At 34.9% G+C, this 57,671-nt stretch carries 40 protein-coding genes and 7 pseudogenes (2 of these 47 running past the window's edge); 31 read left to right on the top strand and 16 right to left on the bottom strand.

The genetic code is table 11. The features are described from left to right. The 26 genes and pseudogenes from IGK77_RS15350 to IGK77_RS15475 all read left to right on the top strand — a co-directional run. Positions 1 to 62 carry the final stretch of a WxL domain-containing protein gene (locus IGK77_RS15350; protein WP_438713309.1) on the top strand. Its footprint begins 2,581 nt before the window's first position, so only the last 62 of its 2,643 coding nucleotides appear in the window; its start codon lies off the left edge, out of view; its stop codon occupies positions 60 to 62. Between the two features lie 59 nt (positions 63 to 121). Then, a complete protein-coding gene (locus IGK77_RS15355) occupies positions 122 to 1,387 on the top strand; it encodes a helix-turn-helix domain-containing protein (protein WP_438713310.1) in 1,266 nt (421 codons plus the stop codon). A 44-nt stretch (positions 1,388 to 1,431) separates the two neighbouring features. Further along, positions 1,432 to 2,910, top strand: coding sequence for a helix-turn-helix domain-containing protein (locus IGK77_RS15360; protein WP_438713311.1), 1,479 nt, complete (start codon positions 1,432 to 1,434; stop codon positions 2,908 to 2,910). Between the two features lie 20 nt (positions 2,911 to 2,930). Further along, on the top strand, positions 2,931 to 3,281 hold the full coding sequence (locus tag IGK77_RS15365) for a DUF7006 family protein (RefSeq protein WP_438713312.1): 351 nt from the start codon (positions 2,931 to 2,933) through the stop codon (positions 3,279 to 3,281). A 507-nt stretch (positions 3,282 to 3,788) separates the two neighbouring features. Next, positions 3,789 to 3,970 (top strand): annotated as a pseudogene (locus IGK77_RS15370) (Txe/YoeB family addiction module toxin); the annotation flags it as partial. A gap of 1,052 nt (positions 3,971 to 5,022) precedes the next feature. Further along, positions 5,023 to 6,219: an AI-2E family transporter gene (locus tag IGK77_RS15375; RefSeq protein WP_438713313.1), complete on the top strand. Its 1,197-nt coding sequence runs from the start codon at positions 5,023 to 5,025 to the stop codon at positions 6,217 to 6,219. A gap of 276 nt (positions 6,220 to 6,495) precedes the next feature. Further along, a pseudogene (locus IGK77_RS15380) lies at positions 6,496 to 6,855 on the top strand (recombinase family protein); the annotation flags it as partial. A gap of 689 nt (positions 6,856 to 7,544) precedes the next feature. After that, positions 7,545 to 7,718, top strand: a complete 174-nt coding sequence (locus IGK77_RS15385; RefSeq protein WP_438713314.1) for a hypothetical protein — start codon at positions 7,545 to 7,547, stop codon at positions 7,716 to 7,718. 999 nt (positions 7,719 to 8,717) lie between these two features. Beyond that, positions 8,718 to 11,393, top strand: coding sequence for an HAD-IC family P-type ATPase (locus IGK77_RS15390; protein ID WP_438713315.1), 2,676 nt, complete (start codon positions 8,718 to 8,720; stop codon positions 11,391 to 11,393). Between the two features lie 527 nt (positions 11,394 to 11,920). Then, on the top strand, positions 11,921 to 12,490 hold the full coding sequence (locus IGK77_RS15395) for a recombinase family protein (protein ID WP_438713316.1): 570 nt from the start codon (positions 11,921 to 11,923) through the stop codon (positions 12,488 to 12,490). A gap of 302 nt (positions 12,491 to 12,792) precedes the next feature. After that, positions 12,793 to 13,161 carry an LPXTG cell wall anchor domain-containing protein gene (locus tag IGK77_RS15400; protein ID WP_438713317.1) on the top strand — a complete coding sequence of 123 codons (369 nt, stop codon included), beginning with the start codon at positions 12,793 to 12,795 and terminating at the stop codon, positions 13,159 to 13,161. A 4-nt stretch (positions 13,162 to 13,165) separates the two neighbouring features. Next, positions 13,166 to 13,954 carry a WxL domain-containing protein gene (locus IGK77_RS15405; RefSeq protein WP_438713318.1) on the top strand — a complete coding sequence of 263 codons (789 nt, stop codon included), beginning with the start codon at positions 13,166 to 13,168 and terminating at the stop codon, positions 13,952 to 13,954. Positions 13,955 to 14,065: 111 nt separating this feature from the next. Next, a pseudogene (locus tag IGK77_RS15410) lies at positions 14,066 to 15,133 on the top strand (DUF916 and DUF3324 domain-containing protein). Next, positions 15,123 to 18,122, top strand: a complete 3,000-nt coding sequence (locus IGK77_RS15415; protein ID WP_438713319.1) for a WxL domain-containing protein — start codon at positions 15,123 to 15,125, stop codon at positions 18,120 to 18,122. Before IGK77_RS15410 ends, IGK77_RS15415 begins: the two are co-directional and overlap by 11 nt. A 400-nt stretch (positions 18,123 to 18,522) precedes the next feature. Then, a complete protein-coding gene (locus IGK77_RS15420; RefSeq protein ID WP_438713321.1) occupies positions 18,523 to 18,993 on the top strand; it encodes a TspO/MBR family protein in 471 nt (156 codons plus the stop codon). Positions 18,994 to 19,137: 144 nt separating this feature from the next. Next, positions 19,138 to 19,395: pseudogene (gene tnpA, locus IGK77_RS15425) on the top strand (IS200/IS605 family transposase); the annotation flags it as partial. 142 nt (positions 19,396 to 19,537) lie between these two features. Further along, complete coding sequence (locus IGK77_RS15430) at positions 19,538 to 21,172, top strand: PucR family transcriptional regulator (RefSeq protein ID WP_438713322.1); 1,635 nt, start codon at positions 19,538 to 19,540, stop codon at positions 21,170 to 21,172. A gap of 115 nt (positions 21,173 to 21,287) precedes the next feature. Continuing rightward, the gene (gene argF, locus IGK77_RS15435; protein ID WP_071868018.1) at positions 21,288 to 22,226 is read left to right on the top strand and encodes an ornithine carbamoyltransferase; all 939 of its coding nucleotides are present in this window, start codon (positions 21,288 to 21,290) and stop codon (positions 22,224 to 22,226) included. An 860-nt stretch (positions 22,227 to 23,086) separates the two neighbouring features. Next, the gene (locus IGK77_RS15440; protein ID WP_438713323.1) at positions 23,087 to 24,592 is read left to right on the top strand and encodes a YfcC family protein; all 1,506 of its coding nucleotides are present in this window, start codon (positions 23,087 to 23,089) and stop codon (positions 24,590 to 24,592) included. Positions 24,593 to 24,623: 31 nt separating this feature from the next. Next, a complete protein-coding gene (locus IGK77_RS15445) occupies positions 24,624 to 25,478 on the top strand; it encodes a dimethylarginine dimethylaminohydrolase family protein (RefSeq protein WP_438713324.1) in 855 nt (284 codons plus the stop codon). A 1,382-nt stretch (positions 25,479 to 26,860) separates the two neighbouring features. After that, positions 26,861 to 26,974 carry a hypothetical protein gene (locus IGK77_RS15450; protein ID WP_438713325.1) on the top strand — a complete coding sequence of 38 codons (114 nt, stop codon included), beginning with the start codon at positions 26,861 to 26,863 and terminating at the stop codon, positions 26,972 to 26,974. 27 nt (positions 26,975 to 27,001) lie between these two features. Beyond that, complete coding sequence (locus IGK77_RS15455; protein ID WP_438713326.1) at positions 27,002 to 27,841, top strand: hypothetical protein; 840 nt, start codon at positions 27,002 to 27,004, stop codon at positions 27,839 to 27,841. A 15-nt stretch (positions 27,842 to 27,856) separates the two neighbouring features. Beyond that, positions 27,857 to 28,324: pseudogene (locus IGK77_RS15460) on the top strand (Mu transposase domain-containing protein); the annotation flags it as partial. Beyond that, positions 28,321 to 29,052: an IS21-like element helper ATPase IstB gene (istB, locus tag IGK77_RS15465; RefSeq protein ID WP_438713327.1), complete on the top strand. Its 732-nt coding sequence runs from the start codon at positions 28,321 to 28,323 to the stop codon at positions 29,050 to 29,052. The pseudogene IGK77_RS15460 and the gene istB, both read left to right, overlap by 4 nt. 710 nt (positions 29,053 to 29,762) lie before the next feature. After that, positions 29,763 to 30,344, top strand: a complete 582-nt coding sequence (locus tag IGK77_RS15470) for a tyrosine-type recombinase/integrase (protein WP_438713328.1) — start codon at positions 29,763 to 29,765, stop codon at positions 30,342 to 30,344. Positions 30,345 to 30,569: 225 nt separating this feature from the next. After that, the gene (locus IGK77_RS15475; RefSeq protein WP_438713329.1) at positions 30,570 to 30,980 is read left to right on the top strand and encodes a hypothetical protein; all 411 of its coding nucleotides are present in this window, start codon (positions 30,570 to 30,572) and stop codon (positions 30,978 to 30,980) included. 83 nt (positions 30,981 to 31,063) lie between these two features. Here the strand turns inward: IGK77_RS15475 and xerS are convergent, their stop codons facing one another. Continuing rightward, positions 31,064 to 32,149, bottom strand: coding sequence for a tyrosine recombinase XerS (gene xerS, locus IGK77_RS15480; RefSeq protein WP_438713331.1), 1,086 nt, complete (start codon positions 32,147 to 32,149; stop codon positions 31,064 to 31,066). Between the two features lie 129 nt (positions 32,150 to 32,278). Between xerS and IGK77_RS15485 the strand changes: the two are divergent. The 4 genes and pseudogenes from IGK77_RS15485 (at position 32,279) to IGK77_RS15500 (ending at position 33,687) form a co-directional block, all read left to right on the top strand. Beyond that, positions 32,279 to 32,636, top strand: a pseudogene (locus tag IGK77_RS15485) (type II toxin-antitoxin system RelE/ParE family toxin). Continuing rightward, on the top strand, positions 32,623 to 32,889 hold the full coding sequence (locus tag IGK77_RS15490) for a helix-turn-helix domain-containing protein (protein WP_438713332.1): 267 nt from the start codon (positions 32,623 to 32,625) through the stop codon (positions 32,887 to 32,889). The pseudogene IGK77_RS15485 and the gene IGK77_RS15490 overlap by 14 nt, the downstream one beginning before the upstream one ends. Positions 32,890 to 33,051: 162 nt before the next feature. After that, positions 33,052 to 33,283, top strand: a pseudogene (locus tag IGK77_RS15495) (addiction module antitoxin). Beyond that, positions 33,280 to 33,687: a type II toxin-antitoxin system death-on-curing family toxin gene (locus tag IGK77_RS15500; RefSeq protein WP_438713333.1), complete on the top strand. Its 408-nt coding sequence runs from the start codon at positions 33,280 to 33,282 to the stop codon at positions 33,685 to 33,687. The pseudogene IGK77_RS15495 and the gene IGK77_RS15500 overlap by 4 nt, the downstream one beginning before the upstream one ends. 545 nt (positions 33,688 to 34,232) lie before the next feature. Here the strand turns inward: IGK77_RS15500 and IGK77_RS15505 are convergent. The 12 genes from IGK77_RS15505 to IGK77_RS15560 form a co-directional block, all read right to left on the bottom strand. After that, a complete protein-coding gene (locus IGK77_RS15505) occupies positions 34,233 to 39,260 on the bottom strand; it encodes a WxL domain-containing protein (RefSeq protein WP_438713334.1) in 5,028 nt (1,675 codons plus the stop codon). Positions 39,261 to 39,273: 13 nt separating this feature from the next. Further along, on the bottom strand, positions 39,274 to 40,317 hold the full coding sequence (locus IGK77_RS15510; RefSeq protein ID WP_438713335.1) for a DUF916 and DUF3324 domain-containing protein: 1,044 nt from the start codon (positions 40,315 to 40,317) through the stop codon (positions 39,274 to 39,276). Between the two features lie 81 nt (positions 40,318 to 40,398). Further along, positions 40,399 to 41,226, bottom strand: coding sequence for a WxL domain-containing protein (locus IGK77_RS15515; RefSeq protein WP_438713336.1), 828 nt, complete (start codon positions 41,224 to 41,226; stop codon positions 40,399 to 40,401). Next, on the bottom strand, positions 41,223 to 41,546 hold the full coding sequence (locus IGK77_RS15520; protein ID WP_438713337.1) for an LPXTG cell wall anchor domain-containing protein: 324 nt from the start codon (positions 41,544 to 41,546) through the stop codon (positions 41,223 to 41,225). The genes IGK77_RS15515 and IGK77_RS15520 overlap by 4 nt, the downstream gene beginning before the upstream one ends. Before the next feature lie 591 nt (positions 41,547 to 42,137). Next, positions 42,138 to 43,604: a helix-turn-helix domain-containing protein gene (locus tag IGK77_RS15525; protein ID WP_438713338.1), complete on the bottom strand. Its 1,467-nt coding sequence runs from the start codon at positions 43,602 to 43,604 to the stop codon at positions 42,138 to 42,140. 61 nt (positions 43,605 to 43,665) lie between these two features. Continuing rightward, complete coding sequence (locus IGK77_RS15530) at positions 43,666 to 44,886, bottom strand: helix-turn-helix domain-containing protein (RefSeq protein ID WP_438713339.1); 1,221 nt, start codon at positions 44,884 to 44,886, stop codon at positions 43,666 to 43,668. Between the two features lie 2,523 nt (positions 44,887 to 47,409). Further along, entirely contained in the window at positions 47,410 to 47,733 is a 324-nt protein-coding gene (locus IGK77_RS15535; RefSeq protein ID WP_438713340.1) for an LPXTG cell wall anchor domain-containing protein, read from the bottom strand. A gap of 34 nt (positions 47,734 to 47,767) precedes the next feature. Continuing rightward, positions 47,768 to 48,331 (bottom strand): hypothetical protein, encoded by a 564-nt coding sequence (locus IGK77_RS15540; protein ID WP_438713341.1) that lies wholly within the window; start codon positions 48,329 to 48,331, stop codon positions 47,768 to 47,770. A 23-nt stretch (positions 48,332 to 48,354) separates the two neighbouring features. Beyond that, entirely contained in the window at positions 48,355 to 48,873 is a 519-nt protein-coding gene (locus tag IGK77_RS15545) for a hypothetical protein (protein WP_438713342.1), read from the bottom strand. A 38-nt stretch (positions 48,874 to 48,911) separates the two neighbouring features. Further along, on the bottom strand, positions 48,912 to 53,498 hold the full coding sequence (locus tag IGK77_RS15550; RefSeq protein WP_438713343.1) for a hypothetical protein: 4,587 nt from the start codon (positions 53,496 to 53,498) through the stop codon (positions 48,912 to 48,914). 778 nt (positions 53,499 to 54,276) lie between these two features. Continuing rightward, positions 54,277 to 54,492, bottom strand: coding sequence for a hypothetical protein (locus IGK77_RS15555; protein WP_438713344.1), 216 nt, complete (start codon positions 54,490 to 54,492; stop codon positions 54,277 to 54,279). A 66-nt stretch (positions 54,493 to 54,558) separates the two neighbouring features. Further along, the gene (locus IGK77_RS15560) at positions 54,559 to 54,759 is read right to left on the bottom strand and encodes a cold-shock protein (protein ID WP_169059177.1); all 201 of its coding nucleotides are present in this window, start codon (positions 54,757 to 54,759) and stop codon (positions 54,559 to 54,561) included. Between the two features lie 488 nt (positions 54,760 to 55,247). On the opposite strand from IGK77_RS15560, the gene IGK77_RS15565 reads away from it, so the two are divergent. Beyond that, on the top strand, positions 55,248 to 55,397 hold the full coding sequence (locus IGK77_RS15565; protein WP_438713345.1) for a hypothetical protein: 150 nt from the start codon (positions 55,248 to 55,250) through the stop codon (positions 55,395 to 55,397). 327 nt (positions 55,398 to 55,724) lie between these two features. On the opposite strand, the gene IGK77_RS15570 is transcribed toward IGK77_RS15565, so the two are convergent. The 3 genes from IGK77_RS15570 to IGK77_RS15580 all read right to left on the bottom strand — a co-directional run. Further along, on the bottom strand, positions 55,725 to 56,279 hold the full coding sequence (locus IGK77_RS15570; RefSeq protein ID WP_438713346.1) for a DUF7006 family protein: 555 nt from the start codon (positions 56,277 to 56,279) through the stop codon (positions 55,725 to 55,727). A 70-nt stretch (positions 56,280 to 56,349) separates the two neighbouring features. After that, entirely contained in the window at positions 56,350 to 56,637 is a 288-nt protein-coding gene (locus IGK77_RS15575) for an HTH domain-containing protein (RefSeq protein ID WP_438713347.1), read from the bottom strand. 49 nt (positions 56,638 to 56,686) lie between these two features. Continuing rightward, positions 56,687 to 57,671, bottom strand: the 3' portion of a protein-coding gene (locus IGK77_RS15580; protein ID WP_438713348.1) for a helix-turn-helix domain-containing protein. 299 nt of this gene lie beyond the right edge of the window; the window shows 985 of its 1,284 coding nt (coding positions 300-1,284); its start codon lies beyond the right edge, outside the window; its stop codon occupies positions 56,687 to 56,689.

Consider the following 57,671-nt stretch of genomic DNA (forward strand, 5'->3'; position numbering starts at 1 on the left):
CAAGAGCAACCACCTATGAAACAACACTCACCTGGGAACTGAGTGCTGTTCCTGGCAATTAGTCTAAAAAGAGAAGGGCTGCGGCTCTTTTCTTTTTCTTCGTAGAAAGGAATGAAAAAAGATGCACACTTTATTTCACCAGTTGATCTTTACTACCAAGACCAAGCGTTGGCTGATTTTGTTGGCCACCTTAGAAGAAGAAGAACACGTCATCGCCCAGAATCTGATCGAACAAACCGGCTTTGGCCGACGAACGATCCTAGAGGATCTGAAGGCGATCAAGGTCTATTTTAGGGATACGATTCAATTGATTGGGGATGGGAAGGGCTATCATTTTTCGTTTCTTGACCCGAAGGGGTATTATAGGATGAAACAAGCACTACTGGATGAAGAGAAGCTTTTTCTTTTTGTGGATCAGTTAGCTTCCGGAAAGTGTTTGGACAATCAACAGTGGGTCGCTGCCCTCGGGATTTCTAATACAGGATTCCAGCGGATGAAGCGGCAGCTTCAAACGGTGCTAACCAAGCATTATGGACTAAAACTCAGGTCTAAAACCAATCAATTGAGTGGGAAAGAAGCGGGGATCCGCCAGTTTCTCTATGATTTTTATTTTACTTTGCCCTTGTACCCTACCGTTCTTCAGGAATACCTTCGTCCTCTGCATCAGGAAAAAGCAACTTTTAAAGAAGGTCCTTGGCATCTTGCCCCCACGCTGTTCAATCAATGGCTGAAACTGATTCAACTTCGGATCGACCAAGGCTATTTTTTACCGGATCAAGGCATACACAGAGACCTACAAGCGGCACTTGTTCAGGCGTTGGATCAACAAGTGAACCTTGCACTTCCAGATCCAGAAAAAGCGGCGTTGTTTTTGCTTTCCCTAGATGAAAACCAATTTCTGAACCCTTCGACTCAACAAGCTTTTATCCAAGCATTTTCACCAACAAAGGAGTCGTACATGGTAGTACATGAGCCCGAAGGGCTGGCCTATCAGCTGTTTGATACCTTGCTTTGTTTGATGGAGAGGTTCTTCCAACTGCCACCTCTTGAAGAAGAGATACAGGAAAGCCGAAAGAAGGACGTGTTGTTAGCTACGTTCATGGGACAGTTTTCTGCCCAGAAAAAGCGATACAGTAATACCATCGCTGTTTCTTATGACTTGACGGGTCCTTCAGCGTTAAAGCATTGGATCAAAACAGAAGTGGAAGCAGCGGGGAACGAAAGAGGCCTCCATTTTATCGATGCCTCTTTGGCGAACCACCTAGGAGTCCTTCGACAGATCCGAGTAACGAATCAAGCACAACAATTGAATTCTACCGGGGAGATTCAATTGCCAACATTTCCTACCAAAGAAGTGATTCAGCGGGTATTGTCTGGTTATTCTTAACAAGTAGTATAAAAAAAACGAGTGGAAAAAGTGAGGAGATAGGGATGCGCGAATTACAAATTGCTTTTATTACAAATGCCGAGGTTCGACGATGGATGCGAATCTTGACTATTATTGAACGAGAACACCATTTTACGATCGTGGCGTTGAGTGAACGCTTGATGATCTCCCAACGAACGATGGTCAAAGATATTCAAGCAATCAAAAGTTACTTTGGGAAGACCATTGAATTGCTTTCACTGTATAACGGTTTTCATTTTGACGAACGTGACCGAGTAGGGTACCAAGAAAAGAAAGAACAGCTGTTAGAGAACGAAGTTCTCCTTGAGATTGTTGGGACGGTTTTTTACGGAGAACCTGTCGCATTGGCTGACTTGGCACACCAGTACAGTTACGCAGAAAGTACACTGCGTCGATTTTTAGTGAAAATTGAACCGATCTTGGCTGAATATGGCCTATCATTGACCCTTACCCCTGTGAATGTTGTAGGGGAAGAAATCAATATCCGCAAGTTCTTTTTTGATTTTTATTACAGTAGTGAACAGACCCCCTTTACGATTCGTCCACCTGAAGGGCTGCATGCATTGGTTCTAGACGAACTATCTAGCAAACTGGGGAGTTATGAGTTGGGGACAGGGACGACCGTTTCTGCTTTTTATTACCATCTGTATATCACGATGGTTCGCGTCAAACAACACCAGTTTATTTCATTGCCTGAGGGGTTAAAGAACGTCGATTATCAGGAAAAAGATTTTCAGCTACTTTATTCTTTACAAGCGAGGATCCATGAGGAATATGAGATCTATCTGCCAAAGGAAGAATTCGCTTGGGTCCATCTATCGGTCATTTCTAAGCGAACGATCCATCGTGTGGATCAAGAACGCACATTCAGTCAACGATTCAACCAGTGGGACGGCCTCGAACAAGTGGTATCAGATTATCTGTCGGATCCCTTCTTTGACCAATGGGCTACCGACACGTTAGGGGGATTTATGACGTCGTTTTTGGTCTCACGTCTGATGAATGAAGCGCTAAGTCCAGTTTTAAATAAAGAATTAGTGGAAGTTCGTCAGATGGTTAAAGAAACCTATGGGCAAATCTATGAGATCAATGCCTACTTCTTACAAACGCATGCACAGATCCTCCCTTTTTCCGCAACTACCGTTGAAGACGTGGCGGTCAGTTTTACGTTATACATGGACATGTTGTTTCGTTATTACCAACCCGTCAAACAGGTTTTGTTTTTATTAGAAGGTGATTATTTAGTGGTTCAATCAATCCGGCTACAAGCCCGAGAACTTTTGAGCGCGCATAATCACTTACTCTTCATTCCACTGCAGGAGTTGACGCAAGAACGCTTGAATGACGAACAGATTGATTTGATTGTGACAAACTACCGCCCGTACCTTTTAGACTATGCGCTTAAAACGGAGTATGTTCTGATGAACAGTATCCCCACCGATCAAGATTGGGCACGGGTCAAACATCAGTTGAATCCATTGATCGATCGGATCGTTTTGTAAAAGAAAGAAGGAAGAGAAGGATGACAGGATTTACGACAAAGGAGGCCTATTTACAGGGCTTTCAGAAAACTTTTGAAGCAGTAGGAAAACGAGAAAGCCCAGTCCTAAAGGACTATTTACACACGCAAACGGACCGATTGGAGACCCTCATTGCACAACTCTCACAAGATAATTTTTGGCAAGCCTGGCCAGAGATCTTAGGGATCGATGCGAAGCTAGGAATTGTTTCGGAATTGATTGTCTTTGATGATTTTTCAAATGAGGAAATCATTCGAATGGTTGAAACGGATTATCGCACCTATTTCAAAGAACTGTGCGGGTATGATCACAGTATGGAGCCGAAACATTCCATGATTTTTAATGTTTTATGATGGATCAATGGGGGATCGTCCCAATCGTTAGGAAAAAGATTTTGTAGAGTGTTCAAAAAAATGCTTTTTGAACACTCTTTTTGATAAGCATTCTCCTAGAAACGAATTTTTTTCAGCTCAATAAACGCCACTAAATAATCTTTTAGTTAAAAATGTGAGTATAGCTTCCTACTCAGATCGTTTGTGTGGTCAAAATTAAAAGTTTTTGATCTTTTTTTATTATTCCCTTAGCAGCTTATTTAATGAAGTTCCGTTAAATGTTAATTAAAGAAGGTCCAACAGATTATACCTTATTGGAAAAAGATGAGCTAACAGTATAATGTTAGATATAGACGAATATTTAATAACTATATTATGGAAAAATTTGTTAAGGAGATGAACAATTTTCTAAAAGTACTGTTAAAATACATGGCTTAATCGAGGCTGAATCTGATGAATAAGGCCTAGTCGAATAATCGTTAGGATCACTATCTTTATTAGGATGAGTAAGTAAAATAAAAGCTACATAAAAAAATTAACAAATTGATAAAGGATATTAAGTGCTCTCTCTTTTCTGGGTTAAGAAAATCTGAGCCATTGTAGTACGATTTAACAGAAAAATGATCAAGAAGAATTACAGATGGACACAGAATGATAATAGAGTTGCAAATTAGTCAATCTTTATCTATTCTGCAAAAGATCATTATTAGTTAATCGAAAGTATTTAGGTACTCAGAGCCTTTTTGAGTCTTTTCTTATTTTTATAACATTATAGGCAACTCACTTAATTAAGTTCAGATAAATATTTATATAGTCTCATCACAATCAAAGTGATCCCAAAAACTTGAAGTATTAATCAATAAGCTAGCAAAGTAATTAAACAATAGAAAAGCTCCGCTAATAATTAGAGTAGGGCTATAAACAATCCGCATTACGGATTTCGTGTTTAGCTCTAACCTAATACTATTTGAAAAACATCATTTGAATTGATTGCTCAACCAAGTAAAATAGACAGCGCAGAAGTGATCTTTGCTGGAAATAATAAAATGACAGCCGCTGGAATAAGAAAAAACATGCCGCTAAATAGTCCTAAACTCATATGCCCAGTCTCATATTTCTTATTAAAGTTTTCCAGCATAATGTTTAATCTGATAAATGTTAAATAACTTACAAGAACATATCCAATAAAATAAAAAACAATTGGATTCATTGATGTAGTTAATCTTAAAATTACATAATAATAGTTCTTATGATGGCATGACTTTTAAGATTACTTCTAAATATAACTAGTATAATAGTCACTCCTTTTTGCTTTCTTTTATCATTTAATTTGTTGAAAGAAGCGAACCATATGATCTAAGGCAAAGTAAATAGAAAATCAGGTTAGCTTATATAGTCTGCGCTTATTTATTTTCTTATACCAAAATAAAATGAATTTGATTTCAACATATAAAATTAATGGATCTATAGGTATTTATTAAGGGAAATGAGAATCAGAATGAATTTGACCTATGATAAAATAATAGAGTATAACTTAAATGTATGGTAAAGTTATTTCCTATGGTAGGAAGAACAATACAAAATTTTGTTTCAGAATTAACTTTATTTGATCTAGTAGGAAATATTTATTACGGAGAGTTGGAGTATATAAATGAGTTGCACAATCATTTTGTTCTTCAAGGAGAGAACTTTTAGCGTTATTTAAAAAGTAAGCGACAGTTATATAGATAATATTTTATGATGGTAGTAAGAGGAGGAGAAAATGAAAAAAGAAAGTCCATTAGTTCGATTATTAGGCGGAAAAACATCATTATTTGTTTTGTTGCTTGCATTCGGTGTAGGAGGGACTCTATTGGTCTTTAGTAAACTCTCCTTTCTATTAGAACCATTCGTAATTATATGTCAAGTGCTATTTTCACCTCTTGTTATGACATTAGTCCTCTATTTTGTTCTGAAACCGATCGTAAAATTACTCGAACGTTTTTCTTTATCCAAAGTAGCTAGTATTCTGGTGACATTGTTTATGATTTGTGCCAGTTTCTTGTTGTGCCTCACTCTAGTCTTGCCATTATTGATTCAACAAATAGAACGCCTTATAGATAATTTTCCAAATTATCTTATGGAGGTAGAGAAAGTTATGGAAAGTTTGTTAGAGGATACACGTTATGGAGAAATATTTCATGAGGTTTCGGATATATTTACTCTATGGGTCAGACAAGCATCAAATAATGTAGATGGTTATTTAAAAAATATTATTTTTGGTGCGACCACGATTTTTTCTACAATTACCCATGGACTTTTATTGATGCTGACAGTACCAGTAATCACCTTCTTTTTGTTGAAAAATGATCAAAAGTTTATCTATTATTTATTAGGTATCTTCCCTCCAAAATATCGTAAAGACATCAAAGAAGTGATTCGGACAATGGACGATCAGGTAGGAGCATATTTGAAAGGACAACTGATTGTTTGTATCATCATTGGTAGCTTAACTTTTTTAGGCTTTTTGTTGATGGGTATGCCTTTTTCTGGAAGTCTAGCTTGTGTGGTCGGATTGACAGCTATTGTACCCTACATTGGACCCATCGTGGCGTTCTTTCCATGTGCAGTCATTGCATTGATGACTTCTCCAGCAATGTTTTTACAGTTATGCATCGTATGGGTGGTTGTTCAACTATTGAATGGAGAACTTATAGAACCTCAAGTAATGGGAAGACATATGGTCATTCATCCAGTAACCATTATCTTTGTCTTATGGATCATGGGAGAGTTGTTTGGATTAGTTGGATTGATTTTTGGAATTCCACTATATGCGATTGGGAAAGTTATCGTGATTTTTGCTTTTCGTAAATTTAAGCAACGGTATAATCGTATCCATAAAGAAGAGCCGCCTTATGAAACCGCTGAATTTAGCCTGGAGTTGTACATAGAACCAGAGGTTAGTTCTGGCGACGAATAATATGAGCATGGCTTCACAAACTAGATAAAATTAACTTATCATACGCTCGTATAAAGATTAAATTGAATAGCAAGAAATATTAGAAAAAACTTTAATTTTTAAAATGAGTCAATACCCTATTGATTTAGCAAAATTTAATTCGATTTTATAAATCAGATGATTATCTCTGTTTAAAGTGTTCAGAAAATCGGTTATGCTCATAAGCCTATAACAAAATGTATGTTCCATTAAACCATATGGATAAAGTTATATTACAATGGATTTTAGTTAAGAGTAATTTTTAAAGTAGCATACGATCGGGTATCTAACGGATTACAAAATTTAAATTTTCAGGAAGTTAGTTTAAATAAATTTGAACGTGAGAAAATTTTTACCGATCTTATGAGTGGTAAAAAGTAATCCACCAGAATTGGAAATGGTCATTGATTTTATTCGTTCTGGAGATATACTTATTGTTTAGTGTTTGGTTCGTTTAGAAATAAATATGGAAATTGTAAATCGATTGAATAAACGAGGTGTCAGTTTCCAAGGCCTCAAGAAAATCTAACGATTAATAAATCCAGTTCCACGGGTCAACTTAAACTTCATTTATTCGCTCTATTTGCCGGAAGTGAGCGAAACTTGATTTTGGAAAGATAAGACTCTAGAAGAGAAGCTACCAAGAAAAGTTAGTAGTTTTTATCAATTAATACTTAAAAATTATGCCATTTAAAATAGTGAAGTAACACATGTGATGAAATTCAATGGATAAATATTAAAATAAAATTAGTTCTACTTTTAAATATCATTGAGAGCGTTTAAAATCTTCTGGAAAAGTGGTATTATGACCCACAATGTGGAGGGGAAACAATAAGTACAACTATGAGTGTGTTATGGTTCGTAAGGAATATTATATTCTTTTCAAGTATCACGGATATTCACATAAAAGGAAAAAATAATCTTATCAACTTTTTTTCAGAGAGAAATTTTTCAAGAAGTCATTATCCTTGTTCTAAGGCCTTTTTGTACTGTTGACATAATGAATAATATATTTAAAAATACTGAAGAGCTAATTATGTTTGTACCTAACAAAAAAATAAATTATGAAGGTAGTCAGTTTATTCTTTGTAGAAGATACATCTAAAGTTAAATAGGCAGGTAATACGGGTAATTATATGTAATTATATGTAATTCATTTACGAATGGAGAATTGGAAATAGCATACGAAATAAAGAAAATTAAAGATAGTAAATTTAATTCAATATTAAAGGTAAGATATTAGAAAAGGGGACTCTTAATGGAAGAATCGATTTTTTTTTAACAGAGGCAATGCTGTAGCACATAATGTGGATTTAAAAGTTATCTATGAAGAAGTTCAGCTAGCTAAGGATAAGAATAGTGAAAAGAAAAAATATGTAATCGTCAAGAAAAATGAAGGTTTTGAATATATTTTATATGACAAGAATGGTTTTGAAACAATAGAGAATAAATCAGATTATGAAGTAATAGAGTATGTATAGATACCTGTTATGTTAGCTGATTTCTAATTTTAGAAAAATCAACTATAATTAGTTATGGGAAAATGCATCAGACAAAAATTCATTTGACAGAAATTTCACCATAATATGGAAGTAGCATGCCACTATTAACACTTAGTAAATATTGTGATTTAGTGATCAATATTATTTTTTTAAGAAGATAAAATCAAATTTGTATTGAAAAGAATTTTCTAAATAAAAAAATTCAAATGGAATATTTTTAGAAAAATAGGTTTCAAAAAATTAGAAAGTTGATTTATGTATGGAACTCAATGATCTTATTGTTACTGGTTCATAGCTTTATTTCTTGAAGCGAGTAGGCACGTGTCGATTTTTGAAGTAATTCAATCGTTGATCGCTTTTGTGACGTTAGCTTTGTTGAGTGTTCCATCATCAAAATATACAACGCTGCTATTCTTAGGTATATAAAGTTTTTTCCTTTATTTGGTGTATGAGTAATTACTACAGAACTTCCTTGTAATATAGATTTTGTAACAGCAATGATACTACTCCTTTTTTATAAAATTTCTATACGAAACTAAGTAACGCAATTTTTATATATTTATGTATGAATATTAAATGTTCATAAAATCACTAATTCCTGTACAACTTAAATGGTTGAATAACAGCAAGAAAATATCAAAAACTTATGAGAAGACCTTTGGAAGCAAAGTGCATATTAAATTTTTATAATTATAATATTGTAACTTTGAATTGTTTTATAAAAACTTCTCTAAGTCAGTCACTTAAATAAATCAGCTGATATTTGACAATTTATATGTTCTTTGATAGCATTATGTTTTAATTTGAATGTGGAGGTGTGATAATATTGTCAGATAGTCCGGACGAAAGTGATTCGACGGTTTTTCTTACAGTTCCTTATTATTTAAAAGAATAGTTTTTACATTAGCGCGTCGTCAGGTCAAAATGGCAAGGTGCCTATTTGTGTATAAAAAATTCAATGAATATGAGGAAAATTAAATGTATAATTTAGACTATCTATTAACTATATCTGAAATTAAAAAAAAATATGGATTAGATGATTTAGAAAAAGGGTTAGATAAAGAAATTGCGGATCAGCGATTAAAAGAAAATGGTCCAAATAAATTAAAAAATAAAAAAACGCCTAAATGGAAATTATTAATCAAACAGTTTAACAACCTGATTATTTATATCTTAATTTTTTCAGCATTATTAACTTTCTTTATGAGGCACTACTCAGATGCTATAATCATTGGAATAGTAGTTGTGATTAACGCGTTGATAGGGTATTACCAAGAGTCTAATGCATCAGATGCATTAGAAAGAATTAAAGAGATGCTGTCTTCTGAAACAACAGTTTATAGAGGTGGAAGTAGAATAGATATCCCCGCTGAGGAACTAGTCGTTGGGGATGTTGTTTTCTTAGAAGCTGGGGATAATATACCCGCAGATTTAAGAGTTGTTGATACTGACAATCTAAGAATTCAAGAGTCTGCCTTGACTGGTGAAGCAGATTCGGTTGAAAAAATATCAGAACCTTTATTTAATGGGAAAACACCGTTAGCTGAGCGTATAAATATAGCATATGCTTCCACTTCAGTAACTAATGGGAGTGGTTTAGGTGTGGTGATTGCAATTGGGGACAATACGGAGATAGGTAAAATATCAAGAGAAGTGAATGATGTAATTGAAAGAAAAACTCCTTTGATGCAAGAAATCGATGGATTAGGTAAAGGAATTACCTATGTGATAATGAGCGTAGCTATCTTTCTATTTGTATTCAGCTTATTTTTTGAAACATACTCATTATCAGTTTTATCTTTAGCAGTAGTGACAATGATCGTAGGATCTATTCCAGAAGGTTTACCAGCTACGACATCTGTTGCTTTAGCTAAGGGTGTTAGTGATATGGCGAAGAACAAACATACGATAGTCAAGACTTTGCCTGCAGTAGAAACACTTGGATCTGTAGATGTAATTGCTACCGATAAAACAGGAACATTAACTAAAAATGAAATGACTGTTACCGACATTTTAATCGATGAGAGGCATTACCAAGTTTCCGGAAATGGATATGAACCTGAAGGTAAGATTATGGAGAATGGTTCACCAGCAGAACTAACACCACGTTTAAAACTATTTTTGGAAGCCGGATTCGAGGCTAATGATACTGTATTAACTCATAATGATGGTATTTGGGGGATTAACGGAGAACCAACAGACGGATCGTTTTTAACCCTATATCACAAAATATTTTCCTATAATCAACACCCCGATTTCAAAGAACTTGACATATTGCCCTTTGATTCTGATTACCGTTATATAGCAAAATTAGTAGAAAATAAAAAAGGAGAGCATATTCTCTTCATCAAAGGTTCTCCAGATAAATTATTTCCTATGTCTCAATCGATAGATGAGGATTTTCCATTAGAAAAATGGAACCATCTTGTCCAAGGCTTGTCTGAACAAGGCAAACGAGTAGTTGCAGTTGGGTATAAGAAAGTTTCATCATGTATAGATGAAGTAACACATGATTTATTACTTGATGGGATTTCTCTTATTGGTTTAGCAGGAATTATAGATCCACCCCGTGAAGAAGTCATTGGATCATTAGCAGATATGAGAAAAGCAGGTGTAGATGTAAAAATGATTACTGGTGATCATCCAATAACGGCTAGATCTATTGCTGAAAAATTAGGACTGGCATCAGAAATTAATGTTATTACAGGCCCGGAAATCGATGAATTATCATCTGAACAATTGGAAAATGTTGTTTTAAATCATCAAGTTTTTGCTCGTACTACACCAAAGAATAAATTAGAAATAGTGGAGGCACTTCAGAAAAACGGAAAAGTAACTGCTATGACAGGAGACGGAGTGAATGATGCGCCTGCGTTAAAAAGAGCTGATATTGGTGTAGCAATGGGTATTAAAGGAACAGATGTTGCGAAAGACTCCGCAGATATGATTTTGACAAATGATAATTTTTCAACAATGTCTGTTGCTATTCTAGAGGGTCGTAGAATTTATGACAATATCAAAAAGAGTATTTTATTTTTATTACCCACATCTTTTGCAGAGGGCTTAATTATTGCTTTTACTATTATGATGCAAAGAGACCTACCGTTACAACCAACTCAGTTATTATGGATTAACATGATTTCGGCTATTACTATTCAATTTGCGTTCATATTTGAACCTGCAGAATCAGGTATTATGAATAGAAAACCAAGAAAAACAGGTGGTTCATTATTAAACAGCCATGATATTTTTCAGATGGCATACGTATCAGTGTTAATCGCGTTAATTAGTTTATTTTCTTATGAATGGCTAATTAGCGAAGGAGCTAATCAAGCAACAGCCAGTACAATGATGGTGAATATCATTGTCATGTGCAAAATTTTCTATTTATTTAATATTAGAACTGCCAAACCAGCTTTCTCAAAAGTTTTTTTTTCAAATCCGATGGCGTTTATTATTATTGGAATTATGTTGGTGCTCCAAGTGATTCTTACGTACGTTCCGTTTATGCAAGTAGCTTTTTATACAGAAGGACTGACAGTTTTAGAATGGGTAGTAACAATTCTTGCAGGAATATGCGTGTTAATAGTTACTGAAATTGATAAAGGAATTAGAATTTGGAAGACAAAATCAATCGAAATAAGTGAAAAATAATAAATAAAAATGTAGTGAGCCTCTTAAGTTAAACACAAAAATCTAATTTAAGATTTCTATAGGAAATCAGAAGCTTCAATATGATGAAGTATGTCATGCTGAAATTCAATATATGGACAAGTGAAGGAATCTATGAATATAGGTGTGCATTACTAATCGCGTTAAATTAAGGAATGCAAGGAACATATAATCTAAAATGCAAGATAGCGAAATCAAAAAAACACAAGAAATATTAGTGAGTTCAATTAAAAGAATTTCGCCATTAATCAATCGAAGCAGAAATAAACTTCGATTGATTATTTTTTGTTCTGAATTGATTTTGGCAAATAAGCCCTAGATCAAGGAAAAATATTCATAGGAATTTAGAAAGTTATGGTAATCATAAGCGACTCGTTGGATGTTTTTTTTATTACATTAGTAATTTTTATAGTTCAGTCATTGTATAATAGTCTCTACTCATATCTATTCTATAAATATATTATTGGTAATTATGAGTTTTTTATTAGAAAACTTATTGGAGGAATTATATGACTAGAAAAATTTACGGCTATGCCCGGGTTTCAACTAAACAGCAAGATCTTTCGCGGCAATTAGATTTATTAGAAACTTATCGCTGTGAAAAAATCTATACTGAAAAAATTAGTGGTGTCCGTGCAAGTCGTCCTGAACTAAATAAACTAAAAAAACGTGTAAAGTCCGGTGATCAAATAGTTATTGAGAGCTTCTCACGGTTTGGTCGTAGCACAAAAGATTTAATTAACCTTGTTTATTTTTTTGAAAAAAAAGGTGTTAAAATAATCAGTATCAAAGAAAATTTTGATACTCAAACTCCTCAGGGGAAATTAATGATCACTGTTTTCCAAGCTTTTAGTCAATTTGAACGAGATATTATTGTTGAACGGACACTTGAAGGATTAAACTCTGCACGATCACGAGGAAAGGTTGGCGGTCGACCAAAAATCAATCAAGATGTTCTTCAAGAATCACTCTCATTGCACCTTGTTAAAGGATTGCCTGTTTCAGAAGTTTGTAAAAAAACTGGGATTAAACAATCAACTTTTTATCGCTATTTAAAACTAGAGAGGAATCTTTCCTAATTGAATTAGTGCTTATGGTGCATATCTTTTTAGTGACTAAATAAATATATAACTTTATTTTAAAAAACGTTTCTGGTATAGTATAATAAAAGTCAAATTCATATATAATAGGTATTGAATTGACTTTTATTTCTCGAAAACCTTCGTTTTTGATAACATAAATTCGTTATTTATATAATGAATAAGGAAACCTAATTTAATCACTTTTTCAAGACATCTGATGCGATCGGATGTCTTTTTTTGTTGTCTCCTTAAAAACGAAGATTTTTGAGATATCTAACTAAGGATATAGGGGGAGGGATATGAAACACATAAAAAGATGCATACTAAGTATAGGTATATTGTTGATTCAAATTTATGCACCATTAATTGTTTATGGGACAGAAGTACGCTCGGTGGAAACTGAAGGGACGATAGGTTTCACTGGGGTATATGAAACGCCAGGAACACCAGAGCCAGCACCCGAAGTTGAGGTTAAATCAAGCTTTCCCAAAGAAATTGCTCAACCACCCTTAGAAGTGAGAAAGAGCGAGCATAAAAGATTACCGCAAACGAATGAGAGTCAGATGGGTAGTTGGAAAATGTTGGGCATTCTGATCATCGTAGTCACACTGTTTTTTTGGTTTTGGCAACACAAAAAGAAAAAACAAATAAAAGAAAGTAGGACTTAAATACATGAAATTTATTAAATTAGCAACCATTACAGCATTGTCATCCATACTTTTTGCTGGAGGAATCACAGCCTTCGCAGACGAAACACGTCAAGTAACAACCAACGGAAATATCGAATTTACACCCAGTACAGATGAGCCAGAAATTGTCGTTCCTCCTGAAAATGAACCGGATGTAGAGATTGAACCAGAAGTGCCAGGAACCACTGGGCCTTTGTCAATTGTCAAAGTTGCGACAATGAATTTTGGTTCACAAGTGATTTCAAATCAAGATCAAACATACAATATGATTGCAGAAAGACAACAAAAGGCCGGAACGACTGGTGAGGAGAATAAAGTTCCTTATGTCAGCTTTGCACAAGTTTCTGATACTAGAGGAAGTAATGCAGGCTGGGATTTGAAAGTCAGTCTAAGTGACTTTCAAGCAGGAAATACGCAAAATGCTATCTTGCGAGGAGCCGAAGTTACTTTAAAGGATCCACAAATTCAATACACGGGGAACAATCAAGAGTTAGCACCAGCTGCACATGTAAATAATATGAAATTGGTGCCTAATAGTGGCGCAGTTTCAGTTATGACAGCTGAATCAAGTAAAGGAGCGGGGCGTTCATCTGTTGTTTGGGGAAATCAAGCAGACTTAGATGCCCAAGTTGAGGCAGATCCAAGTGCAACTGTGACAAACAATGCCATTCAATTATCTGTACCCGGCGCGTCAGCCAAAGACGCGACCACTTATACCTCAACATTGACATGGGAATTAACGACTACACCAGGTAGCGGTGTAGGAGCCTAATAGATTTATGTATCTAATGATGGATTAGGGTGTAAGTTGCACATGACTAAAGTAGCGTTACATAATATGTAGCGCTGCTTTTTTGAATGAAACATCGAAGGAGTGTGTTTGATGATTAAAAGTACGAACTATCAAATAAGGTGGAGGTTTCAATGGGTGAGGATATTACTTATTGTATTATCGTTTTTGTTCTCTCCAATCCTTGTTTCTGCAGAAGAAAATTTAAGCTTTTATGTCACACCAGAGTTTCCAGACAGTCAAGTAGAAGGAAGCAGCCGTTACTTCGACCTCAATAGTGAGCCTGGAAGTACCGAGGAATTGACACTGAAAATTCAAAACGCCAATGATCAAGCAAAGACGATTGAAATCACGGCTCATACGGCATTTACCAATGTCCAAGGAGTGGTGGAATATGGCAAAGATGCCGAAAAAGCAGACCCAACCTTAGCCTATTCTTTGGCCGATTTGATCGAACCCCCAGCGCCTATTGAATTGGCCGGAAATGAAACGAAAACTGTCAAAGTCACGATAAATATGCCTAAAGAAGCATTTTCAGGATTTTTAGCGGGAGGCTTAAGAATCGCAGAGGTGAAAGAAAAGCCACAGGAAACAGAAACAAGTGGAGAAGGTGTGGCGATTAAAAATGAATTTGCCTATGTCATAGGTGTGGTGGTGAGTAATGACCGCTCTGCCGTAAAACCTGATTTAGATTTATTGGATGTCTTTGCCGATCAACTTAACTATCGCAATGTTATCAGTGCGAAATTACAGAACTTTACACCTACTTTTGTCAATCATTTAGAAGTAGAAGCAACGGTACAAAAAGAAGGGGAGAACGATATTTTCTATCGAGTCAAGCAAGAACAGATGCAAATGGCACCTAATTCTAATTTCAACTTTCCAATCTCTTTAGAAGGGGATCGCTTTTGAAGTGGCAACTACGTGTTGAAAATGACGGCACGTTCAGGCGAAGAGGAATGGCAATGGGAACGGAAATTTACTATTGAAGCAGATAAAGCCCGAGTGTTGAATCAGCAAGATGTCACGATTGATACGAGTCTCAATTGGTGGCTCGTTGCCGCGGTCATCCTGATTCTTTTCTTGTTGTTGATTATTGTTTGGTTACTTATTAAGAAGCAAAGAGCTAAAAATAAGGAGGACCAGCGAGATGAAAATTAAAAAGGTCTTGGTCGTGGCAAGTGTTAGTCTTCTTTGTTTTCCTTCGCTCTTTTTCCCAGTGATTTCAACGAGTATTCCTGTGTCTGCCATTGAGAATTCTGTGGAACTATCGAGAGAATCAGAATTGCAGGATCCACTGGCCAGTACAACGGAAACAAAGGCGCCTATTTTTTCATTCGAAGAAAATCAAGAGCCACCTATAGCAAATAAACAGTTTCAATTAGTCGTACGTTCCAGTCAAGATGTTTCCGAGTTTGTGTTGGATCTCCCAGAGGGAGTCAGTATCGTAGAAGACAAGCAATCTGCTGATAGTAAGTTCACTAATATAGAAGGAAACCAGTGGCAAGTACGGACGAATTCTCCACAAATGACCTTTTCCATTCCACTAGTTGTAAAAAAAGCAGGAGCATATGAGATAGCTGTCGGAGAATCAAAAATGACGCTTAACATTCAAGCAAAGGAGAGCCAACAACCCAGTGAACAAGAAGTAACTTCCTCGGAAGAAAAAGAAACAGCGAAGACCGAAGAATCAACAGTCGAAGAAGCGAGTGTATCAAGTGATGAAAAATCATCAACCACAGATACTTCGCAAAATGATCCAGAACAAGTAACAGAAAGCGCTCGGTCAATAAAAGAAGCGAGTGTCCAAGATGTGGCGAATTGGGAAGAGTTTATCCATGCATTTGTAGATCCGTCAATAACAACGATTAATGTTGTTTCTGATTTCCAAACACCAGATAATCCTCGACTCAATCTAACGGATATTACAACAGGTGGAACGAGTAATCCTAATGGTGGGACAGCATTTGTCTATCTTAATGTAGCTAATATCTCTAGAAATCTAACAGTCGAAGGAAATGGTCATCAAATTGATTTTCGCGCAATCACTTTATGTTTTAACAATATTACGGCTAATTCTTCAACTCCTTGGAATATTACGTTAAAAGATTTAGAGATATACCACGGAAACTATTATGGACCGTTGACTTTCAATGATTTGAACGTGACGAATCAAACTGCTAGTCAAATCACTTACCATAATATTACAAACTATGGAAATCAACTGATTCATTCACCTTATAGTAGTATTAAATTCTCAGGTAAATCAAGTAGTAAACAAGTATCAGCGTATACCTCCTCTTTTGGTACGTGGCGCATCAATGCACTAGATCAAACGAATATCTATGCTTCAAATTTAACGATACTTGAAGATGCTGAGGTTGAATTAGAAACAATTAGCGCAGGTAATTTAGATTTAGGAGGAGTCGTACACCCCAATAACAACTTTAGAATGGAAAAAAATTCATCTTTAAATGCTGTATCAAAAGGAAATGCTGGCGAAGCGGATGGGACAAGTTTACTTGTTCAAAGGGGTAGTGTTGAAATAGATGAGGGCGCAAAGCTGAACTTAGTACCACAAAATCTAAGATCAGCAATTTCTTTACGTACTGCCAACTCATCGCTCAGAATAAAAGAAAAAGGTGTTCTTACCATCGATTCTCAAGGAACGAAGGCGAATGCCAATGGCGCTCTATATAATATTATTTGGATGGCGGCAGGAAGTAATCTATTAGTAGAAAGTGGGAGTATATTAAACATTGTTGCCACTGAAATGGCTGCCTCACCATCAAACATTGTACATGTTAATGGGAATGCCACGGTATCCATCGGCAAAGATGCCACCTTGAATATAAAAAGTGATAGTACCTCAAATGATCAAAATTTGATGTACTTCGCTTCTGCTGGGTCAACCTTTGAATTTTCTGATGCTCAAGAAGTCAATCTAGAACGAACTGGAACGATTGCCGGAACGTCGACCGCCAACGGATTGATTAATATCGCTGGAAGTACGGGGCTATTAGATATCGATGTCCAATCAGTAAAGCAATGGGCAAGAGGGAATTTTGAAGAGATACCCGATCACTCATGGACTCCGATCTTTAATTTAAATCTACGCTATACAGGAGTAGTTCCTCGGATTGAGACTGTTTCTTCGATTTCACAGGAAACGACAGATAGTTTTAAACAATATTTTACTACGCAAAATGTCCAACGGATTTTATTTGAAAAAATTCCAGATGTCGAAGTCACAATTGATCCGTTAACAGAAGATCCGAATGAAGTGAATTCTCATACGATTACTGGAAAGGCGAATCCTAATAGTGTAATCCGTTTCTCAGGTGATCCAGCGATTCCGTCAGGCTCTATTATTTCACCTGATATTTCTGAAAGTGAAAAGTATCATACAACGGCAGATGAGAATGGAGATTATCGCTATGTATTACCGGAAGACCGACGATTTACTGCTGGGAATACCGTAACAGCTTATGCTTTTTTAAATGGGAAAAATGATACCGCTAGTACAATTGTAGAGAAAAAAATTGTGGTGGCCCCTGTGGATCCATTAGATCCTGAAACGGAAGTTGAACCAGAGAATAAGCCTGAGATACCAGAAGATCAAGGACGTTTGAGTCTAGATTTTGTGTCCCAATTTAACTTTGAGACACAAAAGATATCTGCTAGCGATCAAACTTATTACGCACAACCGCAACGATTATTAGATGAAGATGGAACGGTTAACGAGACGGAAGAACGTCCAAACTTTGTGCAGATCAGTGATCGCCGTGCCGTCAATGAGCGCAATGGGTGGCAGTTATCGGTTACTCAGAACGGACAATTCAGCAATCAAAGCGGACATGAATTACTTGGCTCTGAAATCCAGTTACTCAATCAAGAACTAGTGACAGCTCAAGGCGGAACAGCGCCTACGTTACAAGAAGAAACTGTCCAAAGAATCATACCAGATACAAAAAAAATCTTGTTACAAGCAGATGAAGAATCTGGAATAGGAACATGGATCTATCGTTTTGGTAATCAAAATACGGCAGATAAAAGTGTCGGTCTCTATGTACCAAAAGGAACGAATCCAGAAGCAACAAGTTATTCGACTAAGTTGACATGGGAATTAAGTGCAGTTCCTGGTAATTAAAGGAAAGAGAATCATTCTCTTTCCTTTCTTAGTATAGGAGTAAATTCAGGGAAACTCGTTTTAGTTTTTTAGAAGGATCAAGTTTGAACTTACATAAATCATCAATATATATAATTTATACTTAGTAGAATAATTCATATTTAATGAATAAAATTTTGAGTAAAATACGATTATGCTCTAAAAAGAACACTTAATGAAAAAAATAACTTATCCTTTTATATTCATATTATAATTTTCTTAAAGAAAGGAATGAAGGATATGAAGAGAATAAAGTTAATTTTGTGAATAAGATAAAAGAAATATATATCATTTAACCGCTGAAGTTTCTACTCAATAAAGATAAGATGATGAAAAAAAGTTGATAGAAAGTGATTAAATAATAGAAAGGAATTACTCAAACATGAATTATTTAAAAGATTGTCGTTTATGGTTATGTCTTGTAGGGATCGTTGGGTTAGGTTTTTTATCAAGTATTTTTAGTGGCAATCCAGGAGACTATTATTATTCTTTACAGTTACCGCCATTTGCACCGCCTAGCTGGATATTCGGACCGATGTGGACCCTTCTATATATTATGATGGGAGGCGCGTTGTATTTAATAATCACTCTGCCTTCTACAAAAATGAAAGGCAGATTATTATTCCTATTTGCGATTCAGTTTATTTGTAATTTTTTATGGACGATATTATTCTTTAATTTGAAGAATAGTTTTATTGCAGCTATTGATATCAGCCTGCTTTTAATTTTCTTAACGATTTTACTCTATCAATTGTGGATGAATAGGCGTAAAGCTATGCTATTGATGATTCCCTATTATCTATGGGTAATATTTGCTACTATATTAAATTATTCAATTTATTTTTTGAATTAATTTAATTAGTGAAAATTCAAGAGAAAATATATAAAACATTATTCTACAAATAATCAATTCCCATTTAACTTAATTCAGGCATATTTTCTTTTTTATTTTGTTCTATGTTCTAATCAGTCGATACAAGAAATGAGCTAATAGAATATGGAATTAGATACTAATAACCATTCAGTATTTCTACTCTATTATCATCGTGTACTGTTAACTAAATATTGTAGATAAATGTCTGAATTTGCTAAAACAACTTTTATACAAATTGCAGAATCGTATCACATCACTTTAGTTGAGTGGAACCATGATAACGATCATGTTCATATTATGTTCAAAGCACAACCGAAAACAGAAGTGATAAAATGCATCAATGCGTATAAAAGTGCTAGTTCACTTTTAATAAAACGTGACCAAAAAGCGTTAAGTAGTCTACACTGAACTTATTAATAGATATTATTAACTATATTTAGAATTTTTTATAAATTAGTTTTTCTTGTTTAAAAATGTTTTATCTTATAAATAATATATGATTATACAAAGTGAGGTATGTATATTGGTAAAACCAATAGAGATTATTCAATTAAAGGAATTATCTTCCGCAGATTGTACTATGAATTTAGAAGATATTAATATTAATGTGACCGGAATCAATGTTATGGATACAAATAATATGAATAGTTGGATTAAAAAGGGGGAGATTATTGTTGTAGGAGGGGAATATATCGATATTTTTTTTACTGAAAAATATCTCACAGAAGTATTAACAAAAATAAGAGTAATTATCACAAAAAAAAGATATCAATCTTATATTAAGAAAAAGTATATAACATTGTGTACTATTTACAATGTACCAATAATTTTTGTAGAAAATTCATATAGTTGGAGTGATATTATTTCTCCCATTCAATCATTAATAATTAGGAATCAAAGTAATCTGTTAGCAGATGTTGAACATTTCCATAGAACGATGTTGTTAGCGGTATCTGATAAGAGCATGCATAAAGATATATGTGAAATTTTTTACGAATTAATAGGTTGGCCTGTGGCAATTATTGATGAAAATTTTTTATTACTTGATTATTCTTCAGGATTTAATTGGTTAAATTACATTGATAATACACAAAAAAGTATTCTCAATGTTTTTGACAAAATTGGAACTTCATATGAAGGAAAAGATGTCATAGGTATTTTAGATCAAAGAAAAAACTTATCAAAAAATAATCTTAAATTTTTTTATATCCCTATTTCAGGAGCTTTTCAAAAAAAATCTTATATGATATTAAAGCAAGATAAAAACACAGAAACCTTATCAGAAGATCTTTTAGCCAAAATAGAAAGTTTTCTGTTAATATATCGGTTAAAAATATCTTTTCAAATGAATTATAAATTGATAAATAGTCATTACCAAAATATAATTTTTGAAGATTTATTACAACTTAATGAAGCAAATAAAAGTACAAAAGAAAAAATAAGTTATTTATTGGGCACTAAAGTATTGGATTTCTACCGAGTGGTAATGATTAAAGAGATTTCAACCAAGAGTAACTATACATTTAGCCAAGGAGATGCTTACTTTATTAATTTTAAAAATTCTTTAATTAATCAAAAATATATTAATGATAGTTTTCTCATTTTTTCGAGAAAAAATTATTGGATTTTGTTAATGCCAGTAACAAATATCGATCTGGAGGAATTTTTAAAGTCGTTGGTTAATTTGTTAGATGATTTTTATCAACACAGTAATTATTTCATTGGTGTCAGTGAGAGTCATCCTTATTGGCGATTATCACTTGGTTATAAGGAAGCAGAACAGTCAATAAATATATTAGTTTCTAACTATCCTTCTAAAAGATATCTTTTATATAGTAAATTAGGAATATTAAAAATGTTTATTGATGATCAGGGGAAAATTAATCAGTTGTACAGAGATAAAATGCTTGAGACATATATTTTTCCACTTAAGGAAACCGATAATAAAAATCGAACAGAATTATTATCTACATTGGAAACATTTTTTTACTGTGGTTTTTCTTATAGTAGAACAAGCAAAAAACTTTTCATCCATAAAAATACTTTACGAGCAAGAATAAAAAGAATTGAACAAATTTTGGATGTGGATATAAAACACCCTGATAATTTAATGAATATATATATATCATTTCAAATATATCATTTAGTAACTGAATAAATTGCCGATTGTTCTAAAGTACAAAAACTTCTGCTTCCTTTTGTACTTTAGAACAATTTTATTGTTAATATAACTGTAATAAAATGTAAGTATGAATAGATAAGGAGCTGTTAATATGAGAAATAGATTCAAAGGAAAAGACTATCTTGGATTCAAAGATATGACGCGTGAAGAAATTGAATTTATTACAGATTTATCTTTGGATTTTAAAAGAAAGTGGACAGCAAAAGAACCTCATGAATATTTAAAAGGACAGGTTTGGGCAGGACTATTTGAAAAAAACAGTACGCGAACAAGAAATGCTTTAGAACGTGCGGCAGCCGATTTAGGAATTAAAATTGTTTATTTGCGCCCCGATGAGATGCAAATGACTCGGGGAGAACCTTTAAAAGATACTTGTCGTGTCTTAGATAGATACTTTGATGGATTATTTATTCGCACTTTTGGTCATGAAATCGTAGAAGAATGTGCTAACTGGATGAAAAATCCTGTTATTAATGGCTTAACCTCATTAGAACATCCGACTCAAGGGATTGCAGATTTGATGACAATTAAAGAAAAAAAAGGGAAATTTGAAGGATTAAAAATCTGTTACTCAGGAAATCTCTATAATGTATGCTATACAACTATGATTATGTGTGCCACATTAGGAATGGATTTGTATATAGCTTGTCCCCAAGGATTAGAACCAGATAATCAAATATGGCAAGAAACCAAAGAACGTGCTAAACTATCAGGAGCTAAAATTGTATTTACACAAGATTTTGATGAAGCACTTAAAGAGGCAGATGTTGTATATGGAATGTCTCAATATAGTATGGGACAAACAGAGAAAGAAATTGCACGTTTAAAACAAGCATATCTCCCATATCAAATTACAATGGAGGCAATGAATAAGGCGAAATCAGATGCTATTTTTATGCATTGTTTACCCGCCCATCGTGGAGAAGAAGTTACTGATGAAGTAATGGAATGTAGTCAATCAGTTATATTCGATGAGAGTGAAAATAGAATGCATTCAATTAAAGCAATTCTGGCTGCTGTGGCTAATTAAATAGAATAAAGAAAGTTTAGAATACTGAAAAAAGAAATAAAGGTAATTAAGTAATTAAGTGAATAGAGGGCAAAGATAGTAATTGATTTACTATAAAATATTTTAGGAGATAATGCTGAAGAATAAGAAAATAATTACATCATTAACAAATTTAGTTGCAGAATGGTGTCATCTAATTGTTACTCATGGAAGTGGCCGGAAAGATAGGATGATTAATTTAGTATTTATGAAGTAACATCACTCGCTAAATATTCATATCCAAAGTCCTTTCTGTAATGCAATGCTATAAATGAAATATTCAGAAAATGATGCTAATAATTATTACTCAAATAGTTATCATTTCAGATTCTGCTAATATATTTGATCAAATTAAATATATCGGTGATTTAATTAAAAAAATACCTTTTTTGGTCAATATTATATATATTTAAAGAAGATACTAATAAGGGATATTGTTGAATAAGGGATTTTAAATAATTTTAAATATGTAAACGTTTTCTTTTTTGGTGTTTCTATATCAAAAATTTTAATTAATATCAAGATATTTCAGATATGATAAATAAAAATCTTGCTAATGCATGATTACTAGAGACATATATTTTACTTATTCTAACAGCTGTCCCTAACATATATATAAATTACCAAATAATCAAGATACATTACAGAATGTAAACGTTAAGCTATTAATGTCATTTTATAAAAAACACTTTAGTCAGCATTCGCTGCTGTCTAAAGTAGAAACGATAATTGATTTTGTTCAATTCCAAGAAAATTTATTAGGCTTTATTACATCGATTGATTTTCTTTCTAAATGTCTGGTAGGCAAAGAGGAGACTATAGTTGTAAAGGAGTAGTAATTGATGGAAAAGGATAAGAAAAATATTAAATCTCCAAACACGTATGTCATTATTTTCTTTATATTAATAATTATAGCAATATTGACATGGTTTATACCTGGAGGAAGCTATGAAGTAAATGAAGCTGGACAAAATATTGCGGGAACTTATTCAAGAATTCCAGCTAATCGTCAAGGTCTATGGGATGTTGTCATGGCACCGATTATTGGAATGGTCGGAAATGAAGAAATTACTGGCGCAATTACTATTTCATTAAACGTAATGCTATTTGGAGCATTTCTAGAAATGATGGATACAATTGGTGCTATAAATATTGCACTAAAAGGTGTTGCAACAAAATACAAAGATAAAACTGCTATATTAATTACAATTTTAACCTTTATTATGGGGATATTTGGTACAGTTCAAGGGGCATATGAAGAAGGATTCGTTTATTTATTGATGTTTTTACCAATTATTTTATCTTTGGGATTAGATACAATTACTGCTTTAATGATTGTTATTTTTGGCACACAGGCTGGATGTGCAGCATCTATTATTAACCCATTTTCAACGGGAATTGCTTCAGGAATTGCGGGAATTAGCCCAGGGGAAGGCATAGTTTTTAGAACATTTTCTTTTTTTATATTAATGTCGTTATGTTCATTTTTAATTTGTCAGTATGCAAAAAAAGTTCAAAAATATCCAGAAAAATCAGTACAATACTATCGTTATAAACAAGATTTAGAAGAATTTACGAATACAGAAGGAAAAATACAAGTTCTAGACAAAAGACAAAAGAAAGTATTTTATATATTTTTAGTAACTTTCTTAATTATGATAGTATCTTTAATTCCATGGACAGAATTAAATGAAAATTTCACTTTTTTTGAAAATGCTACAAAGTGGATGAATAACAATTTAGTTGTAGGTACAATATTTGGAAATAATTTAGTACCTTTTGGAGAGTGGTATTTTAATGAAATTAATGGTTTGTTGATAATCATGACCTTCCTATCTGGATTTGTTATGAGATACGATGCGGATAAAATTATCAAAATTCTAATTAAAGGATCTGCAGCTCTAGTATCAACAGCTTTTATTGTTCCGTTAGCTCGGGGAATTGAAGTTCTTATGACAGATAGTAATATCATGGCTACTGTTTTAAATGCTTGCGAAAAAACTTTAGGTAGTTTACCTACAACAGCTTTTGTAATTATTTGTTTCGGTGTTTATATTATATTAGCTATGTTTATTCCTAGTTCAACAGGATTAGCAGCAGCAACAATGTCCATAATGGCACCGTTAGCAATTTTTTCGGGAGTAAATGAATCTACTATGATTGTTATTTATAATTTTGCATTAGGCTTAGTAAAAATGATTGCACCAACTTCAATTATTGTAATGACTTGTACACAAGCTGTTCATGTAGATTATGGTACATGGATTAAGGTAAGTGCAAAATATATTTTAATACTTTTTATAGCTTGCGTCGGACTTTTGTTATTAGATATCACAATATTTTCATAAAGAATAATAATTTTAAAGGAGTGATTTGAAATTGAGCAAAGATATTTATGTAAGAAATGCAACCAATGTATTAAAAGAAGTAATTGTATGTTCTCCTAAGTTCTATGTATTCAATCCAATTAATGAGATTACTAAATCATGGATGGAAAAAGGAGAAGTTGAGCAAAATGAACTTATGGTTGCTGAATGGCAAACGTTGTTAGATGCGTATAGAGATAATGGTGTAGTTGTGCATGAAGTACAAGCTCATAAAGAGCTTGAGGTACAGACATTTGCTCGAGATTTTGGTGCTATGGTAAAAGAAGGAGCGATTATTGGAAATTTTCGTCATCCAGAACGTCAAAAAGAAACGAAAATATATGAAGCAAAATTAAAAGAATTAGGTGTTCCAATTATAGCTCGTGTCAATGCTGGTTGTTTTGAAGGTGGAGATTTTTGGATGATTGATAATCATACTCTTGTATTTGGCTTAGTTGATCGAACAGATCAAGCCGGAGTAGATAACTTACGAGAACAACTAGAACGATTTGGTTATACTGTGGTAGGTGTGCCAATCCCACCAGAAAACTTACATTTAGATATGGTTTTTAACATTATAGCAGAAAAAATATGCATTGCTGCTACAGAACAATTACCTTATAACTTTATTCAAATGTTAAAACGACGTAATTATAAGATTATCGATATACCAAGTGAATTAGTATTTAAGCATGGTTGTAACGTTCAGGCTATAGGCAATGGGAAAGTGCTGGGAATCGAAAATAATAAATCTATTAATAAAGCCATGGAAGCTGAAGGAATAGAAGTTATTAAACTGCCACTAGAACAGATTTTAAAAGCTGGTGGAGGTCCACATTGTATGACTTTTCCAGTAAAACGTGCTTAATTTTTAATAGACAAGAGAGAATTTGATACGTGTAAAAAGAATTTGGAGAAGATACTGAAGTTTTGCACCTAAGCAAGAATTTTTAACCTGTTAAAAATAAGGTAACTTTATTAATGACGTGATAAATTGAAATAAGAAAATAAACGTTCAAAATAATTTTACATTATGTATTTTGGGATTTGCTAAGGTAGGAAAAGCTGTGGAAACACAATCAAAATATTTAGACAAGAAGATTATATCTAATATAAGTATGTTACGATGACACTTTTTATATCATTAAACAGGTATTAAGGACTACTTTTTTTAGGTAGTACTTAATACCTGTTATTTTTATATCATCAGTACAAACAAAATAGGCTCTTCGACAAGCAGTATTGATTATTTCAAGTTGAGAAAATTTTATCGAAAGACGATCTAAGTACTTGTATGCTTCGATAGATTTTTTTGTACTTGATTGATCTTGGATAACAAAGTCCTGGATTAGATAAATATGGTTACCGAAATGAAAAAAATTGCGATAACCATTAGTCACAAATTTATAAATTTAATTTTGTTTTTTTCCTTTCCTTTCGATACATTATTATAATGGTTTTAAAAGATATTTTTGATTCCTTTTCTATATTAATTTAAGAAAGTTGAGTATCTTACGAAATTACTCAGAAAGCTACATTTCTAAGGTAATTATCACTTCGAAAAGATAGAGGACAACTTTTTACTTATGTTGATAGAGTAGCAATCAGCTGGTGTCATAAGCCAATTTCAATGTGGAGTCATTTATTGTTCATTTATCGACAATAAATTTTTCAGTTGTTAGTCGCTCCAAGGAATAAACATAACGGTAGTGTAGGCTATCTAATCGATAAAGATCCTTTATAAATAGCTTCTAGTAACATTTAAATCACTTATACTCTAGAAGATCTTTAACACGATAGGTGTCTATAATCTTGTATGCGTAAATAATTTAATGCCCACTGAATATGTTAGAGAATATGAAAATAATGCTTGACAATTTATGCATAAGGAAAAGTCCTTTTCGCTAATTTAAATAAATAGCGCTCATTTCTAACAGATATATTAGATGTTCTTTTCTGAAGGATCGAGTGAGCGAAATAAGTACGCAAAATAGCACCCATACAATACGAAGTATCGTATGGGTAAGTCTTTAATCCATGAATTGGTCGGTTATTCTCTATAATTTTTGTTTTAGATCGAAAGAAGTTTCAGCTGTGAAAGTTACGCCTAATTCCTTGGAAAAATGCTATTATTGTTTGTTAAACCAAGCGTTTTTAGTAGAATAGTCTATCTGTTTATGCTAGTAGAAAAAGAGGCCACTACTAACTCACAATAAGTAAAGAATCAATTTACTTATTGGAGGTCTTGAAGTGATAACTTTTATGGATAAATTAACAGTCATTCGTCTGTTAGAAAGCGGCCGTTCTCAACGTTCTGTTGTGAAAGAATTGGGCCTCAATCGAAAAACTGTTGGTCGATATTGACGACAATATCAAGCAGCACAAAGAGTATTGGAACAAGATCCTGCCAATCCGATAAAAAAGGAGCAGCTAACGGCTCCACCGACTTATCAAACAAATAATCGCCAGCCAAGAAAATATACACCTGAAATCGACCGACGGGTCGAAGAAATACTCGCATTTGATCAATTAAAAGCGAAACAACTGGGGCCTCATAAACAACGATTGACAACTGTGGCTATTCACGAAATGTTGGTATCAGAAGGTTTTGATATCGGTCAGAGTACATTACGCCCGTATATTCGAGAAAAGATTCAAGCGAAAAAGGAAGCTTATATCAAGCAACTTTATCCATTGGGGTATCGAACCGAGTTCGATTTTGGCGAAGTAAAATATCTGATCAACCAACAAAAGAGAACATTGACACTCGCAGTATTCTCTTGTCCAGCTTCTGGTTATCGTTGGGGAAAGCTCTATGAATCTGCCAATCAACAGTTTTTTTTGGATGCTCATATTTGTTTCTTTGAACAACTTCAAGGTTTCTACTCTACGGTGGTTTATGACAATATGCGAAACGTAGTGAAGCGCTTTGTCGGTCGACACGAGAAGGAACTAAATGACGAGTTAGTGAAAAGGGCTCTTTATTATCGTTTTGAACCAGTGGTGACTAATCCTTTTAGCGGCCATGAAAAAGGTCTTGTAGAGAAGAGTGTACAGGTCTTACGACGAAAAGCGTTCACAAAACAGTATGAGTTTGAATCAATCGGACATGCCCAAAGACATTTAGACCAATCTCTACTTGAATTAAACGTCGAGTCAACGATCGCTGTGGAGCAGGATCAATTACACCCATTACGAGGATTTTATGACTACGGTATTACCACAAAATAAACCGTAGACAAGTATAGTTTCGTCCATGTGAATGGCAACTATTACTCAGTTCCAGATTATCTGGTTGGACAGAAAGTAATCGTAAAACGTTATCTCAATGAACTGAAAATCGTTGGATCCAGCCAGATTATCGCGACACACCCTATTCAGAAGGGAGAAAAGCAGTACTCGATCGATATTCGTCATTATTTAACGACTTTTTTACGGAAACCTAAGACGTTGGAACACTCACTTGTTTTGAAGAAGACGCCGAAGCTTCGACACTGTTTTCTTCAGTATTATCAAAAAACACCACGCAGATTTCTTCAATTTATTGAAGATCATTTAAGTATGTCTTTGGATCAATTGATCATTCGTTTAGAAGAAGCGTTGAAAGACCATAAGGTCTCTAAAATACCGCCTAGTCGAGCAGTGAACGAAGCGAGAAACCAGCTACAGGAATATAATGTGATCCACCAAGTGAGAAAGGCGGCCAATAAATGATCGAAGCATACGCCAAACAATTAAAATTACCCTATCTGAAGAAAAACTATTCGACGTTACTTCAACAAGCCATCAATCTGGATCAAAGCTTCGAGGAATTTCTTACACAACTGCTTACGTTAGAAATTGAACAGAGACAAAACAATCGGATCCAAACACTAATTCGTCAATCAAAATTGCCAAGTAAAGTGACCTTTGATGATTACATGGACAGCCATTTGGAAGTAAAAATGAAGAAACAAATCAAAGAGCTGAGGACGTTACGATTCATCGATCAAAAAGAGAATCTTATTTTAATGGGGAACCCTGGCGTTGAAAAAACACACTTAGCGACTGTTCTAGGAATGGAAGCTTGTCTGTCTGGAAAAAGTGTCTTATTTACGAATATCCCTAACTTGGTGATCGAACTAAAAGAATCCATGAGTGCGAACCAGTTAAACTTTTATAAACGCCGGTTTGGTAAATACGACTTGGTGATTCTGGACGAATTAGGTTATGTTTCATTTGACCAAATAGGAAGTGAAATACTTTTTAATCTTCTCTCAAATCGGACGACTGCCGGCTCTATGATTATTACGACGAATCTGTCCTTTGATCGTTGGGAAGAAACCTTTAAAGATCCAACGCTTACGGCAGCAATGGTGGACCGCTTGGCCCATCGGGCCCATGTATTGGATCTCAGTGGTCCATCTTTTCGTGTAGAAGATACAAAGAAATGGCTAAAATAATTTTTGGCCCCTTTTTGAATCATCCGGTGGCCCCTTTTTCAGTTGCGTTTAACACTATCGTGACAGCCTTACTTAGTGAGCTTTTTTTAGACGACTTAATTCGATTAATCTAGGTCTATCTTTTTTAACAAAAAAATAGTGTTAGTAGAAAACAAAATAATTTCCACTACACTAGATAATATTATATAAATAGAATAAAGCACTACTGTTTAAAGGTAGTACTTTATTTTTCATTATCATTAAAAAGGTTAAACTACAAAAATTTGGTAGCCCTATATAAGTAAAATCAAATAGCAATATTTATGATTTATAGTAATAGTAGTTTTATTGAGTTGATTAATTTTACTATCACATTACCTTTAATATTATTACTGAATATAAATAGATTAAATTGTGGTCTTCGCATTAAGCATAAAAAATGATAAGATACACTTTTTTACCATAATTTAATTATGTAAACTGAATATTCTAAGAACTTCTATGTAGATCAGTCTGTCTAAAATTTAAACAAGAGCTTAGAATCCTCGTGTGTGAAAAGGGAATTTTTTTAACTGAATAGTCTGAATATTCCGACTTACTGATATGATATAAATCATAAACTCAAACAATTGATTTTACTGACTTTTAAATCTTAATATCTATCAGTTTATGATTATGGTAATATATAGCTAAAATAAAGAACTCAGAATATTTTTAAGAAGGTGAATAATTTGAACTATAATGTTCAACCGTTGCGAACGATAGAAGAGATCCAAGATTTTCAATTCTGGCTGCGAAGAACAACTTATGCTGAACGTGATAGCTTTTTGTTTCTATTTGGGATAAATAATGGTTTGCGAATGTCTGATATTATAAAACTTAGGGTAGGGGATGTTCGTGAAATAGATAAGCCTGTAATCGTCGAACAAAAAACAGGGAAAAGAAAGCCAATTTTTATAGATAATCTAAGAGAAGAAGTTTCAGTTTATACTAAAGGAAAAGAAGACCATGAATGGTTATTTCCAAGCAGACAGCAGGGAGGGCATATTACGAGAGATCGTGTGTATCAAATCTACGTTGATGTAGCCAAGAAGCTAGATAGAACTGATATTGGTACCCATACTTTACGTAAAACTTTCGGGTATCATTATTATAAAAGAACAAAAGATATCGCTACGTTGATGTTTATTTTTAACCATAGTTCACAAGCAATTATAAAAAGGTATATTGGGATTACTGAAGATGAAATAGGAGCATCGTTGCGTGGTTTTAAATTGGGAGGTAATTTAGATATTAGTTTTTTTGGTGTATAATTAAATAACTATAATAAAAACTCAGAAGGTAAGATAACTGAATTTTAGGAAGTATTTAAAACGTTTAGTAACATTTATAATAGAATACCAGGGATAGAACAAAATATTGTAGTTGATAATGATTATTACGAAGAAAATAATTTTAATACACCAAGAACATAGGACAATCTATATAATTTTATACACAATCGAATAATAATAAATAACAATAGAAACAATCAAGTTGTGATTAATTCGGCACATTTCTATATTAAAGATTTGAAGAAATATGAGTATGAAGAAATTGTATTAGATTATGGTCTTAATGAACAGTCATTTTTAATTTATGCAATAAATAACGGTAATTTACCAATCAATAAAAAGGATATAATTATTGAAACATATGCCTATCTGGATGGTGGATCAAAAAAATTAATTAAGTCATGTAATATGGAGTATCAATTACCAATCGGGGAAATTAAATGTATTTTTGAAGAGAATTTAAATCTTGATTTAAAAAAAAATTTCGCCAGCAATCATGAATATATAGGTTTGATTTATAAAGTTATTACTGTAATTAATTATTCTTTTCTTGATTTTCAAGTTTTGTTTAAGCGATTGTATATCAGTTATGCTGATTGGCAACTGGTAGTTTAGTAATATAAAAACGGTAATGAAGCTTGTCTCTAAAATTACGTTTGTGTAGAGGCAAGCTTCATTATTATGCTTGTTTACTACATTTATAAAGCGTTCAAAGCATCGATCGTAGCTGCATTGTCTATATGGGTATATAGAGTTGTCGTATTAGTACTGGAATGTCCTAATTGTTGAGCGGTTAGTACTAAAGAATTTGTTTGCTGATAGAGTCTTGTGGCCAATGTGTGACGTAATTTATGTGGACTGACTTGTACCCTGAAGCCTTTCGAATATTTTGCTACCATTCGTTCTATTGCAATCCCTGAGATCCGTTTTGCTTCTCCTTGATAGGTTGTAAGGAAAAAGGCTCTCTCATCATCTGAAGCTTTATATCGTTTTTTTCGAATAGCTAAATAATTTGCTATGTACTCCATAGCAAAAGCTGCTATATTCACAGCATCTCTTTTATTTCCTTTTCTAGTCACTACAACATTGTTCTTCTCTAAAGATAGATCTTCCAAGTTAATATTTACAACCTCCGATAATCTCAATCCAGAACCTAAGATAAGAGCATTTATGGCAAGATCTCTTTCAATATCTCTTTGATAATAAACTAATGCTCTTTTACTCAAAGTGTTCTTATAATCCACTGCAATGTAATCCAAATAGTTCTGTGTATCATCTTCTAAAAATAATTTTTTCTCTATAGCATTTGCACGTGCTGCTAAAGTTGTTTTATCTGCCATAGTTGATACTTGGTCCATAGGATTTTTTTCTAAGTATGGCTTTCCCAAAGGATTATTTGAACTCGTAGAAAGGTACTTAAACAAAACTTTTAGTGCGGTGATGTTTCGGTTAATAGTAGGAATCGATAAACCCAAGTTGTTGTTGTCTTCAAGTTGAGATTTAGTTGCTTCTTTTTTGACATTTTCTTTTGCACGACGCTTCAAGTGGGATTTGTATAGGTTTAAATCATAAGCTGTTAATTTCTTTATTGATGTGATAGAGGTATCAGCAACAATAGATTCGCTCAGCAACCAATTGTAAAAGAGTTTATAATTTTTCAGGTATTCTAGCGTTGTACGAGGAGATTGATCTTTATCTTCACGTTCCTGAACAAAATCTTTTATATAATCTGGCATATGAAGCAATATCTCATCTATTTTTATATATATTTCTGTATTTTTCATTATATTCATCCTTTCAAAGAGTAGGGGAGACAAGCAACTCTACAATTGGACTATACCAATTATAGAGTTGCTTGTCAATTTATTTATACGCAAAAGTTTAAATAAATAAATATATAATATAATAAGTTTATGAATAAGATAGAATTCAAAACTTATAAACGACCAAATGGGCATGATGAATTTTGAGAGTGGATCACCGCTTTGCCTATTAAAGATCGTGCAAAATTATTAAGAACTATTAAAGAAACAGAAGTAAATGGACTCTTATTCGCATAACGTTTAAAATGGGTAAAAAAATTGATACTAATTTATATGAACTGGGAAGTAAAGTTGGCTCAAATATTCAAAGAGGGTTGTATTTTCTTATTGGAAATGGGCGATATGTAATCACACATGGTTTTACAAAAAAACAGAAAAAACACCCAAAAAAGAAATAGATCATGCAAAGGAATTAAGAAAGGAATGGTTTGAAAATGAAGATAGATGATTTAATTAAAGATATGAAAAAAGATACCGCCTTTGCAGAAGCTTATCAGAGTGAAGGGGAGAAACTGCAAACTGCTGTAGCACTATACAAAGCGAAAGAAGAGGCTGGGCTAACACAGGTTGAGCTGGCTGAACGTGCAGAGACCACTCAAGCAACTATCGCTCGAATTGAGCGAGGGGATAACGTATCTTTTGAAAAATTATCGGCTATTGCTCATGCTATAGGGAAAGAATTAAAAGTTGAATTTGTCTAAATAAAACAGGATTGACCCTCAAAAAGATATTTTAGAGGGGTTTTACATTAACTATATAGAAAGAACAATCTTTCTATATAGTTAGACATGAGAGGGACTATGATTGATTTAAAATCAATAAGTGTATATACCTGTATATACAGATAAAAAGGGGAGAAGACTATGATAGTCAAAGAAAGAAAATTAAGAGAAGTGGGGAACTCAGTAGTATTAACTATTTCAAAGGAGTTTCTTAAAGAAAATGGGTTAAATCCTGGAGATGGTTTTTTTAGATGAAGAAAAACTTCAAGCAGCAATTACAAAAAAACAAACCTTATCTGATGAAATTGATGTAGCAATATCTCAAGCATTAACTGAATATGATACTACTTTTAGAGAGCTTGTCGATAAATGAGTATTTATTACCTGGAAGCCCAAGATATTATAAAAATGAATGTGATCCAAATAAAAAAATACTCTCCTAATGAACCCATTGGTGTAAAGGCCGCAAATGCTTTAGAAATGTGTGTAGGGCAACTTCGAGCCTCAGCTTTTGGTGAAGAAGTTTATCCTTCGATTTATGAAAAAGCAGCTATCCTACTTGTACAATTGATAAAGAAACATCCTTTTCACAATGCAAATAAACGTACTGCTTTCTTAGCTACTTTTGTCTTTTTGAAAATCAATGGACAGCTTTTAGCTATTGATCAAAAAGATGCTGTAAATTTAGTGGTATATATTGCTACATATGGTAAGAATTTTGATCAACTAAAATATGAAGTGATTAATACTATAAAGACACATACGAAACCCATTTAAGGAGTTGCTGTATGTGTCTTTATAGTATTATTAGCTGCTATAGCGAAAGAATTGTAGTAAATTACAAATAGCTATAATTCAAATCCAACTATATAGAAAACTATAATTTTCTATATAGTTGGATTTTTAGAATCCTTGTCTCCTGTCTTTAGAATTTAACATTATTCGCTCTATTTTTTAAGGTAGCTATAAAATATTTCAATTGATTAGAATCCTTTTAATAGCATTGATATCTCCCATCACGGTGTATATAGGATATACAGGACAAGCACACTAAAGAATATTGAGCAGTTTCTTGGCATTTTTATATCACATTTTGAACAGATTCAGCTTGATGGAAACCATGTGTCTACCTTGATAATTTTATATCCATATCAGTCAGATTTATAAGGTGATTTACTCAAAAAACTAGTCCTTGATCCCGTGTTCTTAGTTCCCAAGTATGTATCATGCTTTTTTCGATTTAGTTAATTACTATAGATAGTAGTTATTGAGTATTCGCTTTCCTAAAAAAGAAAAAGAGCCGAAGCTCTTCTTCTAACTTATTAATTATTGGGTACCATACTTAATTCCCAGGTTAAAGTCGTTTGGTAAGTGGTCGCTTTCGGAGCAGCTCTTGGTGGCACTTCAAGAACGACACTTTCCCCAGCATTTTTTCTATCCCCAAATCGATAGATCCAAGTTTCTTCACCTTGACCATCTTTGGCTGTCAATAATTTTGTCTTGACTCCAGGAAGTAATACGGCTCTGTCAGTCTCATTTAATTCAGGTTCCCCTGTCTCTTGGATAGATGCCAACTGTTGATTGGTCAACTGTAAACTAGCTCCCTTTAATTTATGATCATTTGGATCTGCGAACTGTCCGTTTTGGGTCACTGACAATACCCAACCGTTACGTGTGTCTCCTGGCCGTCGATCACTTATTTGAACATAATTTGGTCGTTCTTCCTTTTCATCGATGATCCCGTTCTCATTCAATAATCGTTGTGGTTGAGCATAGTAGTTCTGCGTTCTTGTAGAAATACCTTGTTGGCCAAAGGTAAACCTAGAGACAAAATCTATACTTAATTTCCCCTGATTTTCAGAAAGAACTGGTGGATTTTCTGGTTCTACTTTTATTCCAGGGCTCAATGGATCAACAGGTGAGACTTTACTTGCAAGCTCAACAATATAAGTTCTAGCACTTGGAAAAACTGCATCATGATATTTATAATTCTCCATTTGAGGGTTTCTATTTCCATTATCATTATTAGTTTCTGGTCTTTTAAAAACACTAGTTATAGTACTATAAGTATCGATTATGCCCCCCTGATTATCTTCCATCAAAACTTGCACTTTGTCACTTTCATTTAGTTTAGTATTTAGTTCGAAAGAAAAACTACCATCATTTCCTACTTTCTGTGTCGCTATATGCTGATTATTAATATACAACAACGCATTATTTCCAGGAATGTTTATTTGATTTGGAAATGCCTTAATGGAAGTAGTCTCAGTGGTTAACTCTATAAAGTGGCCAAAATCAACTAACTCTGGTGGAGTTACATTCATAACCGTTATTGGACGGATCTTTTCCAATTCTTCTTGTGATAGGGATATCCCTCCCTCCTTCATTCCTCTACTTATTGATACAAACTCAATAATCGTACCTTCTTTGAGGAGATTTTCAAATTCAAAAGATACTCTTCCAGCTTTTCCGAGAGCATTATTTTCTTTTTCTTCCCATGTTTGAATCGGTGATTCGTTCCCCACCGTAGAAGCCGTATAATTATTAGAATTATTGTCTGGATCCGTTACTTTTATTTCGACAGTAATTTCATCCGTACCAGCTTCCCTTATATCATCTAATCCTTCTTTATAAGAAAACTCAGCTATAAATGATTTATCTGCATTGGTTGGTTGCCTAACTCCGTCTAAAATAGGAGCTGAATTATTAGCAGATATTCTGGATACTCTTCCAGATAGTCCAGGTAAAGAGTCTGTTAGGTTCAGATTATTACTCGAAGATGCGGAAACAAAATCTCTTCCTTCATAAGCGACATCAATTTTTTCAAAGAAACCTATTTTGGGATCATCATCAAACTTACTTCCTGTGGCCCATGCGGAAAAAAAAGTATCTGTTATATTTAAGCTAGATCCATTTTTAGTTCCGAAAATATCACCTCCATCTTTCCTGACGTTTTTAAAATCAAAATAGTACGGGGAGTGTACATTGAATTCCATAGTGTCTTGGGCTACGAAAACCCCCCATTCACGAGTATTAATTGAAGAGCCTTCAGCATAAAAAATAGTATCCGCTTTTTGATTAAATTTTAGATGTCCACCGTCAGAATACAAAGCTGCTGCATAATCATTCGTTAAACGTAATTGTGACCTATCTCTATCTGCGCTATTATTATCGATACTAAAATTATTCTCTCCATTCCCAAGATAAATAGTAGAATAATTTGATGAAACAGAGCCACTATTAGGACGATTGGTATAATGCCTATTATTTAAGTTGAGATTTCCACCACTTGTAATAATAATATTATTGTTAGAACCACTCATAGATAGTGCTCGAGTATTAGTACCAGGATTATCAAACTCTACGTGCTTGCTAGCAATAGATGAATTATTTCTTATATAAACATCATTTGACCCCGTAGTAATGTCAATCAAAGAATTGTTTCTTCTCGCAGAACTCTCAATATCTATTTTCGAAAAATTATCTACTGTAAGCTGCGCATTAGTCGTGCTCATTCCAATAGAAGTACCATATAAATTCTTACTGATAATTTCAGAATTATTCTCCACTTTTAAATTGGCAGACTCTCCATTCATAAAAATACTTCTAGGCCCACCCGATAAAACATCAATGGATATTTTGGAATTTTTTGAGACCTCTAATATTGGTGAGGATCCAGCTATTCGGATGGAGTTATTATTGTCAATTGCTGCAGTGTTCGAGGTACTCTGTGCTCTAATCGATAAGTTTGAGTTATCAGTTACCTTTAATGATGGATTAGCATTCCCATTTCCGATTAAGATATTTTCATGTATGCCGTTTCCTCCATCTATAGACATTTGACTGTTATTAGTCAATTCTAAAAAAGAATTTTGCCCATTCAACGTTACTCCATTAGCTGACCTCATATTTTTGATATTGATTTCACTATCAGATGAAAGAAATTTAGGTTTGTTACCCGCGATTTCTACTCCATAACCAGTTGCACCACTAAAATCTATAAGGCTAGATTGCGCATTAACTACAGAATTGTGTCCAGACAGAGATATACCTGCACCCTCTGCAGTATTAAGCTTTAGATTTGATTTATTAGCATTTAGCGTACTACTTTCTCCATTGAGATTGAGTGCTCGACCGGATATTGTATTTATATCTAAGTGACTGTCATTTAAATTAACTTCCGCATTTGTACCGTTTAAATATAGCCCGCGGCGTGCATTAGAAGTTACGGAAACTTTAAGCTCTGACCCACTGGTAATATTTATTTTTGGTTCTACTCCTCTTAAATGAATAGCATTATTTAAAGTGTCTGTCGGAGATCGAGTAGCACTGGATGTTGTAACTGACAACTTTGAGCCACCTGTAACGGAAAGCTCTGGACGCGCATTATTGTCTCCTATTGCAATGTTTTCTAACGTCCCAGTTCCACCACCATTGATGTACATCTCACTTTTATTTCTCAAAGAAAGTAACGCATCTGTTCCTTGTAAAATCATTGCTTGAGAAGGATCAGTGTCCGTCATTTCAATGCTACTCTCATTCATTAGTACCTGTGGAACTATTCCTTGTAAGTAGACACCTCGACCTGTAGTAGCTGTCAGAAAAAATTGTGTCTGATTTAATGACAACTGTGGATTATCGCCAATTAAGTTTAGTCGTTGTCCTGTAGTACTTGTAAAACTCCCAGTCCCACCCTCATAATAAACTTTAGGTGAGTCACCAGCCAAGGCAAGTGTCGCTCCTGTTGTTGAGCGAATGTCACTATTACTTTTAGTGGCCGAAAACAATGGTTCACTACCTATCAAACTAATTGCTGCATGTGTAGCAGAGGTCACAGATAATTCTGAATCAACAACTATTATTTTAGGATTATTTCCAGATAGATATAGGCCTCTTTTAGCAGCCGTGCTTGTAACCGTTAGCTTACTAGCTGAATTAACGGAAATTTTAGGATTTGCGCCGCTGAGTATAATAGTATTATTTGTTGTAATGCTCGGAGTTGCTGGAGTTCCAAACGTACTTATAGATAACTTCCCGTTTGTTTGTAAAGCTATTTCGGATTGGTCTCCTCTTAAATCGATCGTATTTGCCGTTCCACCAGTTGTCATAATCGTAATTGCTGAGCCAGCTTCTACTACAAGTTTTGGCGCTGATACTATGGCTGAAGAAAAGAAGATAGTCATATTACCTCGGCTAATTGTCACTTGTGCTTTATTTACAGCTTTGACTTCTTTTGCTTCTATAAAAGCCGCAGAAGAAATTATCCGCGTAAAATTGGAGTTCCCACCTGTAAAAATAATCGTTCCTTCTGGCATAGAAGCAAGTCGCATCGTATTTGCGTTGATTTCTGCTACATCTTCTATTTCTAATACCCAATTGCGACTAACTTGTGTTGTTGCATTAACTAAAGGAGTAGCGCCTACTTTTGTAATTGTCGCGTTTTCTATCCGAAAGGTCGTTGGTTCACTCACTTCTGCTAATTGAAAATAAAAACTATTGTTACCAAAAGTCAGCGTATGACCGTTTCCTTGTATCTTGATTGGTCGATCGATTGTCATGATATTTGCTGTAGTTTCAGTTAAATTCTCTTGAACAGAGATAATTCCGACTTCAGGATTTGCAACTGCTTCTCTAAATGCGGCCATTGTTGCGACTTCTGCCGTATTTCCTTCAAAGACTGTCTTTTCGAATGTTTTGTTCTTAGAAGGAATTGATTCTTCATTCGATTCTTCGGTTGCTACAGGCGCTTCTTTTTCTTCTGATTGTTCAGTCGCATTTACATCTTGCACATGTTCTTCATTTGATTCATCAGAGGATTTCTGATTCATTTCTGATTGATCTTCAATCTCCGTTTCTTCCTTTTCCGATATTTCAAGTGTCGCAGTTGCTTCTTCGATCGACACCTCATAGTTGCCTTCAGATTCAAATACTACAGGAAGCACAAACGTTTGTTGCGCCCGCTCTGCTTGAATCGTCCATTCATCTGATTCTTCTTCTTGGTTGACGGTAACCCCAGCTTGTAACTGATCTTTTACCAGCTTTGCTTCCTTCGGAAGGGTAATCTTTGCCTCTGACACCTCTTGATCTGAAACAAAGGTCAGCTTCAATGGCTCTTCAACCGTTCCTTGAAGGCGAGAGCGAGGAAAGGAAAAGCGAGGATTGCCTTCTTTTTCCACTTCTAGATAGTTTTTTATGGATGGAAGTTCCAATTGTTCTTCTTCCTGTACTTGCCCCCCTTCCTTTTTATCCGTGGTTTCCGCATAGACGATGCCTACTGGCAGGAGGAATGCATGCAGAACAAGAATCATCGTTCCTAAAATGAGCATTCCTTTTTTCATTAGCTTTCTCATGAAATCCTCCTCTCTATACTTCTTTTTCGCTTTCACGTGCTCTTTTCTTTTGCCACATCAGGTAAAGTACCAATCCAAGCATTAAAACGAGTAAAATAATCGCACCGATCATCCACCAATTGATACTTGAATCAATCATTACGTCTTCTCGATTTAACTTGCGGGCTTCATCGGCTTCAATCGTAAATTCACGCGTCCACGACCATTCATTTTCTCCCGATGTAGCTGTTAATTCTAGGACATAGTTCCCACTTCGAAAGCGATCCCCTTCTAAAGAAATCGGGAAGTTAAAGTTGGAATTCGGCGCCATCTGCATCATTTCTTTCTCGGCCTTATAGAGAACGTCGTTCTCCCCTGCTCGTTTTACGGTGGCTTCCACCGCTAATTGATTGACAAAAGTGGGCGTGAAGTTTTGTAACGTGGCGCTGATCACATTGCGGTAGTTCAATTGATCCGCAAACACATCTAATAGTTCCAACTCCGGTTGTACCGAGTCTCTGTTATTACTGACGACCACACCAACCACATAGGCAAATTCATTCTTGATGGCCACGCCTTCCCCTGTGGTTTCATCGGCTTCTTCTGTTTCCTCTTTTAGTTCGGCAATGCGTAAGCCTCCGGCTAAAAAGCCGTCAAAGGCTTCTTCTGGCATCTGTAAGGGAAGCTCAACCGTCTTCTTTTCATTTCCCGCTAATTCAATGACACCGGAAGGGGTTATCAGTTCATCTAAGGAGTGAGTTAAGGTTGGATCCGCTTCTTCGGCATCTTTGCCATATTCGACGTTTCCTAACACGTTGGTATACGCTGTGTGCGGGGTCACCTGAACCCTTACGGGTTCTCCACTCGTGTTCCCAATCTCCAAGCGCAAGATTTCTTTTTGATTCGGGGCTAGATTCAAATCGTAATAGCCTTTGTCCTCATCTACTTGACTGTCTGGGAAAAGAGGTGTGGCATAAATATTTAGTGCCGTTTCTTCTGCCTGAACTGACGTCGGAAAGAAAAAGAAGAGAATAGCGAGTACCCACAGGTGTCTATCATTTTTTTTTGTAGGTTTCATTCTATGAATCCTTTCTTAAAAGGTAACGTTACAAGGTGCTGTGATGCTGTTGGTTTGTCATTTGATAAACAAATTGTTTTTTTAGACTTCTAAACTCTCAGGTTCTGGATTATCTGGGGTCGTAGTTAATTCCCATGTCAGTTTAGAGGTATACGTTACTGCATCTTTGGCGGTTGAACCTGGAACAAATAGTTTAATCGCGTCATTTTCTACTATGTCCGCCCCCGCTGTGACTTGTTGTGCAATGGCAGCATGGTTTCCCCAAACAACGGAAGTTGATCCGGCCCCTTTTTTAGCTGCCGCTGTCATCACTGGCACAGCCTTTTCCCCAGGTAATAGCTCCAGGCCAGTAGCATGTACCTCAGGTTTTTGTTCAGGATCATCAACGCTATAAAGTAGTTCTGGATTAAATAAAGTGATTTTCGCGCCTTTAAGTATGGAATTTTGTGTATCTTTTGGTCCCTCAAATTCAGACAAGCTGACCGTGAGTTTCCATCCTTTATTCGTACCACGTGTGTCTTGGACTTGTGCCAAACTCACATAAGGGATCTTGTTTTCTTCGCCCGTTGTTCCTGTCTTTTGTTGTCTTTCAGCGATCATGTTATAATTTTTATCGATAGTTGAGATAATTTGTGAGCCGAAATTCATCGTTGGAACTGTCGCAATCGTTAACGGTCCTTTATTTTGGCCACCGGGTCCTGTAATCGGTGGAATTTCTACCTCTGGTCCTTCGGGTAGTTTATCCACTTCCGTATCATCATTTCCTGGGGTGAATGTGATTTGCCCATCGGTTGTCGTTTTACGAACTTCGCTTGTTTCTTCCGGTTCTCCATCAGCAAACGCTTGAACGCCTCCAACTAAAATGGTTGTAGATAATGCAGCAACACTTACTAATTGATTAAATTTCATATGTGATTTCCTCTTTCAAATTTTATTTTTGGTTTTCTTAGTCTTATTTTTACACCGATAATAATAACTAGAATAATGATTAACCAACCTATTAAAATCAGTGAGTCGTTTTGCACAACAGTGTTTGTTTGCGGCAGATTACCACCTGTTTGGGTGATTAAAACCGGTGGTGGATCTGGTATACCGATTGGCTCGTAATGTCCTGAAAATTGAATTGATCCTTCGGACTCAGTCGACTGAACCGAGGCAGCTTCTACACTATATGGTAAGCATAGAAGTAACAATATATTGTTGTTAACAAACTTTTTTTCATTTTTCATTTCCCTCCTCCTTTTACAAACCGATATATAACCCATCATATTTTGGTTGTATGTTTACAGAACGGTTTTTAAATATATCCTCTCTGCAACTGATACTTTATCTAAAATTTTCATTAAATAAAATCCATTATTTTCGTAATATAAGGAAATTAAAAAAATATCTATAAATATTTCTCTCATATCTGAGTATTTTACGAATTGTAAATACGTTCGAATAAAATCGAGAAATAATTTTTTATTTATAATTGTCTTAACGCATCATAATAGTGATAATTTTTTTCACAAAGAGTACTACCATGTCTTCTTTTTAAACACAAGTCACTGCTAAATCAGCATATGTTATACTTTTTTAGTAAACTATTGTTTAATTTATTTATAAAGCAAGTTTAGAAAATATTCCGCTCTTATAATTCCGCTTTAAGTTTGAACTTTCATTTTTATAATTATCGTATTTAAAAGTTACTTCTTCTTTTAAAATTATTTCTATATCTACGATCGGATTCATAATTTCCTGAGAATGCGGCATTCTCCTTATTTTCCATATTATTGAAATAATGTAGAAATATCTTTCTATTTTTCCAAAGAAAAAATTTAGTATAAATGCCGATTTAGTTGCTTAGTTATACGTGTCCAATCATTCTCACTCGGAATCGTATTTACCAACAAATAATCTTTGTTAAATGAATACTCCCAGAGATAGGGACGATAATTCGTCACAACTAAATCAATTTCCTCAGCATCAATTCGATCTGACGTCAAATCTTGCAAGGGAAGTAATTGAATCCGATGATTGTGTCCTATACGTTGCTTGGCTTGCTGGTAAAGCGTTTGAACCACAATAGAATTACCTGCTAATAAAAATACAACAGACTTTTTAGGATAATAAGTTCCAAGTAACAGATTAGTGAACAAAGTAAATTCGACAACGACGTCTTCAAAGAACTGGTCACCTAATCCAAGCACCTTCTGATGCTGGCGTAAAAATTGACGGTTTGTTTGATAGGCTTCTGAGTGGTTTACAATAGCTTGATCTCTTTCTTCTGCTAATTGCTTATTCCAAATAGGATGAAGAGTGTAGGTGAGGCTTTTTGAAGCCAAAAATGAAGATAATAAATCGGTGAGAAGCTTACGATCCCAGCCTTCAAACTGAGTATTCGAAAAATACTTCCATGCGACTGATTTTATGGAAGGCCATTGATTAAATAGGCTATAAAAATGTCGTTCTCGCTCAATCTGATTAATCGTGCGCTGCGCCACAAGTATTAAATAAAGCCAGATAAACTCATCCTTAGGTATATTTATATTAAATGTGTTAGCTAACACATCTCGAAGAGAATATAGCAAGATAAAATCCTTTTCTTTTGTAATCCTTTGCTTTTTAAAAAAGGAAAGGGTCACGCGTTTTCCTTGCTGGACTCGGTTCATCATAAGATAAACCAAAAAATAAAATTCTGCAGCAGATACCCCAGTTCCAACTTCATAATCGCCCAAATAATCGGATAAATTTTCCAGAATTAACGAGTGTATAGTTTTGGGTGGCTGTATCGTATGCGTTGTATATTCCCCCAAGTAGTAAAAATCATAAAAAAATTTCCTAATATTCTCTTCATCTCCAACTAACGTGACAGGATTCAAACTAAGTTTTAAATCATAGGCTTTGAGAGGCTCTTCAGCCCGAAGTAAAAAACGTCGAAATGAACTTTCCCCGTAGTTATATTCAAGGGCTAGTTCTTGAAAAGGTTTTAATTCGCCTCTAAAAATCTGACCAATCACAGCAAAAAGTATCTCTGATTTTACCAAATCTGCCTTTTTTTCCATATAGCAGGCATGGTTAACCTCTTCAAATCTATATCCGGTTTGTTTAGCAGATAAGATAATATGTTCCCCAAAATACTCTTTAATACCATTAATATCTTTCCCTAACGTCCGTTGTGATACAGAAAGTCTTTCCGATAATGCAACAAGCGTAAAATTCGGTTCTTTTTCAATGTTATTTAAAATTTGAATCCATCTAGTACTCATAGAATTCATCATAAAATCTTGTTGGAGTTGACGCATCGATTCCGTTCCTCCTTTTGTTAATTAAATATCTTGTCTTTGATTACAATATGCATAATACTTATGCTAAGTATCGAGAGATTTCCTTCTGTATCTCTTCTTTTCTGGGAAACTGAGATAGCTTTAAGACTCTTTCCTTCTGATGTATTTTCGTGAGATTACTCACTTCAAGAAAATATTGATAAGAAGTCTTGTTAAATGCAGATATGTTCACGACTAACCAGCCAGATTGAAGTAATTCTGATTCTACTTCCTTTTTTATCCATCTCTTTAGTGCATTGGATCCTGACAATCGATAGGTGACGTAGAGAGATTTATAATAGAACTCTTTTTGATGAATAACCCCACTTTTATTACAGGGTAATAATTGAAAAAAGAGGTACATTAATGATAAGTAGGTACTAAGAAACTGAGAAGCAAGTTCCTCGTCTGTTCGTATGAACTTATGAGAAGAAGCATTTGGCAGAGAAAATTCTCTTAGAAATCTCTGTTGTAACATTGGATTAAGAAACTGTTCCTCCTTCAGGGATAAAAGAAAGAGTGCTGCTTTTTCTTGATTTGGCAACGAAATTGTTACTTGAGAGTCGAATGATCGGACCAACATCTTTTGGAGTGAAGTTTCCTCGTTTTTTTTAAGCTCGTATCCCTGTGTTATTCTTAATTGTGCAATAACTATCCATTGGTTCATTCGTTCTTCATCTATCTGCCACTCTCCTTTTTGTACTCTTGTTTGTATCTTACATAACTGTTTAATTTTTTTTGTAGCCACCTCAGGATAGGTCGGCAACGAAAAATAAAAATCATAGAGTAGTTGACGGATTGTCACTTCTTCCCCCACAAAAAAGTTGTTCTTAGCATCCAGCTTAACTTTGTACTGCTTAATTAAAAAAGATTGGAGTTGGTGTTTCATCCGGCTAAAACTCGCACTTGACACATTTAGTTCTTTTGCCCATTGGTCATTAGAGAGTTTTTGTCCACTGGCTATGCAGTCAAAAAAAACAAACAATTGTTCTTCGGCTAATAAAGCACGTTTTTTCTGTTCATAAGTATTGGGATCTTGTAAGGAAAAATGGTACCCAGTTTCATCTCCAATCCAAAGAATAGAGGAATCAAAATATGATTTTAATTCTTGGACATCATTTAAAATTGTTCGCCTCGTATAATTGGTTTTATTTACAAGAGTTTTTAGCGTTGCATGTTCATCTTGTTCTAAAAGACTCAATAAGTTAAACCATCTTCGGATCTTTGTTTTATAAATCAATTGCTCAAATAAAGGTTTCATTGATAGATATTCTCCTTTCGTAAAACGGGAAATGTCTCTTTTCACAGTTTTTATCTCTCACTGTAATTGACAGAACCCACCTCCAACTTTTAAAAATATTCGGAGTTTCAATGTACACTTCACTTCGTTCAAAAACTGCTATTCGCAGAACTTGTGAATAGGGCAGTTGAGGTTAATCCAGGTTTTTTAACAGTAATATTTTTAGTGTAAACATTGTATGTTTATTTACTGAACCAAGAGTTAAAATATTTTATTCGAAATTAATCCCGTTTCTATTTCCTGAATAGTTAAATCTACGCTGTGAGTTCTTAATGAAGAAGATAATATAAAGTTGTTCAGCATACTTATTTCATCTATTTAACTATTATTCAAAGAATCAATACACTAAACTGAGTTTGTACCTCCGTGTTCGACTCATAATTAACCGTGTATTCTCTACTATTTGACTTGCTATCAGATTGTTAGGGAACATATTCCAATCCATTTTTTCTTTTTTGGAAGATGGATACGAATTACTTTGGTTATTGTTCACCAAAAATAGATATACTAATAGTTTCATTTGGAATCCCATGCACTATTGATTATTCAAGGTTTTAAGGTGATTTCGAAATTTCTATTTTACTATCTATTTTTTAGTTTGATTAGAGAAATCCCCTTATAGAAAGACTGAAATACTGGATCCTGAAGAAATTAATACTATAGTTTTTGCAAATGATATTTCATAAGATAATTCCTCTTTCTAGATATCTTTATCAATCTTTTTTTATAAATTTCCATTGAAATACCAAACTAGAAACTTCAAAGTGTAATAATCACCAGTTAAAATAGTTACTGCGACACTACGATATTTTAATCTCAAATTTGTTTAATCTTCATTTATTATCAGGTGTAACGTCCCTGAGAAAACGCTTCCTTTTTTATTTAAGAATAAATAAACGAATAATATGACTTTACTGGTCAATTTTATTAAATTTCATAATAAAGATTTCGGTATAATAATGCACATCAATAAGCAATCGTTATTTAAATGTTAAGATTCATTTCACTCCTTATCTTTTTCAATATTCAAAAAAATATTTTTTTGATGTTTTTATTTACAATACCCGAAATATACTTCAAATAAAAATCATTATTTGCACCTTCTGTTGAACCTGTGAAAATTATCTCATTATTTAAAATTTGTAAATTGGTGTCATACTATCTATTTAACATAATATAATTTAAAGAATATCTACCATTTTGTGTTCACGTTAATTCTAAATAAAGGTTCAAAAATACTTATTTTCTATACCCTTTGCTTATATATTTGTGCACTAACTGAAAAGATACTGAATTACTGTCACTTAAATATATAATATATAATACCTATCGATAATTGAGAATTTTTTTACAAAATTAAAAATAAACTAAATAAATTTGTGAACTATTATCCTTAACTAGTGTAATCATGTCTATTAATTCTTTATTTAAAATCTTAAATATTCTTAAAATAGTGATATCCTAGTAATCAAAAAAAATCTACTAAATAGCACATCACTACAGCCTAAATAACGATTTGTGTGTCTCCCAATAATTATCAAGTATAATAGTATTTGAGTACTGAGCGCTACAATTGTAATAGAACAAAGCTGCTAAAAATCTATACAACTATTTCACTATACGTATAAAGAATTGATATTGTTTTACTAGAATTTTTAGTACTTCATTTAAATAATTGATAAGTTATCCACTTCTATGTACTCAAAAACAATATAATAAAACAAAATAATTATTTATGTTTACGTTACAACCGTAGCTGTCCTTATTTTTAAATTAGAATAAAATTTTTCCGGTCCGCATAAATCGTTACAGATTGTTTTCTTACTTTCTAAATAAATGTCTTAAATATACAATCTTCCTATTTTTATCAAAAAAACTCATTTTCTTTAATAAGTATAAAAGAAAATTAATATTGTTCATCAAACGTCTATAGTGATTATTAAAGGAAAAAACGAATAACAAAATCAAGGTCCTCGAATGAGCACCTTAAGTATCTAGTATTTACTTAACTCATAAGTGAATCTTTAATAAACAAGAGGATAATATATATGCAAAGCACCTTTATTATGTTATAAATTATAATAGTAAAAATATATTATGTTCTTTTCAAGTGTTTCTATAGTAATAATTTTTTAACTTCGAACTTCAGCTTATGAGTAAAACCGGATAAATTTCTTCCAAGCTCTTTAATGGAGGCAAATTTAAATTAAAAAAGCTCTCGAATAAAGTGGAGTATGGTTCTATAATATCTAGTGTTGGTGGAAAATAATTATATTTTCTACTAACACTATTTTTTGTAAAAAAATAAAAAAAAGAGAGTAAAATTGATTGATTCTCGTCGAATTCTTCCAATTTGAACCCACCAACACTACTTGTCGAAGAGCGTTTTTTTTTTTTAATTGCTAAAGCCTTACATCAAAAAGGAGAAACTGCAAGTTTACCTCACAGTTCCTCCTTTTTATGACTCGTCTGGTGACTATATTATTAAGCAACTCTTTTATTGTGTTTCTTTTGTCTTACTACTAGGATGATAAACAATACTATGAGTACATATCCAAGTATGATCAAACTTTTTGTGTTTGAGGAACCTGTTTGCGGTAACTTCCCTTGTTCTATTGTAGAAACATCCGCTACGATCGTTTGTTTTTTGTCATCGTCTTCTTTCTCTGTACTCTCCGTCTCACCGATTTGACCAATCACGGTGATTTGCCCTGTTGTCGCCTCTACAACGATAGTTTCTGATAGATCCCAGGCAGTCAGAGCCAGCAATACCGTAACTAATAAAAATATTTTTTTTCGATTTTTCATACGATAGTTTCCTTCTTTACTGGGATTTCAGTTCTTAGTCTTCGTCCACATCAGGAGCAAAGCTCAAGACCAACTTGAAACTTGGATTTGACTCTTCTGATGTATTGACAGGCGTTGCTTCACCAGCGAAAGTGAACGTTCCTTCATTCTTTCCTTGATTGCCTTCAAGAGTAAATAATTCTGTTTCTGCAACAGTAGGTTTTCCTTCGCTAAATAATTCAATACCATTTACATTTAACAAGTCAACTTCATCCATCTTTAAGGGTGTATCGACACCCGTAACAGAAGTTATAACACCAACTGCGGAGTTATTCGTAACAGTATACGAAGGGGACACAATCTCTTTATGGCTTGATTCTTCTGTGGTATAGAACAAAGCTGTTGTAGGAATCGTCACATTGATCCATTGGTTCAAATCATCGGGGTTTGGTCCAGGTGTTGTATTATCAAACTCTCCGATAATTCCGTTTACTTGGACATCGCCTGAAGTATCACCTTCTCGTCCATCAATGGTTTGTGTGGCAAAAGCTTTAGTGCCGCTTGCTACTACTCCTACGATCGTTGCTGTACTTAGAATTGTTGCTAACATTTTTTTCATTTTTATTTCCTCGCTTTTCTTTTTTAGTTCTTAACGATAATCGTTAATTCAGCTTCAGTGATCCCTTGTTTTTCTTTGCTTTCAGGATCGTAGATATTGATTGTGGCTTTGGCAGGGTACTCGCCCTTTACCAACGGTGTCGCCAATGCGACATTTTCAACAAATTGATTTGGATAGATTGCACCAGAAGAATAGATTACTTCTCCACTTGATAATAAAGAGATATCCACGGCGATCGGGTACACATTGGTGCCCGGATTGACGATCTCGATGGATCCAGTGCTTTGACCATTTTCAAAGATGGCTTCTGGATTGATTTGCAGTGTAAAGTAATTCGCATCCGCAATTTCCTGCGCACGTTCAGATACACGCTGATCAGTAGCATCACCAAACTCAGGCAATAGATCTGCACTGATCAAAGGGACTGCTTCTTTTGATTGGTAGAAATAATAGCCAATCCCGCCGGCAAGCATAGTCAATAACAACAACCACAAGACCCATTTGCGTCGCGCCTTGTTTTCGGTTTGATTCATTTCCTCCAATGGATTCACCTCCTTCGCAGTTGGTACGATCTTTTTACTCAGTCTCGTGGAACAAATCGTAATACGATACGATAATTCGGTACGAGCAAGTCTTCATAATAACCACCTTGATCAGCTTCTGTATCGACGACCCATTGCGGGTAATCACCGTAGAAGTTTCCTGTTAAGGAAATTGGTACACGGCTTCTTTCTTTTAAACGAACCAAGTGCTGTTCATCCATAGCTTCATAAAGTTGGATTTGTGTTTCTTCCGTTTTTAAGTTCAATTCCAACAAAGGTGTCGAGATATCATCATAGCTAAGAGTTGGTTCTTCCTCTTCACTTTCACTTTCAGCGTAATCGAGAGGATTTTCTCCAGCTTCTAACAAAACGATCCCGTCACTATCATCGATCGCCATTTGATTGATATAGGTATCTACAGCAAGTGGAGATTGGTTGTGGATCTCATAAGCTTGGCTTTCAAAATTACGATTCGATTCAGCCGTGTTGTACAAAGATTCAAACACCATTTTGGTTGGAATCGTTACTCGCATATGTTCCAATTTTGACGTAACATCAATGCCGACTGTCAGTTGATAGGCTTTATTTCCTACCTCAAGAACAGCAAAGTAGCTTCCGTCTTCGTCAACCTCTCGAGTAAGATCCGTTTCCACGATGCGAAAGTCATCCGTCATATCCACTCCAGTTAAGACATTTTCGGCTTGTGCTCGACTTTCTTGCAGAATCAAAGCATCTAACGCCTCTTTCGTACTTAACTCGTTGATCTTATAGCGATCTAAGGTAATATTGTAAGCTTCAAAGTTGACACCTTTGATCACAGTTTGACGAGCTGTCACATCGACATAGGTCTCAATCGAAGGTTTGGATAAGAAAATTGACACTTCTGATTCTGTTTCCAATCGTTCATTTTCTCTTAATGGAATTCGGAAATAGCGATATAGTTGATGTTCATCACGATAGTCGCCCCATTCAATCCGTTCAGAGTTTTTATCCAATTCAACGATTTCCCCATTGGTATTTGTATAAGTGATTCGTGTAACATCTGTATCTTCATACATGGATCCTGTGATTTCTGTGGATTGATCACTCAACGCATCGATTCGTGCAACAAGACCTTCTGGTTCTGAAAAACGAATTTTATTATAGTTATTTTTAGCAATGACTTGATAAAGATCATTTTGTTTTTCGAGACTTTCCAAGGAACCATCTAATTGTTCGCCACTCAGTAATCTGGAACGTGCTTCGCCATTTCCTGTCCCTCCATATGGGAAGGGATTCCCACCATTACGATTAATACGCATGGTTCCATAAATATTTATAAACTCTTCGGTCGGAGCCTCTAAAGCAGCATTCTCCCAAACTGAAAATTTTTGATTATTCACATTAATTTTCAGACCATTCGCTACTGTAAATTGTTGCGAACGAATCAATCGTTGCAATTGCGTATTAGATTGTCCTGTACGTGTCGTAGGATGACTAATTTCAAATAGCTCTACATCTTTTAGATTCAATTGTGCGTTCCCCGCTCTGAAATAGAGAACTTGTAATTTATTTCGAATTGTTTCTAGCGTAACCAAAGAGTCCTGCTCAGCAGTAAAGGTATTCCGTACATTAACAAGAGGACGATTGGTAAATTCTGCTGTTGTTCCCATCCCGGATCGATTGTCTGTTAGGGAAAACTCAGCTCTGGCTCCCACTGTGATGTTGGCAAAAGAATTCGAATGATTGCTTGAGGCATTCCCTCCGCCTTGCGTATTCAATCCTCTAGCAACACCAGTAAATGAAGCATCCTCTTCAAGAATTAAATTTGACGTCGTAGCGACTCTAAATATCCCCCCCGATTGGTTGACATCCATGTGAGCACCTTTTCCTATGCGCACAAAAGAATTTGCATTTCCAAGATGGATAAAGCGTGAGTCTGAAGTTGTACGATTTCTTTCAGAGGTCATTTTGGCGTTATCAAGTAACTCAACTCGTTGTGCTACCCTGATTCGTGCATAATTGTTTCCGACTGCTGCATTCTGAATATTATTAGTTGTTGGTTCCGTTAAATGAACTTCAGCTTTTTGAGCAAGTGTAACCGAACGAACAGCTGTATTTCCTGTCATTCCTCTAGCTGCATTGATTCTAGTAAAAGAATTTTCTCCAAATAACACATCCGTCGTTGCAACACCTTGTATAAAGCGACCACCTGTATCAACTTCAACTTTACTCCCATCTTCCATCGTAAATTTTGAGTTCGCTAACGTTAAGCGAAAAACGGCTCGCGCAGCTTGTCGAGTGGTATGATCGACAATTACCTTTGACTCACGTCCTAAATTGATTTCTTCCCTAAACCGGAAAAAATCGACATTTGCATTGTTCCGGCCAGAAACAGTGATTTGAGAATGATCACCTACATGTAAACGGCGGATAGTTGAAGCAGCTGCTGCTGTGGTCCCGCCAGTAAAGCCTTGTGCGGTTTGTAAGCTGAATGTATTCGATTCACCAATATAAATATCTGTTGTACTTCGACCTGTAACTAAGGGTCCTACTTGATTGAGCGTGATTTTTGCATTTGCTTCTGACAAAAATTGAGAAGCTGTTGTCGTTGATCCTAACGATATGAGAGGATTGGCTGATGATGAAGTACGGGAAAAGTTCACATGTGCGTTTTCTCCTAGAAAGAAGCGTCTTTGCACGGAGAAAGCATCTGCCGCTACGCTTGTGGAATGCTCAGCTATAGTGATTTCAGCCCCTTCAAGAAGCTCAAATTGATCCACCATTGTTCCTGCGGTAAATCCATTACCTAATACACCTGTAAGTTTCGCGTATTTCCCCAAAGTGACATGGGCCAAACTTGCGTTGATAAATGCCCCTCGTTGATTCACCATTATTTCCGAATAGTCCCCAATGGCGATTTTCCCATTACTTGATGCTAAGCCGATAACAACATTTGAAGTACTTGCTGAAGATGTCGTCCTCATTCTCGGTACATCAATTTTTGTATGGTTGCCGATTTGAACAGAAGACGTGGCGAAAAAGGTTCGATACGCTTGACCAACAGTGGCATTGTTAGGTTCACTTATGGCAATTTCTACCTGATTGCCAATGGTAATGCTGCCGACTGCTACGTTGCCATTAAACCCATTGCTGTGCTGATTGTTCATTTTTACATGATCTTGGATTACTATCGTTGAACTAGCCACTCCTGTGAACATCGGTCCTTGCTGTGAGATCTTTGTTTGTGTGTACTCCCCCAATTCAACGGAAGAACTTGCACTTTGAAGTTGTATAAAGGCCCCCGTCGTTGTTCCCGCCCGTGCTCCCCCAATAATTGTTGGTTGATCTGCTGTACTATTTTCAACAATGAAGCGATGTCCGACATTGATTGCTGGTGTTGCACTAACCGTTCCGTACTCAGATAGTTTTAACTGACTGCCTCTTTGTATACGTACTTCGCCTAGCGTACTGGTGGAATTACCAGAAATCCCCTGTCCTGTTCCGACATCTAGTGTAGCCCCTGATGCTAAAGTCAACCGACTATCTTGATTAGCATTTGGCAAGGAAACCATTGCACCAGATTGGCGAATCGTGGTCACACTTCCTTGTCCAAAATCAAGACTTGCTGCGGTACCAGTCAAATGAAAGACTGTGCCTGTATTGCTATTTGTACTTCGTGTGACAGAAATTTCAGCTTTGCTTGCGACTTCCACTTGATTCATTTCAAAAATTGGTGCGGTATTTGATGAATGATGGTTGACTGTCAAATGACCTTCGACGAAGAGTCGCTCAGCTACAAATAACGTTGGAATTGCCGACGTAGCAGTTGTAACTACGTTCGTTCCTTTAAAATGAAGATGCGCCTGGTTGTTATTCACCACCCGTCCTGTAGCAGTGGTCAGCTCCATCTGGGTATTCTCAAAGGTAATCGTTGATGCCCCTATTGTTTGAGCCAGTCCTTGCGCAGCCTGGATCCCTTGTTGTTGCACTCCTTGCCAAGTAAGCTGCATAGGATTCACGAACTGCATCAGATTTTCTGCCGTCGTCTGTGAAAAAATCACTTGTTCCCCCTGACTCCTAAAGGTGACGTTCGTCCTTTGAATACCACTGATCGGGGCAGTAAATGTCAAGTTGCTGTCAAAAGTAAGCACCAAGGATTGATCATTTGCAATCTCACCATAGTCGTATTTGATTCCTTCATCATCGGTATAAACTTCCCCTAGTAAAACTGCCCGTAAATGTGTCTCACTATCTACACCGAGTTCAATCATTGCTGCATCAGCGTCAAAACGTTCCACTTGCTCTTCTTCAGGCTCTATTTCTGATTTCTCGTCTGAACTTGTTTCCTTCTCTGCTTTTTCTGATCTATCCTCGTAATCCGAATCATGAGACTCTTGGTTAGACATATGAGATTCATCCGCTGTCTCTGATGCCATTGTCTGGTCTTCCTTACTTTTCTCAGTTGTTCCTTGTACATCTGATGGATTAGTTGAAGAATCCGTTGTATCCGTATCTGTTGATTGTTCGTTTACACCAGAACTCGACTCTGTTTCTGCATAACCGACTTGTTGGAACGCTATAGAATTGTGGATTCCAGTGGTACTTAACAATATAAATGCAGAAAACATAGTTAATAGTTTCATTGTGTCCTCCTTTCTTCAAGTCCTTGTTACCAACAAACTGAGATATAATGAATAGATATATCCATTAGTTCGCACAAATATGTCTCAATATTCATCGTTTATGAAAAACAACAAAAAAAGATATCCAATATAATCGAATATCTTGAAAAAGTTGCTAAACTAGGATGTCTATCAAATAAATTTCGTAAGAATTTCTGTTCTCGTAAACGATGGTTTTTAGTAAACATAAGTGTGCAAGGACAATCTCTAGCTGGCATAACCAATGCTATCAGTGTTTGCATTCAAAATAAAATCATAATTTGCATGCACTAGTGAAAATTATGCAAATCTAGTCAAATGTTTTTTAGTCAAATGAATTACTATGTACTAGGTTAAACTTTACAGTTCTTATCAATCGAAGTGAGAGCTTTTCGGAATGATGAGCGTAGATTGTTTCCATATCGATTTCTCTTATTGACCAAGATATCTCCACAGACCCTCCGTTTCTTGATGCTATTTAGCTTAATTATTTTAACGTCATTAGAAAGAAAGTCGCTTATCGTTTCGTTAGATGAGAGGGGAATACTATACCGATTCGCCAATGTTTTATAATCCTCTTCGCCTCTCTGATAAGCTTCAACTACCTGTTTTTTTTAATGCATAATCGTATTTAGTCACTAAAATACCCCCTAAGTTAGATTTTTTGGTCTAACTTAGGGGGCGTACTTCATAAACTGAATGTGTAGTTTTTTTACTTTGCTAGATTGATGAGTACCTTTTTCAACGAGTAACACTTGATTCAGATAGCTACTAAGTTTTTATAATTGATCACCGTTTTTTCTGAAGTAACGGTTACCTTTGCTATACTCAAGGTGACAACTGCTGAATTGCTTAACAGCTTTACGATGGTTCCAACGACTTGTTTTTTGTTATGTTTAAATGACACCTGTTGATTTTTTTCAAAAGCCAAACCTTCGATCGATGGTTCTATTGGTTTCCACTGTCCAAAACTCATAATAATCTCCCCTTTTTAAGTATTAAAAAAACCGTCTCAAACAGTTGAGACGGTCGAACAAATCATTTATGCTGTGCAAATATTGACGGCTTGCATGCCACGTTGACCTTCTTCGGTATCAAAGGTGACTGCTTGTCCTTCATCAAGAGACTTAAATCCGTCTGCTTGAATTGCAGAAAAATGAGCAAAGACATCTTGTCCATTCTCTCCTGTGATAAAACCAAAACCTTTTTCTGCATTAAACCATTTTACTGTACCATTATTCATACTATTTCCTCCTTGTGCATCTCTACGTATGCGTGTTGTTGCAATAAATGTTTGATAAGCAAAAGGAGAGTATAAATGGAAGCATAGCACTCTTAATACGTTTCAAAGTATATCACTACATTTAGTATACCACACAAAGCACCAAGTTACAATTTTACAATATTATTTTCTGTATATAGCTTTACTATTTACATCTACCTTAAAATTCATTAAACAACTCCAATCGATAAACAAGAACGATAAATTCACTAACAAACATTTAGCAGAAACTCCTTCCTGTTGTTGCTTCTTATGGCGTTAGGCTCCATCAATCATGAAGGTTTCATTTCTCAAGGACTACTTTGTGCTATAACACCATAATTTAGAATGAGTTTTCTATAAAATGTTTTCCGAGCTAATTGTCACCTTTTGTGCTATTCTATTAATATAGAATTTCGCTATAGACGTTATCGTTACCTTTCGTCACTATTTGAGAAAGGAGAATGTATATGACATTCACTAACAAAACGATTGATTACCGTGTCACTTTGGACACTAACTTAAACTTATTTATTGTTTTCTTTAAAAACGATGAAACCAAAGTCGCAACAGGTACAACAATTGAAAATGCCTTACATGAATTAGAAAAAATCGCATAAGGAGTGAAACTCTCTAATGGACAATCTTAATTCATACTAAAGGGATCTACTCGTTTCAATCAGTGGGTCTCTTTTTTATTTTTCTAAATTAGGCTATTTTTCAAAAATACTTTCAAATGTTTCAAGTGTATCTACTACCTTTGGCATAACCATAGCAGTAACTTCTTTTTCCTATCCGTCCAAATAATGAGGGAATAGGTGGATACAAGTTTATCCTATTTTATATGCTTATACACTAGACGCCAAGAGCTAAGATTCTTCCAAAACTCTTTTTCTTCCATTAAGTTAGCTTTTCCAGTTCTTAAATATAATACACAGACCCATCCATCATAACACCTTGAAAATCATAGAATGTTTCGGGTCCATACTGCGATTGTACTCACATAGTTCTTTAAAGTAGATGGGGTAGTCACTTTCAATGATTCGAATGATTTCCTCATCTGAAAAATAATCAAAGCTGAACAAAGCTGCTACTAATCCCATCTTGGCATCAATTCCTAAGGTCTCCGGCAATATTTCCCTAAAATTCTCCTGACAGATTTGACTCACTAAAGTCTCCAATCGTTGGATCTGGGTATTTAAATAGATTTTTAGGTCTTCCCTTGCTCGTTTTCCGGCCTCTTCAAAGGTACTTTGAAAGCCCTCAAGATACGCTTCTTTTTTAAAAAATGTCGTCATTTGTTTCCTTCCTTCTTTTAAAATATTTCCTGATCGATCAGTGGATTCAACTGATGCTTGACTCTTGCTCAATCTTGAACCGTAGGAATACTGCCATAAGAACATAATCCGTTTCAAAAGAGAAATCCAAGAGGTACAGCCGATACGATAGTTCGTTACAAGCAACTCAACGTGCTTAGCAATTAAACGTTCCTTCGGCGGCATAAACAACTGATTATGATATTCCCCTAGTAGTACACGTGCCTACATTCGAATCGATTAAACCACTAATTAGTCACCTTCTAATAAAAATAAATTCCCAACAGTTATTCTTTTTCTCTTGATAGTCCCTACGATTTCGTTCTTCAAATCGATACCCACTATAATTTGCGCGTAATTCGATACTTGTGCCAAAATGGTTTTTGAATGTTTGAATATCTTTTATTAAGGTACGTTGTGAAATAGCCAGTTGTTCACTCAGCTCTCCAATCGTAAAACGCTGTTCTTGTTCCATCATACTTAACACCTGCATCCATCGCTTAACCTCTGCGCTTGTAATAAACGCCATCTGAAACTCAAGCAACTTTTTTCCTCCTCACTTGTTCAAATATTTTTCTTTCCTACCTGTTAAATCAGCTTGACTCAGAAAATACAGAGAGCACTTCAATGATGTTCTCCTTGCTAGGTACGTAGGGAAGTACAAGCGTTGCACGAGCGTTTCTAGTTTGTGGTTGATTCACGATTTGTACATGGCGTACTAGTCCGAGTGGATTCATTTGGGCAGCTTCAATCACCTGTAAGCCAGATTTTTTTAACCTCGTTTCAACTTCCTGTTTGATCCATCGTGTCAAAGCACGTGGTCCTACTAGCTGATAGGAAACATAAATCGTCTGGCTATATTTTTTCTTCTCGGCTAAAAAACGTTTCATGAGTACGTCTAAAGGAGACAGTTTCTCACTGCTTGTACGCGGTACTTGTTCTGGTGCTTCGAGTGTAGGCAGCTGGAAAAAGGCCTCCATTAAAAAAAGCAATGTTTCGAAAAAACCATAAGTCAGACCTTCGGTCTCACGCACCGGTAACGCATACTCACTCGCAGGTGAAAACGTGCGGATAAAGTCTTGTTGTGTCATAGGGTTCAGGAACTGGCGTTCATCTAATGACAGGAGGAACAACGCCGCTTTTTCTGATCCTGGAAGAGCCACACGCACCTGTTGATCCAGAGCCTGGATCAGCGTCGTTTGGAGTTGTTCATGTGTCACTTGATCCTGTAAGCAATGTCCTTGGTCGACCCGTTGCTTGGCCAATTTCAGCCATTGATTAAACAAGGTTTCGTCTAGGTGCCAAGGTCCATCTTGAATCGCCACTTTCTCCTGATACAGGTCCTGAATATGTTCTGAAAGAACCCTAGGATACAAGGGTAAGGTGAAATAAAAATCATAAAGGAATTGGCGAATTCCCGCTTCTTCCCCCCACAGTTGATTGGTTTTCGATTCAAGTTTTATTCCATAATAGGTCGTCATTAACGTTTGAAGCTGCCGTTTCATCCGTTGAAAGCTTGCACTCGAAACATCAAGATACGCCATCCACTGGTGATTATTTAAACACTTTCCCGCAGCC

Origin of the sequence: Enterococcus sp. DIV0806c, assembly GCF_051710905.1 — a bacterium.
GTDB lineage: Bacteria > Bacillota > Bacilli > Lactobacillales > Enterococcaceae > Enterococcus_B > Enterococcus_B mundtii.

Excerpts from the sequence above, each read along its gene's own strand:
- IGK77_RS15500 (WP_438713333.1), top strand. The coding sequence starts at position 33,280 with ATGAGTATTTATTACCTGGAAGCCCAAGATATTATAAAAATGAATGTG.
- IGK77_RS15540 (WP_438713341.1), bottom strand. The coding sequence starts at position 48,331 with ATGAAAAAAATGTTAGCAACAATTCTAAGTACAGCAACGATCGTAGGA.
- IGK77_RS15535 (WP_438713340.1), bottom strand. The coding sequence starts at position 47,733 with ATGAAAAATCGAAAAAAAATATTTTTATTAGTTACGGTATTGCTGGCT.
- IGK77_RS15555 (WP_438713344.1), bottom strand. The coding sequence starts at position 54,492 with ATGAGTTTTGGACAGTGGAAACCAATAGAACCATCGATCGAAGGTTTG.
- IGK77_RS15525 (WP_438713338.1), bottom strand. The coding sequence starts at position 43,604 with ATGCGTCAACTCCAACAAGATTTTATGATGAATTCTATGAGTACTAGA.
- IGK77_RS15505 (WP_438713334.1), bottom strand. The coding sequence starts at position 39,260 with ATGAGAAAGCTAATGAAAAAAGGAATGCTCATTTTAGGAACGATGATT.
- IGK77_RS15510 (WP_438713335.1), bottom strand. The coding sequence starts at position 40,317 with ATGAAACCTACAAAAAAAAATGATAGACACCTGTGGGTACTCGCTATT.
- IGK77_RS15570 (WP_438713346.1), bottom strand. The coding sequence starts at position 56,279 with ATGCCGCCGAAGGAACGTTTAATTGCTAAGCACGTTGAGTTGCTTGTA.
- IGK77_RS15550 (WP_438713343.1), bottom strand. The coding sequence starts at position 53,498 with ATGAAACTATTAACTATGTTTTCTGCATTTATATTGTTAAGTACCACT.
- IGK77_RS15405 (WP_438713318.1), top strand. The coding sequence starts at position 13,166 with ATGAAATTTATTAAATTAGCAACCATTACAGCATTGTCATCCATACTT.
- IGK77_RS15390 (WP_438713315.1), top strand. The coding sequence starts at position 8,718 with ATGTATAATTTAGACTATCTATTAACTATATCTGAAATTAAAAAAAAA.
- IGK77_RS15415 (WP_438713319.1), top strand. The coding sequence starts at position 15,123 with ATGAAAATTAAAAAGGTCTTGGTCGTGGCAAGTGTTAGTCTTCTTTGT.
- IGK77_RS15360 (WP_438713311.1), top strand. The coding sequence starts at position 1,432 with ATGCGCGAATTACAAATTGCTTTTATTACAAATGCCGAGGTTCGACGA.
- IGK77_RS15395 (WP_438713316.1), top strand. The coding sequence starts at position 11,921 with ATGACTAGAAAAATTTACGGCTATGCCCGGGTTTCAACTAAACAGCAA.
- xerS (WP_438713331.1), bottom strand. The coding sequence starts at position 32,149 with ATGAAAAATACAGAAATATATATAAAAATAGATGAGATATTGCTTCAT.
- IGK77_RS15515 (WP_438713336.1), bottom strand. The coding sequence starts at position 41,226 with ATGAAATTTAATCAATTAGTAAGTGTTGCTGCATTATCTACAACCATT.
- IGK77_RS15565 (WP_438713345.1), top strand. The coding sequence starts at position 55,248 with ATGACATTCACTAACAAAACGATTGATTACCGTGTCACTTTGGACACT.
- istB (WP_438713327.1), top strand. The coding sequence starts at position 28,321 with ATGATCGAAGCATACGCCAAACAATTAAAATTACCCTATCTGAAGAAA.
- IGK77_RS15375 (WP_438713313.1), top strand. The coding sequence starts at position 5,023 with ATGAAAAAAGAAAGTCCATTAGTTCGATTATTAGGCGGAAAAACATCA.
- IGK77_RS15530 (WP_438713339.1), bottom strand. The coding sequence starts at position 44,886 with ATGAAACCTTTATTTGAGCAATTGATTTATAAAACAAAGATCCGAAGA.
- IGK77_RS15365 (WP_438713312.1), top strand. The coding sequence starts at position 2,931 with ATGACAGGATTTACGACAAAGGAGGCCTATTTACAGGGCTTTCAGAAA.
- IGK77_RS15420 (WP_438713321.1), top strand. The coding sequence starts at position 18,523 with ATGAATTATTTAAAAGATTGTCGTTTATGGTTATGTCTTGTAGGGATC.
- argF (WP_071868018.1), top strand. The coding sequence starts at position 21,288 with ATGAGAAATAGATTCAAAGGAAAAGACTATCTTGGATTCAAAGATATG.
- IGK77_RS15490 (WP_438713332.1), top strand. The coding sequence starts at position 32,623 with ATGAAGATAGATGATTTAATTAAAGATATGAAAAAAGATACCGCCTTT.
- IGK77_RS15440 (WP_438713323.1), top strand. The coding sequence starts at position 23,087 with ATGGAAAAGGATAAGAAAAATATTAAATCTCCAAACACGTATGTCATT.
- IGK77_RS15400 (WP_438713317.1), top strand. The coding sequence starts at position 12,793 with ATGAAACACATAAAAAGATGCATACTAAGTATAGGTATATTGTTGATT.
- IGK77_RS15520 (WP_438713337.1), bottom strand. The coding sequence starts at position 41,546 with ATGAAAAATGAAAAAAAGTTTGTTAACAACAATATATTGTTACTTCTA.
- IGK77_RS15560 (WP_169059177.1), bottom strand. The coding sequence starts at position 54,759 with ATGAATAATGGTACAGTAAAATGGTTTAATGCAGAAAAAGGTTTTGGT.
- IGK77_RS15355 (WP_438713310.1), top strand. The coding sequence starts at position 122 with ATGCACACTTTATTTCACCAGTTGATCTTTACTACCAAGACCAAGCGT.